Consider the following 55,048-nt stretch of genomic DNA (forward strand, 5'->3'; position numbering starts at 1 on the left):
GATCGCGATATCGGCACGCGGCGGCGCCCAACGCGCCGGAGCGATCGGCAGGACCAGGGTGTCGTCGGTGAGCATCATGGCGTCATCATGGGCGTGCGACCAACCGCGCGCACCACAGCGTTTTATCCGCGGTTCTGTATTGCCGGCGTGTTGCGACGCACAATACCCGCTTGTCTTTGCAAGGATCCGGCCCGTGGCGGACACCTCAACCTCAACCAACCCGGTGCTCGACCGCCGCCGCATCGCCCTGGTCCTGTTCGCCTTGGCGACCGGTGGTTTTGCGATCGGCACCAGCGAGTTCGCGATGATGGGCCTGATGCCCAGCCTGGTGCTGGGCCTGGACATCACCGAGCCCCAAGTCGGTCATTTGATCAGTGCGTATGCGCTGGGTGTCGTGGTCGGCGCGCCGGTGCTGGCGATCCTCGGGGCGCGGTTGCCGCGGCGCTCGTTGCTGCTGGCGCTGATGGGCTTCTACGCGCTCGGCAATCTGGCGACCGCATTCGCCCCGAACTACCACGCGATGCTGGCGTTCCGCTTCATCGCCGGCCTGCCGCACGGCGCCTTCTTCGGTGTCGCGATGCTGGTCGCCGCCTCCATCAGCCGCCCCGACCAGCGCGGCGCGGCGATCAGCAAGGTCATGCTGGGCCTGTCGATCGCGATCCTGGTCGGCAACCCGCTCGCGACCTGGCTGGGACAGGCCCTGAGCTGGCGTTACACGTTTGCCCTGGTCGCGGTGGTCGCGGTGCTGACGGTCGCGATGATCGCGCGCTTCCTGAGCGCTGATCCCTCCGAGCCACGCCAAAGCCCCTTGCGCGAGATACGCGCGTTCCACCAGTCGCAAGTGTGGTTGACGCTGCTGATCGGCGCGGTCGGCTTTGCCGGCATGTTCTGCGCCTTCAGCTACCTCGCGCCCACGCTGACCGAAGTGACCGGGGTCACCGACGGCTGGATCCCGATCGCGATGGCGGTGTTCGGCGTCGGTTCGGTCATCGGCAACCTCGCCGGCGGCTGGCTGGTCGACCGTATGCAGTTCCGCGCCACCGCGGTGATCCTGGGCTGGTCGGCGCTGGTGCTGCTGATCTACCCGTTCGCCGCGCACTCGTTGTGGAGCATCCTGCCGGTGGTGGTCGCGCTGGGCACGATGGGCGCGCTGGCGCCGGTGCTGCAGACGCGATTGATGGATGTCGCCGGCGAAGCGCAGACCCTGGCCGCCGCCTCCAACCACGCCGCCTTCAACGCCGCCAACGCCCTCGGCCCGTGGCTGGGCGGCATGGCCATCAGCGCCGGATTCGGCTGGACCTCGACCGGTTACGTGGGTGCCGCGACGGCGCTGGCTGGGCTGCTGGTCTATGCGTGGGCGCGTTGGGATGAGCGGCGGTTGCGCGCGTTGGACGCGGCGTAAGCGAGACAGCGCAAAGAGCAACGTCCAACGAGGTGATCAGGTCGGCGATAAACGTTTTAGAGCAGCTGGTTTCTGAATGGCTAAAATGGACAAAATGGATAAAACGTCCTAACGTGATCCCCACGCAACCGGAGCCTCGCCATGCCATCTCCCCTGCCCCTTGATGACGTCCGCCAGCTTGTCGATGGCGACACCCCGGTTCATTCCGCTTCGGAAGTGAAGAGCGGTTGGAGCGGGATCGTGCGCGAGGCGGTACGTCACGGCGAGGTTATCGTCACCCACCACGGCAAGCCGCAGGCGGTGGTGGTGGACGTGGTCGCCTACGCCGCACTGGTGCGGCGGGCGCAGGCCAATGATCCGCTGCAGGCGCTGGTCGCCGACTTCGACCGCAGGCTGGCGGTGCTCAATACCCCGGGCGCAGGCGACCGGCTGCGTCGTGTGGCTGCAGGTGGCATCGCCAGCCCGGCCCGACGACGCATCAGCCCCGTCGCCGACAAGTAACTTATGGCGCCCGAAGTTGCGTCCAAGCGCCCGACCCTGCTGGTGCTGGCGGGCGTGAACGGTGCCGGCAAGAGTTCCGTGGCGGGCGCGTCCCTGCGCAGCCAGGGGCTGGATTACTACAACCCCGACGAGGCCACCGCGCGCCTGCTCGCCGACGGCATCGCCCCCGGCGAAGCGAACGCCGCGGCATGGCAGCACGGTCGGCGCGCGCTGGAGTCCGCCATTGCCGAGGGTCGCAACTTCGCTTTCGAGACCACGCTGGGCGGCAATACCATTCCCGCGTTGATTGGTCGTGCGTGTGACACGCATGCGGTCACGGTCTGGTTTGTCGGCCTCGACAGTCCGGAGCGGCATCTCAGCCGGGTTGCCGCGCGGGTCCTTGCCGGTGGGCACGACATTCCCGCCGACAAGATCCGCGCGCGCTGGGACGGTGCCCGCCGCAACCTCATCGCGTTATTGCCTCGCCTGCACGAGCTGCGCGTGTATGACAACAGCCACGAGCAACCCAACGGCGCCGTCGCGGCGAATCCGTCGTTGCTGTTGCACTGGCGTGGTGGACGAATCATCGCGCCCGTGGCCGCACGGCTGCGCCGGACACCGCAGTGGGCGAAGGTCATCGTGGAGGCTGCGTTGCAGCAACAGGGATAGAGAGGCTGCAACGCATCAACGCGGCAGTGCCACTACCGGCTCGCCTTCATCCTCCTCGCAGCGCGCCCCGGTATCCGCCACCGGCGATGGCACCTGCCCAGGCACTTCCGACGGCACCGCAATCGCGTCGGGGTCGACCGGCAGCATCGTCGCCTCGCGCCAGCGACCCCATTTGTAATAGGCCAGCGACAACACCGCCGACACGAACGCGCTGACCGGGAAGCTCCACCAGATCGCGTCCACGCCCAGCTCCGGTTGCAGCCAGTTGGCGAACGGCACGCGCACGCCCCACAGCGCCAGGCCGAGGATCACCAGCGGCGGGATCACCGCGCCGGTGGAGCGGACCACGCCGGCGACCACGAAGGTCACCCCGAAGAACAGGAACGACCACACCGCGATGTGGTTGAGGTGGCGGGCGATCTCCAGCGCTTCGCTGCCGGTGGGCATGAACATCGCCAGGGTGTACTGGTCCAGCAGGATCAGCGGGGCGATCAGCGCGCCGGTCAACAGGAAGTTGAAGCCGATGCCGTGGCGGGTCGTTGCTTCCACGCGGTCCCAGCGGCCGGCACCGACGTTCTGAGCGGCCATCGAGGAGCACGCCGCGCCGATCGCCATCGCCGGCATCTGCACGTAGGTCCACAGCTGCAGGGCGGCGCCGTAAGCCGCGGTGGTGAGGGTGCCGTACTGGTTGACCATCGTGATCATTGCGATCATCGCCAACGAGATCATCACCATCTGCAGGCCCATTGGCACACCCTTGACCACCAGCGTGCGCACGATGATCCAGTCGGGCTTGAACAGGTGGCTTTCATCACGACCGATCCACAGCGGGTGGCGCTTGTGCCGCAGCCACACCAGCATCGCCGCCAGCGCGATGACGTTGGCGATCAGGGTGGCCATCGCGCTGCCGGCCATGCCCATCTCCGGCAGCGGGCCGATCCCGAACATCAGCAGCGGCACCAGCACGATGTCGAGCAGCACCGCGATGAACAGGAACAGGAACGGCGTGCGGGTGTCGCCGGCGCCGCGCAGGATCGCCGACAGGAATGCGAACGCGTAGAGGAACGGCAGCGCCAGGAAGATGATCTTCAGGTAGGCGTCGGCCAGTGGCAGCGCCGCTTCCGGGGTCGACATCCAGACCAGTACATGGCGCGACAGCGGCAAACCGATCGCCGCCAGCGCAATCGAGATGCCGAGGAAGAACGTTGCCGCCGAGCCGATCACCCGGCGTGCTTCCGGCAGGTTCTTCCGGCCCATCGCCTGCCCGACCAGGATGGTCGAAGCCATGCCGAAGCCGAACACCCCGCCCAGCAGCAGGAACATGATGTTGTTGGCGTTGGCGATCGCCGTCAGCGCTTCCTCACCGAGGAAGCGACCGACCCAGACCGCGTTGACCGAGCCGTTGAGCGACTGCAGCACGTTGCCGCCAAGGATCGGCAGGGCAAACACGAACAGGGTGCGCCCAATCGGGCCTTCGGTAAGGGTGCGTTGTTGGATCATCGGCGCTCCAGGCAGGCGGCTAGCGTAACGGGACACGGTGCATGCAGCGCGAATGCGCAATAATCCGCCATGCTTAGAATCACTGATATCAAACTTCCGCTCGACCACGCCGAATCGGCCCTGGTCGATGCCATCGTGGGCCGCCTCGGCATCACGACCGACGAACTGACCGCTTACACCCTCGCCAAGCGCAGCCACGATGCGCGCCGGCGTGGCGGGATCGTGCTGATCTATTCAGTCGACGTGGACACCCCGCGCGAGGCGGAAGTCCTGCAGCGGTTGGCGCAGGAGGTGCCCGCGCCGGGGGTGCCGAAGGTCGGACCAGCGCCGGACACGACGTACCAGTACGTCACCCGGGCACCGGCAAAACTGCCGCTGCGGCCGGTCGTGATCGGCACGGGCCCGTGTGGTTTATTCGCGGGGTTGGTGCTGGCGCAGATGGGCTTCCGGCCGATCATCCTGGAGCGCGGCAAGGCGGTGCGCGAGCGCACGGTGGATACCTTCGGGCTGTGGCGCAAGAAAGTCCTCAACCCCGAGTCCAACGTGCAGTACGGCGAAGGCGGGGCGGGCACGTTTTCGGACGGCAAGTTGTACAGCCAGATCGCCGATCGCCACCACCACGGACGCAAGGTGCTGACCGAGTTCGTCGCCGCCGGTGCGCCGCCGGAAATCCTGTACGTCGCCAAGCCGCATATCGGCACGTTCAAGCTGGTGTCGATGGTGGAGCACATGCGCGCGACCATTGAGTCGCTGGGCGGGGAGATCCGCTTTTCGCAACGCGTCGATGACGTGTTGGTGGAGACCGATGCGGCCGGCACCCGGCAGGTACGCGGCGTGATGCTGGCAAGCGGCGAGGAGCTGCGTACCGACCATGTGGTGTTTGCGGTCGGCCACAGCGCGCGCGATACGTTCGAGATGCTGCATCGGCGCGGTGTGTGGCTGGAGGCCAAGCCGTTCTCGATCGGGTTCCGCATCGAGCATCCGCAATCGGTGATCGACGCCGCGCGGTTTGGCCCGCAGGCCGGGCATCCGGTGCTGGGCGCAGCGGATTACAAGCTGGTGCATCACTGCAGCAACGGGCGTTCGGTGTACAGCTTCTGCATGTGTCCGGGCGGCACCGTGGTTGCGGCTGCGAGCGAGCCCGGCTGCGTGGTGACCAACGGCATGAGCCAGTACTCGCGCAACGAGCGCAACGCGAATGCGGCGATCGTGTGCGGGATCATGCCGGCGGACTTCGCGCCTTACGGTAGCGGCCCGCTGGCCGGCATCGCATTGCAGCGCCACTGGGAGGCGCGCGCCTTCGAGCTGGGCGGCGGCGAGTACGAGGCGCCTGCGCAACTGGTGGGCGACTTCCTCCACGGCCGCGCCTCGCAGGAATTCGGCACCGTGCTGCCCTCGTACACACCAGGCGTGCGGCTGGGCGATTTGAGCCAGTCATTGCCCGACTATGCGATCGCTGCGATCCGCGAGGCGCTGCCGGCATTCCACAAAAAGCTGCGCGGCTTTGCGATGGGCGATGCGGTGCTGACCGGGATCGAGACGCGCACGTCCTCGCCGGTGCGCATGGCGCGCAACGCGGAGGGTCACAGCCTCAATACGCGTGGCCTGTTCCCCGCCGGCGAAGGTGCAGGCTATGCGGGCGGCATTCTTTCGGCGGGCGTGGATGGTATCCGGGCGGCCGAAGCGGTGGCACTGAGCATCGTCGGCTCTGTCGATTCCATCGGTTGACCCCTATGCGGCATGCTGGGTGCATGTCCGACAAGCCGTTTTCCCCTTCTTGCGAACGCAACCGTGAGCCGATCCTCGCGGTGCTGCGGCGCCATTTTACGGGCCGGCACCAGGTGCTGGAGATCGGTGCTGGCACCGGCCAGCATGCGGTGCATTTCGCCGCGGCGATGCCGTGGCTGGTGTGGCAATGCTCGGACCGGGCCGAGTATTTGCCGGGGATCAGGCGATGGCTGGATGAGACGGCGTTGGCGAACACGCCGGCGCCGCTGGCCCTGGACGTAAGTGCCAGGCCTTGGCCGGTCCACGCGGTGGGCACGGCTGCGGGGGAAGGGCGTGTCCGGTTCGATGCCGCGTTCACCGCCAATACCTTGCACATCATGGGCTGGGCGGATGTGCAGGCGTTCTTCGACGGGCTCGACGCCGCGTTGGCCGAGGACGCGACGCTGGTGGTGTACGGGCCTTTCAACTACGACGGCGAGTACAGCAGCCACAGCAACCGCGAGTTCGATGGCTGGTTGAAGGCCCGCGACCCGCGCTCGGGTATCCGCGACTTCGAGGCGGTCGACGCGTTGGCGCGTGCGATCGGCCTGCAGCTGGTGGAGGACGTGGCGATGCCGGCCAACAACCGGTGCCTGGTCTGGACGCGGCAAGCTACCCGCCCGATTCACCACGCCTAGACCCCCGGTGACGCATCGTCAGGGCATCGGCGTGGACGGAGAGTGGGATGAAAACCAACGGCCCGGTATTCGGCGAGCGATCCTTCAGCAAGGTGGCGGCGGTGTTTTCCGACGAGGCGGCGGCGCGGCGGGTGGCGGCGCGCATGCGTAGCGAACTCGGGCTGGGCGAGCAGCAGGTCCAGGTGGTGACGCCCAGCGACCCTCGGCCCGGTCGCAAGATCGAGCCCGACAGCCGCGGCATCTGGCACACCGCGATCAAGGCGCACATCACCTTCGGCCTGCTTGGCATCCTGGTCGGGCTGGCGGTGTTCATGGTCTTGTGGGGGATGGGTATCGGCGCGGTCCGCAGCTCGCCGTGGGCGACGGGTGGCGTGCTGGTGTTCTTCGGCGCCGTGTTCGGCCTGTTTGGTGGCGGATTCGTGACCTTGCGTCCGGACCAGGACGTGCTGATCAACCGGGTCCGCGAAGCGATCGAAAACGGGCGCTACGCGGTGGTGGCCCATCCCGACAGCCGCGAGCAACGTGACCGCATCACCGCGATGCTGGAAGCGGCATCGGACGAGGTCGTCGGCACGCTGTAGCACGCGGTCATCGGCCATGCCATTTGGCAGGCGCGCGCGGGTGACCGGCTAGTAGGATGGGGCGGTTGCTTTCCCGGGGGTTTGCCGATGTCGCGGTTGCGTTGCTTGTCTGTCCTGTCGCCGGTGCTGGTCGCCGCGTTGTTGCCTTGCTCCTTCGCCGTGGCCCAGCAGTCACCGCCTGCCACCGTGCCGACCGTTGTATCGGCACCATCGTCGCCGGCAACGGCACCGCTCGACCAGCCATACCCGGGCACGCTGTCGGTTACCGTTGATGCGACCGACCTGGCGCGACGGGTGTTCCATGTGCGCCAGAGCATTCCGGTGCAGGCCGGGGTCATGCGATTGCTGTTTCCCAAGTGGATCCCGGGCAAGCACCGTCCGGCCGGGCCGATCCGCAAGTTGGCGGGACTGACGATCCACGGCAATGGCCAGGCGATCCAGTGGCAGCGCGACCCGACTGACGTCTACGCGTTCCAGCTCGACGTCCCCGCCGGTGTGGCCACGCTGGAGATCGAGTTCGACCTGCTCACCCCGACCGCCGGCAACCAGGGCCGGGTGGTGATGACGCAAGACATGCTCAACGTGCAGTGGGGTTCGGTGGCGCTGTATCCGGCCGGTTACTACACCCGCCAGATCCAGATCCGCCCGACCCTGGTGCTGCCCGCCGGTTGGCAGGCCGGCACCGCGCTGGAGCTGCAATCGCGCGCCGGCGACACCTTGCACTACGGCACGGTCAGCTTTGAGGTGCTGCAGGATTCGCCGGTGTACGCCGGGCGCCACTTCCGCCAGGTCGACCTGGATCCGGGCGCGGAGCGGCCAGTGCGCTTCGACATCATTGCCGATTCGGCCAAGTACCTGGAGGCTACCGAGGAGCAGCTGGACAAGCATCGCGCGCTGGTCAAACAGCTCTACAAGCTGTTCGATTCGCAGCATTACGATCATTACGACCTGCTGTTCTCGCTGTCGGACCGGATGGGCGGACAGGGGCTGGAGCACCAGCGCTCCAGCGAGAACGGGGTGAAGCCGGGCTACTTCACCGAATGGGACAAACACGTCGCCAGCCGCGACCTGCTGCCGCACGAGTTCGTGCATTCCTGGAATGGCAAGTTCCGTCGGCCGGCGGGATTGGCAACGCCGAACTTCCACGTGCCGATGGACGGCAGCCTGCTCTGGGTCTACGAGGGTCAGACCCAGTATTGGGGCATGGTGCTGGCGGCGCGCTCGGGGTTGTGGGACAAGGACGCCGCGCTGGGAGCACTGGCGCTGGTGGCCGCCACCTACGCAACCGACCGACCGGGCCTGCAGTGGCGCACCGTCCAGGACACCACCTACGACCCGGTGATTGCCGAGCGCCAGCCGCAGCCGTACCGCAGTTACCAGATGAGCGAGGACTACTACAACGCCGGCGCGTTGATCTGGCTGGCGGTCGACAGCAAGCTGCGCGAGCTGAGTGGCGGACGCAAGTCGCTGGATGATTTTGCCAGTGCATTCTTCGGCATCCAGGATGGCAGTTGGGAGGTCGTGCCCTATGAGTTCCAGGACGTGGTGGAGGCACTGGATGGTGTCGCTGCACACGACTGGGCCGGCTTCCTGCGCAGCCGCCTGGATGCCCACTCAGCGCCGCTGGACGGGCTTGCCGCGGCAGGTTGGAAGCTGGTCTACACCGACAAGCCGTCCGATTACCACAAGAGCCTGCTCGCCTCGCGCAAGGCCGCCGACTACACCGCGTCGCTGGGAATGACACTGGCCAGCAGCGGCGGCAAGGTCAACGCGGTGCGCTGGGATGGGCCCGCATTCAACGCCGGAATCGCCACTGGCAGCACCTTGCTGGCAGTGAACGGCTATGCGTTCGAGACCGGCTTGCTGGACGACGCGATCAAGGCCGCCCACGCGGACGGCACGCCGATCGAGTTGGTGGTCAAGCATGGCGAGGTCGTGCGTACGCTCACGCTGGACTACCGCGACGGGCTGAAGTATCCGCACCTGGAGCGGATCGCCGGTAGCAAGGACCGCTTGAGCCGGATCCTCGCGCCACTGTGAAGCCGGCCATCGCAACCAGCTATCATGCAGGTGAAATCAGGGGGAGTGCGTATGAAAATCAGTAACCGGCCCTTCGCGGGCGTGGTACTCACGGCATGCCTGGCACTTGCTGGAACGGTCTCGGCACAAACCGCCACGATGCCGTTGATGCCAATCTCGGAGTTCTATTTCGCCGAGGACGCGCGTACCACCCAACCCGTGGTGGCCGTCAGGGGCGAAGGTGAGGTAGTCACCCAGAAGCTGGTCAAGGTGCTTGCGCGCAATCCGCGGGCGAAGAAAGAGACGGCACAGCTGGCCCACATTGCATTGGCCGGCGGCCGCTCGGGATTGGGTGTGGAGTTGTACCAGCGCCTGCTTGGCCAGATGGACATCAATGACGGCCTGTACCGGACGGTGATGTGGAATTACGGCTGGGATCTGTACCGCAGCGGTGATCACGCCGGCGCGTTGACCCAGTGGGAGAGCTTGCTGAAATCGCGCAACATCACGGCCGACTGGATGCCGATGACGCTTGCCTTGGCACTGTGGCAGCTCGACCGCCGCGACGAGGCGGTGCATTGGTACGCGGCCGGTGTGCGCACCCATCCGGCCAAGTGGCGCTCGTCCGACACCCTCGCATCGGCACTGCCCGATTGGAGTGCCGATGAGTTGGCCGTGTTGTCCCAGGTGCAACAGGCTTGGGCGGCCAATCCGCCCGAATGGCGCTGACAATCGGGCCATAGCGCCGTTCGCTCCCGGCCCGGTGTACGCTGCAGGCTGTAGCCTCTGACGCTGCGGCGGCCGTGAATCTGGGAGACGCAATGAAGACCGTGCTGGTGGCCAGTTCCAAGGGCGGGGTAGGCAAGACCACCATCGCCACTCATCTTGCCGCGCAGGCCGCCCTGGCCGGCGCAAACACGGCGTTGGTCGACGCCGATCCGCAGGGCTCGGCTCGTCGCTGGGCCGAACGTCGCTCGGTGCTGGACAGCGCGGTGTTGCCGGTCGATGGCACCCGTCGAGGAACGTGGCGCGCCCGGCTGCCAGCCGATACCGACCTGGTCATCGTGGACGCCGCCGCCGGTGCGATGGCGCGTGAGCTGGAGACATTCCTCGACGTCGCCGCCGCGGTCGTGGTCCCGGTGCAGCCATCCACATTCGATATCGAGGCCAGCGTGCCGTTCCTGGATTCGCTTGCCCAACACCCGCGCGTGCGCCGCGGTGAGTTGCGGGTCGGCGTGGTCGCCAACCGCCTGCGCCCCTGGACCACGGTCTCCCGGGAAACGCTCGAGCTACTGGAGCAATGGCCGTACCCGCTGGTCGCCCAGTTGCGCGACAGCCAGGCCTATGTGGTCTTGAGCGGTTTGGGAAAGAGCCTGTTCGACTACCACTCCATGCATGTGCGCGAGCATCAGGCCGATTGGAAGCCGCTGCTGAAATGGCTGAAGAAATGACGCGCCGCCGGTTTGCTCCGCACTCGACTCCGGGGCGTGGCTACCTGCGCCGACTTTCCGCTTGAACCTTCCGCTTCGATGAGGTCCCGCCATGCGTGAATTGATCCTGCTCCGTCATGCCCATGCCGATCACGGCGCCACCGGCCACGCCGACATGGACAGGCCATTGTCCTCGGAAGGCTGGGCCGAGGCCGAGGCTGCCGGACATTGGCTGGCGGCGCAGAAGCTGGTGCCAGACTGCGTGTTGTGCTCTCCTGCGCGCCGCACCCGGGAGACCCTGGAGGCCGTACTGGGGGTGATTGGGTACGTCGAGCAGCGTGTCGATGACACCATCTACGGCGCCGACCCCGGCGCATTGATCGCATTGGCGGACGCCCACCGCGATGTTGGGCGCCTGCTGCTGGTGGGCCACAACCCGGGTCTGGAGCAGTTGGCGGCGTTGCTGCACAGCGGCCAGTCCGGCGACTATCGCGGCATGGCCTCGGGTGGGATCGCGGTGTTGACCATTCCCGATGACCGTCGGCTCGAGCCGGGCGTGGCCCAGCTCAGCGCTTTCTGGTGGCCGTGAGCCCGAGTTACGTATGGCTTGGATGGATTGCGACAGCGCTGTTGGCAATGGCGTCGGCGTTGCCCGCGCATGCCGGCGCAACCGACCCGGCGCCGCCGGGACCGGTGGACACTGGCGGCGATGCCGCCGACGAGATGGGGTTTGATCCACTCAACACTCAATTTAGTTTCGAACTGCGCACCCGCTGGGGACAGCACGTGCAAGGCCGGTTCCCGGTTTATGACGGGGCCAAGGTGACCTTGCCTGACGGTCGCAGCCAGATTTATGTTCGCTTGGCGACCAATGCCGTGGAGGTGACCGATTCCCTTCGCTATAGCGAGCTGGCCCGCGGAGAGGGGTTCTTTGATGCGCAGCGCTACCCGGTGATCGAGTTCGTGTCCGAGCCGCTTGGTGTCGCGCTTGGCCACGACGGTGGCAAGTTTCGGGGTCGGCTCAGCATGCACGGGGTCAGTCGGATAGAGACATTCACGCTGGCGCCGTCCACCTGCATGCGGCCGGCGATGGGGTGTGATGCGGTCGCCGTGGGCAGCGTCAGCCGGCGCGATTACGGACTCGATGGCTGGCGGCTGATGTTGACCGACCAGGTGCAGTTCACCATGCGCGTGCGTTTGCGCGAACCGACACCGACGCCATGAACGCTGCCACGCAAGGCCGTGCGGCCTGGCTGTTGCGGCCGGCCATCGTACTGCTGGCGCTGGCCTTGGGGGCGTGCGCAAGCCTGACACCGCAACAGGCCACTCGCGCCAGCGCGGTCGCCCAGGCCGCGCGCTCGACCCAGTCGAGCTGCGATGCCATCGACGCTTGCGCCCAGCCGTCACCACTGCGTGCGCTGGCTGGAAAGGCATTCAGCGAGTCCACGGCGGAGCAACCGCGGCACTACGCATTGCTGCTGGATAGCGGTACCAACGCGATGCTGGCGCGAATCAACCTGATTCGCAGCGCCACCACCGCCATCGACTTGCAGACCTACATCTACGACGCGGACGATGCCGGGCGCCTGGTGCTGGACGAGTTGTTGATTGCCGCCCGTCGCGGGGTCCGGGTGCGGTTGTTGATGGACCAGCTGGCGGCGCTGCAGAATGCGGAAACCCTGGCCGCACTTGCAGGCGTCCACCAGAATTTCGAGGTCAAGCTGTACAACCCGGTGCTGCACCGGGCCAGGATCAGCTATCCGCAGTACCTGCTTGCCGCCGCCTGTTGCTGGCGCCAGCTCAACCAGCGCATGCATACCAAACTCCTGCTGGTGGATGGGGCGATCGGGATCACCGGCGGACGCAACTACCAGGACGCTTATTACGACTGGGACGACCAGTACAACTTCCGTGATCGCGACGTGCTGGTCGCCGGGCCGGTGGCGCGGGCCATGGCGGTCGACTTCGGCAGGTTCTGGGATGATTCACGCAGCGTTCCTCCGGCACGGCTGGTCGATGTCGGCCGGGTCTTGCTCGAGCGCGGCGTACCGGCCCTGCACACCTACCAGTTCGAGCACCCGCAACGTGCCCAGGCGATGCGCGACGATGCCAGCGATCGCGCGGTCGTGCAGGCGCGCCTGGTGGATCGTGCGCTCGCGGTGGGCAAGGTCCACTACGTTTCCGATGGGCCGGACAAACACCATGCCGAGGTACCGGCGGATTTTGCCGCGGCGTCCCACTCATTGGGCCGGCTGATCGCGTCGGCACAGGAAGAAGTGCTGCTGCAGACGCCGTACCTGGTGCTGTCCAAACCCGCCCAGGGCTTGTTCGAACGCCTGCACGACCGTGCCGACCCGCCGCGGGTGGTGGTCTCGACCAACAGCCTGGCCGCGACCGATGCATTCTTCGCCTATGCGCTGTCTTACAAGTACAAACGCCGCTACCTGCGCGATTTTGGCTTCCAGATCTACGAGTACAAGCCGTTCCCGAAAGATGCGCCGATCGACCTGTCGACGACCGGCGCTGTGTTGCCCGACTACGTGCCCGAGTCGATGCAGCCGGCAGCGCCGCCGACCACGCGGCCGGACCGCAACAGTGTGCTGCGCTCGGCCCGCTATCGGCGGCCATTGCAATCGGAATATGGCGCTACCCGCTACTTCCACCGCCGCGCCAACGAGCCGGTGCCGCTGAAACGTGCCGGGGTGCGCATGGGGATGCATGCCAAGTCATTGGTGATCGATCGCCGGATCGGCGTGGTGGGGACGCACAATTTCGATCCGCGCGGGGACGTCTACAACACCGAGAGCGCGGTGATCATCGATGACATCGCGTTTGCCCGAGCGCTCGCGGCCAGCATCCGCCGCGACACCAGTCCGGCCAATTCCTGGGTGATCGCCCCGCGCGACAAGCCGCCGGTGTTCTCCGGGCTGGAGTACTCGTTGGGGAAAATTTCCGAGTACCTGCCCATTTTCGATCTGTGGCCGACGCGGTACGCGACCAGCTACGAGTACGAGCCCAGCCCGGAATGTCCGGCTCCGCTGCCGCCCGACGACCCGCGCTTTCGTGCCTGCTATCGGCCGGTGGGTGACTTCCCGGAAGTAAACCTGGTGGGCAAGGGGCTGCCGACGCGACTGTTTACCGCCTTCGGCGCGGGCCTGGCGCCCATCCTGTAGCGCGCGTTCTCCAAGCCTCACCGTCATTCCGCAAACGCACCCCTGTCGTTAGTTGGGTGACTTCTGGCACGTGTACGTGGCAAATGGTGTTGTACATTACCAACACACCAAATCACTACACCACAGAGGCAAGGCCATGAACGTCCCGTCCAACAACTCGTCCACCAACGCCAACCGCTTCTTTGATCGCCAGCACCACAATGACATCGGGCAGCCGCGCCGCACCGGCGCAGAGCGTGATTTCGGTATTGGTTACGGCAACCGCGGTTATGCCCGCAATCCGGACTACCTGCGCACGCCGCGCTACGCCGGCAACCCCGGGAGCCACCTGTTCAGGATTGGCTGACCCCTATTCATAAATGTGGCTAGCTGTGTTATAATATTGCATTCACAAGCAACGTAACACCTTGTTTTAAGGAGAAAAAAAGTCAAACTCGAGTCTATTTCCAACAGCGCACCCCTGTCCATCCACCGCAATGGCGGTAGTGCACCGTCCGCACGCGTTTCCGCGGCAAGCGACGCCAGCGCCCAGCCAGCGCCCGTGCACCACGAGCCCCGCCGCCGACACAGCGCTGCGCCGCACGGTTACACCAGCGCCAGCAGCTATCTGACCCGTCCAGCCCGCAGCCGGTTTGGCTCGCGCCAGGTTCGGTTCCGGATTGGCTGATCGTCGACTATCGTGACCCGATGAATGCAACGTCTTCCGAGGGTAACGTCCCGCACTCTGGCGGCCCGGTGAGCAGCCTGTTTCGTCGCCCGACCACCGTTGAGCGTCTCAATGAGCTATCCCGTGACACGGCGATAGACACGCTGGGTATCGTCTTCACCGAGATCGGGGCCGACTACGTGCGCGCCACGATGCCGGTCGACGCGAAGACCCGACAGCCCTATGGCCTGCTGCACGGTGGTGCGTCAGTGCTGCTGGCAGAAACCCTGGGGAGCAGCGCCGGCAACCTGTGCGTAGCGGAGGATCGCGTCTGCGTCGGTATCGAGATCAACGCAAACCACTTGCGTGCCGCGCGAGATGGCGTTGTCACTGGAACCGCGCGAGCGCTGCACGTGGGTGGCCGGACCCAGGTCTGGGAGATCCGCATCACCGATGACCGCGATCGACTGGTCTGCATCTCCAGGCTGACTTTGGCGGTGGTGGCGAGCCGCGGCGAGTAGCCAGAACGCGCGATGGGTTGAACGGCAGTCATCATTATCCGGCCCTTCCACTGGTATCTTTCACCGCATGAATGCGCCGTCTCCGACCGGCGCCGCGGCGCCTGGCGCACCGCTGGCGCGCCTGTTCCGCTACTGCTATCGGGTGCCGATGCTGTTGTGGCATCTGTTGGTCGACCTGCCACTGGTGCTGGTGTTGATCAGTCCGTTGTTGGGTGGACTTCAGGTCGGCGGCGAGCGGTTGGACCACCGGATGATCCGCGCGTGGTCGGCCGGGTTGATGCGGGTGTTTGGCTTCCGGCTGCGCCGGGTGGGCACACCCTCGCCGGGACCGACGATGTTTGTCGCCAACCATGTCAGCTGGATCGACATCGTTGCACTGCACAGCCAGCGGATGATGGGCCTGGTGGCCAAGCGCGAGATCCAGGGCTGGCCGATGGTCGGCTGGTTGGCCGGGCGTGCGGAGACGATCTTCCATTCCCGCGGCAGCACCGAGTCGCTGGGCGGCGTGCTGCATGAGATGTTGACCCGCTTGCGCAATGGCCGCTCGGTGGGGGTGTTTCCCGAGGGCGGTACCCGCGGCGGCGGCGAGGTCGGGCCGTTCCATGCGCGCATTTTCCTGGCCGCGGTGGAGTCGGGGATGCCGGTGCAACCGGTCGCGCTGCGGTACGGCGAAGGCGGATCCGCCCAGCACAGGGTGGCGTTCGGTAAACGCGAATCTTTCGTCGGCAATTTCTGGCGTCTGTTGGGCGAGCCGGCGCGGGTCGCGGAGATTCATTTCCTCGCCCCCATCGCGTCGGGTGAAGCCGACGGGCGACGAAGGATCGCCGAGTTGGCACGCTCGCGCATCCTGCAGGCAATGGCGAGCTGACGGATTCGTCGATGTTGACCGCGGCCGACTACCAGCCACCGCGCTGGCTACGCAATGCCCACCTGCAGACACTGCTGGGGGGCAGCGTGATGCGCCAGCGGATGGGCCGGCGGGCGTTGGAGGCCACCGCTGCCGTCACCACCTCGCATCTGATTGATGGCGGCCGGGGCGTGCGCCTGCAAGGCCTGCACAGCGCCGTGCCCGGGGTCGCGCCGCGTGGGCTGGCGCTGCTGCTGCATGGCTGGGAAGGCAGCGTCGATTCCAGCTACATGTGTTTGACCGCGGCGCGTCTGCTGGAGTCGGGTTTCGAGGTATTCCGGCTCAACTTCCGCGACCACGGCGGGACCCATCACCTCAACGAAGGCATCTTCCACTCCAACCGGATCGACGAGGTCGTGCATGCGGCCGGCGACGTCGCGCGGCGATTCCCGTTGCGTCCGTTAGTCGTGGCGGGGTATTCGCTGGGTGGGAACTTTGCCCTCCGGCTGGCCTTGCATGCGCCGGCGGCCGGATTGTCGATCGCGCGCGTCGCGGTCGTGTGTCCGCTGATCGATCCGGCGCGCACGATGGACGCAATGGAGCAGGGATTTCCGCTCTACATGCAGCATTTCGAGCGCAAATGGCGACAGTCGCTGCAACGCAAACGCGCATTGTTCCCGGAACAGCATGACTTCGACGACCGGGTACTCGGCCTGCGGATGCGGCCACTGACCCAATGGCTGGTCGAGCGCAATACCGACTTCGGCACGTTGGAACGGTACTTTGATGGCTATTCAATTGCTGGCGACCGGCTGGCCGGCTTGCAGGTGCCGACCAGCGTCCTGATGGCGGCCGACGATCCGGTGATCCCGGTGGCCGGCTGGCAGTCGCAGCAATTGCCAGACACCGTGCAACTGGAAATATCGCCCTGGGGCGGCCACTGCGGGTTCTTGCAAAATGCACGACTGGATGGATTTGGCGAGCGCTGGATCTCGCAGCGCCTGTCCGGGCCAGCGCAATGAATCCGGACGCGGCACCGTAGAGCCACGTAGCGGCGGGCGACGCACAGCGCCGTTACAATGGGCGATCCGCCCGAATTGCGAGCAGTAATCCATGTACGAACCCATCATCGACGCCCTGCGTCGCGGCGATGCCGCGCAAGCGCTTGGGGCGGCGCGCGATGCCGTCTCTGAGCAGCCCCAGGACCCCGCCGCCCATCGGTTGCTGGCCTCCGCGTTGCGACTGGCGGGCGATCAGGCCGCGGCGATCGAGTCGATCGACCGCGCCATCAGCCTTGCCCCCGATGACGCCAATTTGCACCTGGAGCGTGCCGGGCTGCTGTTGCACGAGCGGAAGCTCGACGAGGCGCAAGTCGCTCTGGCCCGCAGCACCGGCCTGGACCCCAACCAGTTCCCCGCCTACATCGTGCAGGCGCAGCTGGCGATCGGTCACGGCGACCTGGTGGAGGCCGCGCGGCTGACCCGCACGGCGGCGAGGATTGCGCCGGAACACCCGCAGGTCGCCGCGCTGGAAGGCACCCTGGCGCTGCGCGGCGGGGATCCCGACCGCGCGCTGACGATCTTGAACACGGCCGCCCAACGTTGGCCCGAGGAGCCGACCCTGCGTCACTCGCTGGGTTTTGCCTACATGGCCAAGGGCCACTACGCGTTCGCCGAGCAGGCGTTCGCCAGTTTGCGCGCGGCGAATCCCGACTCGATGCCGTTGCGCGCGCTGGTGGCCGACCTGCTCCGCCGGCAGGGCCGGCCCGAGGCCGCCGCCGACGAGATCGCGCCTTTGCTCGAAGGTGAGCACACCAGCCCGTCGCTGCAACGGATGATGGGCGAGCTGGAGCTGGAAGCCAATCGCAATGAAGCCGCACGTGACCGGCTGCGCGGCGCACTGCAAGCGCAGCCGGGTGACCGTCGTACCCTGTTGGCGATCAGCGAGGCATGGCGTCGGCTGGATGCCGCGGACGAGGCACGCAGCACGCTGGACGCCCTAGTGGCGGAACACCCGCAACTGGTGGATCTGTGGCGTGCGCGCCTGTTGTTCGAACAGTTCGCCAGCGATGACGCGGTCGAGGTGATCCGCCGCTGGCAACAGGCGATGCCCGACTGCATCCCGGCCATGGAAGCGCAGATCACCGTGCATGATCTGGCCGGCCACCCGGATCAGGGCGACGCCCTGGCCCAACGCATTACCGAGATTGAACCCGGGCACGCCAAGGCCGAGATGCGGATCATCAACCGGCTCCAGCAACGCGACCCGGAGGCGGCCATCGAACGCGTTGAGGGCTTGCTGGCACGCGCCACCAACGAGGTGGTCAAAGGCAACCTTCGAAGGCTCCTGGGGCGCACGTTTGACACTGCTGGACAACCGGACGCTGCCGTCGCGACCTGGGCCGAGCTGCACGCCGAGGTCGTTTCCAAGCGCCTGCCATTGCCCACGCCGAGCGCCCTGGACGGGCCATGGCCGGAGGCGGCTGAGCTGACGCCGGTCCAGCAAGCCGAACGGCCGGCGTTCCTGCTGTGGGGTGCGCCGGGCTCATTGATCGAACGCGTCACCGGCACCCTGCACCTGGGCGGTGCGACGCTGTATGGCGACCGCTTCGGTCCCAATCCGCCCAAGGACCTGTTCCAGCGCTATCTCACCATCGATGCGCTCAGTACCGGCACGGCCGAGCCGGCAAACCTGATCGCCGAGTGGAAGGCGGCGCTGCCCGCGCGCGGGATCAAGCCTGCCGAGGTATTTGACTGGCTACTGTGGTGGGACAACGCCGCCGTGCTTGTGCTGCGCCCGCACCTGCCCGAGGCGTTGCTGGTGATCGCATTGCGCGACCCGCGCGACATGCTGCTGGACTGGCTGGCATTCGGCTCGCCAGCGCCGTTCGCGCTCGAGTCGCCGCTGGTCGCTGCGCGCTGGTTGGCCCAGGTGCTCACCCAGGTCGCCGATCTGCATGAACAAGACCTGCTCAGGCACCGCTTGCTTCGCTTGGATGGCATTGAGAACGACCCGGCCGGGGTTGCCGCAGCGATTGCCGAGGCGATCCAGGTCGCGGTCGCCCCGGCGCCGCCGGGCCGCCTGGGCGAGGACCGGTTCCCCGCTGGCCACTGGCGCGATTTCGGACCGTCGCTCGCTGATGCCTATGCGGTGCTGACACCGGTCGCTGTCCGCCTGGGCTACCCGGAAGCCTGAGCCCATCGAGGAGTCCTGCATGCACATCCACAGCACCAGTTTCCAAGCCCGTCAACCGCTGCCGGCGGAGTTCGCCGCCGGGCAACCGGTCGCCGACGGGTTAGGCTTTGCCGGCAACCGCAACCCGCACCTAGCCTGGGAGGACGTCCCCGCCGGCACCCGCTCGTTTGCTCTGCTGTGCATTGATCCGGACGCGCCCACGGTGGCCGGGATGGCGGGCAAGGAAGGGGTGCAGATCCCGATCGAGCAACCGCGCGGCGACTTCATCCATTGGGTGATGATCGACCTGCCCGCCCACCTGCGCGAGATCGCCGCCGGTGCGTGCAGTGACGGCGTGGTTCCCCACGGCAAGCGCGAGCCGGCAGGTCCCGCCGGATCACGCCAGGGGCTGAACGACTACACCGGCTGGTTTGCCGGCGACCCGGACATGGCCGGCGACTGGCACGGCTACGACGGCCCGTTCCCGCCGCCCAATGATCTGCGGTTGCATCGGTACTTCTTCCGCGTGTTCGCGCTGGATGTTGATACCTTGCCGCTGCCGGAGACGTTCACCGCGGCGCAGGTGTTCTCCGCGATGCACGGCCACGTCCTGGCCGAAGCAGCGATCCACGCGACGTATTCGTTGCACCAATAGCCCGGCAGCAAGCAAGCCACCGCACGGCTCAGCCGCCGGCGGGCAACCACAGCAGCAACGCGGCACCCAGCGCGATCCGGTAGATCGCAAACGGGGTGTAGCTGTGTTGCTTGATGTAGCCCAGCAGCCAGCGCACCGCGATGAAGCCGGTGATGGTGGCGGCCACGAATGCCAGTCCCAACTCGCCCCAGGCCTCGCCGCCGCCGGCGGCAGCGCCACCTTCCAGGAAGTACTCCAGGATCGTGTAGGCGCTGGCCGCAAACATGGTCGGGATGCCGACCAGGAACACGAACTCGGTGGCCGCCGAACGCTGCCCGGTGCCGGCCAGCATCGCCATGAAGATCGCCGCGCCCGAGCGCGAGGTGCCGGGGAACACGCCGGCCAGGACTTGGGCCAGGCCGACCAGGATCGCGACCGTCCAGGTGACCTTCGCCGAGGGCGGCCGGCCGCTGGCGATCTTCTCGGCAAACAGGATCCAGACCCCGCCCAGGATCAACGCGATCGCGATCGGCGAGACGGTATCGGGCAGCTCCCAGCCCAGCAGTCGCACCGGCAGCCCGACCAGTGCCGTTACCAGGAAGGCGACCGCGATCTTGCCCAGGTACAAGCGGTTCTCACGATCGCCCAGGCCGGTGGCCAACGACCACAGCCGCTCACGGAACACCGCGGTGATGGCCAGGATCGCGCCGGCCTGGATGACGATGTTGAACAGGTCCGAGCGGGCGCCCAGCCAGTGCTGGGCGATCAGCAGGTGGCCGGTGCTGGAGATCGGCAGGAACTCGGTGAGGCCCTCGAGGATGCCCAGCAATATCGCGGCGAAGACGTCGAACATGGACGATGACCCGAATGTGGAGATGGCGCACAGCCGTGCAGTAGCCGCAAAGGATAGCGGAACCCGATCACGCGACGTCGGCATGCGCGCCGTCGGCACGGTGAACCGGTTTGGTGCGAAAATGACGCCGCACCCCTCCCGCCACGCCATCCGCGAGAAATCCATGTCCATCGAGAACGTCGAGAAACTCATCCAGGACCACAGCGTCGACTTTGTCGACCTGCGCTTCGCCGACATGCGCGGCGTGCAGCATCACGTCACCTTTCCCAAGTCGATTGTCGATGAGACGTTGTTCGAGGAAGGCAAGATGTTCGACGGCTCGTCGATTGGCGGCTGGAAGGGTATCCACGACTCGGACATGGTCTTGATGCCAGATCCGTCCACCGCCTTCCTGGACCCGTTCACCGCCGATCCGACCCTGGTGCTGACCTGCGACATCCTCGACCCGGCGACGATGCAGGCCTACAACCGCGACCCGCGCGGGATCGCCAAGCGCGCCGAGGCCTACCTCAAGTCCAGCGGTATCGCCGAGCAGGCATTCTTCGGCCCGGAGCCGGAGTTCTTCATCTTCGACAGCGTCCGCTATGCCAATGACATGGGCCACACGTTCTTCCATGTCGACTCGGAAGAGGCGGCATGGAACTCCGGCAAGGACTACGCCGGCGGCAACACCGGCTACCGCCCGGGCGTGAAGGGCGGTTACTTCCCGGTCGCGCCGCTGGACTCGCTGCACGACATCCGCGCCGAGATGTGCAAGGCGTTGGAGGCGGTGGGCATCGAGGTCGAAGTCCACCACCACGAGGTGGCCAACGCCGGCCAGTGCGAGATCGGCACCCGCTTCAACTCGCTCACCAAAAAGGCCGACGAACTGCTGACGATGAAGTACATCATCAAGAACGTCGCCCACCGCAATGGCAAGACCGCGACCTTCATGCCCAAGCCGATCGTGGGTGACAACGGCAGCGGGATGCACGTGCACCAGAGCCTGGCCAAGGGCGGCAACAACCTGTTCTCGGGGGACGGCTACGGCGGTCTGAGCCAGATGGCGCTGTGGTACATCGGTGGCATCTTCAAGCACGCGCGCGCGATCAACGCCTTCGCCAATGCCACCACCAACTCCTACAAGCGGCTGGTGCCGGGCTTCGAGGCACCGGTGATGCTCGCGTACTCGGCCAGCAACCGGTCGGCCTCGTGCCGGATCCCGTATGTCGCCAATCCGAAGGCGCGCCGGATCGAGATGCGCTTCCCGGACCCGATGAACTCCGGCTACCTGATTTTCTCGGCGTTGATGATGGCCGGCCTGGACGGGATCAAGCACCAGATCGACCCGGGCCCGCCGTCCGACAAGGACCTCTACGACCTGCCGCCGGAAGAGGAGAAGAACATCCCGACCGTCTGCCACAGCCTCGACCAGGCGTTGGACGCGCTGGACCAGGACCGCGACTTCCTCAAGGCCGGTGGTGTGTACAGCGACGACTTCATCGACGCCTACATCCGTCTGAAGATGAAGGAAGTCACCGCATTCCGCGCCGCGACCCACCCGCTGGAATACCAGATGTACTACGCGATCTAGTCGCGACGAAATACGCCACCAGTTGGTCGACGGCTCCCGACGGCGCCAGGAGCCGATACCGTCATCCCCGCGCAGGCGGGGATCCATGGACGTTGCGCTTAACTGGATCGGTGAGTAGCCAGCAACAGCTCCGCCGAGTGTTCGCGGTAGGTGAGCTGCATGGCCGCCACCACCTCGTCGCATGCGTGCCCGACGGCCTCAAACAGCGGGCTGCCGGCCAACAGTTGCCCATTGAGCGCCGCGCTGAACAGGTCGCCAGTGCCCTTGGGCGCGGCGTCAATACGGGCGTGTTCGAGCACTTGCGCGTCGTCGTGGCTGACGATCGCCACCCGCATCCGTCCGTGCGCCCAGGAGCCGGGGGCGGCGCTGGTGACCACGACCCACCGGGTACGGCCGACCAGCAGCGTCCGCGCGGCGGCGATGACCTGCTCGACAGTGTCGACCGGGTGGTCGCTGAAGCGCTGCAACTCGAAGCCATTGGGGGTTAGCCCGTGGGCCAGGGGCAGCAGGTGCTGGCGGTAGGCCGCAACCATTCCGGGGTCGACGTACACGCCGGTGTCGTGATCGCCGATCACCGGGTCGATCTGCACGTGCAGCTGTGGATGAGAGGTTTCCAGCCCGCGGATCCAGCTGGCCAGCGCGAATGCCTGATCCGGGCCGCCGAGGTAGCCGACCAGCACCGCGCGCAGCCGGGTCAGTGCATTGCGCGCCTGCAGGTCGTCCAGGTAGCCGGAAAACCACGCTGTCGGCAGCGCGCCGCCGTGCATCGTCGGGTAATGCGGGGTGTTGCTCAGGATGACCGTCGGCACTGCGGCAACTCGCAGGCCGAGCTTCTGCAGGGTGGGTACGGCAACGCCGTTGCCAACGCTCCCATAGACCACCTGCGACTGCACCGATACGACATCGATGTGCAGCGGCTGCAAGCGGGTCGACGGGTCCGCGGGATCTGCAGGCGTCATGCCGGGTCAGTCGGCCAATAGTGGCTGTCCGGCAGTGCGCGGGCACCGTAGATCGCCTGGCCGACGCGGACCACGGTGGAGCCTTCCTCCACCGCCAGCTCGAAGTCCCCCGACATGCCCATCGACAATCCGTCGAAGTCCATCCCGTCCGGTGCATCCTGGCGCAGCTGGTCGCGCAGGTTGCGCAGCAGGACGAAGCAGCTGCGTACCCGGGCGGCGTCGGAGGACAGAGCGGCCAGCGTCATCAACCCGCGTACGCGCAGCGAAGCAAACGCTGGCAGCTGTTTCACGAATGCCGTCACGTCATCCGGAGACAGACCATATTTGCTGGCTTCGCCCGATGTGTTGACCTGGATGAACACGTCCAGCTGACGACCTTCGGCCTGCAGGCGGCGGTCCAGCGCTTTGGCCAGTCGCAGGCTGTCGAGGGCCTGGAACTCGGTCGCGAACTGGGTTACCAACTTCGCCTTGTTGGTCTGCAAGTGGCCGATCACCGACCACTGCAGGTCGGCCAGATCCGCCATGGCCTCCCACTTGCGGTAGGCCTCCTGGACTTTGTTTTCGCCCAGCATCCGGCAGCCGGCGGCATAGGACAGGCGGATGTGCGCCTCGTCGATGGTCTTGCTGACCGGCAACAGCCGGACCTCATCGGGATTGCGTCCCGCCCGCTGGCACGCTGCGGCAATGCGTGCGCGAATCGCCGCGAGGTTGCGTGCGAAGTCGTCGACGGTGACGGCTTGCGGGTAGACCGGTTGGGGTAGTGGTGATCCGGGGTGCGGAACGTCCAACGGTGGGAACCTCCAAAGACGATGGGTTGATTGTACCGCTGGTACTCTGTGACCAGCCCACGATTCACCTGCGCTGAACCGCCGCCGCGCTACGGTGCTGCGGTCCACCGATGCAACGCCATTGCCCATTGACCCACTGAAGGAGCCATCCATGAAGATCGCCCTGTTTTCCAGCGCCAGCCTGCTGAGCCTCGCCCTGGCCGCGTGCAGCACTGCGCCCAGCACCACGCCCGCCAGCACTGACGCTGCAGCCCCCAGCGGCGCCAGTTTGCCGACCCAATCCACCGTTGCCAGCGCGCACGTCAATCTCGCGGCAGCGTCGGGCAGCCTGGTCAGCGGCAAGCTCAGCGTGGTCCCGATGGGCGATGGCGTGCATTTGCGCGGTGAAGTCGGCGGCCTGACGCCCGGCAGTACCCACGCCATCCACATCCACGAGAAGGGCGATTGCAGCGCGGCCGACGCCAGCAGCGCCGGCGGGCACTTCAATCCGACCGCTATGCCGCACGGCAAGGTTGGCACTCCGGCCCATCATGCCGGTGACATGAACAACATCGTCGCCAACGCCGAGGGTGTCGCCACCGTCGACCTGCACGCCAGCGGCCCGGTGTTGGGCGGTGGTGCGGCCAACGACGCCATCGGCAAGGCAGTGATCGTGCATGGCGGGGAAGACGACTACACCAGCCAGCCTTCCGGTGCGGCTGGTCCACGCATCGCCTGTGGCGTGATCCAGGCTGGCTGAGACGCCCGGCATCTGCGTCTGATGCCGGCTTCAGGCCAGAGCGGCGCGGCAATCGGTGTCGCGGCCGCAGTGCACGAACTGCACGGCGATCCCATGCGCTCCGAGCACGGCGGCCATCTGTCGTTGCCGCGCCTGGAAGTGCTGGAATTGCCGGTGACGCTGCTCACCCATCGCGTCCTGATCGCTCGCGGCGGGCGAATGCTCAGCGGCGGCATAGCGTTGTTGCCAGGCGGCCGGTGAGAACAGGGCGATCCGCACTTCCCCATCGGTGTAGTGCAGCAGCGGCTCGGGCGGCTGGTCCAGCCAGGCGCGCTGTTGCGGGCGCAGCAACGCGGTTTCCAGTAACGGCCACAGCGGCCCCAGTCCGGCATGGTCGTACTGGATCGAGGTCATCGCGGCGAGGTCGTTCACGGTCAGGTAGCGGGCGTGTTCGACTTGCAGACCGAACGCCTCCTGCGCGGCCAGCGCGGTATCGGCGGCGGCCATTCCGACTTCGATCAGGTCTTTCTCGAATGCATCGCCAACCCGCGCGACGGCATCGCTTGCGCCGGTCAGCACGAACGGCATCAGCCGCAATGGCCCACCAAGGTAGTCGGAGGAAGGGGCCAGCGCGCCGGGCATTTGCGAATCGCTGGCGCCGAAGGCAATGATCCGGCCGGCGTCGAGGTCGTGGCTGCCGCGCGGCGCACGTGCGGCGAGTTCGGACAACTCCCGATGCAATGGCCAGCCGGGGCGCAACAGCTCCACCGGGTCGTAGTGGGCGCCCACCGTCACCAGCTCCAGTGCGCTGGCTTCGGGCGCGAAGGAGGCCAGATCGCGCGCAACCAGGTGTGCCAGCGCGCCGACCTCCGCTTGCGAGAGCCGGTCGCGGCCCACCGGCGCGGCGCCGACCACTTCGATGGCGAAGGCACCCAGCACGTGCAGCTCGGGTGTGGGGTGGGCAGTATCGGCGGCTGGACTCATTGGATCCCTGGGAAATTCGCGGGTTGGACACACGGTCTGGAGTAATTGGATACGCAGGCGTTTGGAAGCGCGCAGGTGCAGCGCTACACTGCGGCCATTATGCCCGCAAGCCATTGTGGGACTCACGCAAGCAGCGTTGGCACGACTGCAACGCCCATCGTCCGAGGTGATCAATGCGCCAAACCCGTCCTGTCGCCGTGCTTGGTGGTGTCCGAATTCCGTTCTGCCGCCAGAACACCGCGTATGCGGATGTTGGCAACCTGGGGATGTCGGTGCGCACGCTGGGCGCGCTGGTAGAGAAATACGGGCTGCACGGGCAACAGTTGGGCGAGGTTGCGATGGGCGCGGTGATCAAGCATTCCAGCGACTGGAACCTGGGTCGCGAGGCGGCGTTGTCGTCCGGGCTGTCGCCACTGACCCCCGGCCTGACCATGCAACGCGCCTGTGGCACCTCGCTGGATACGATCATCACGGTCGCCAACAAGATTGCGATTGGCCAGATCGAGGCCGGGATCGGCGGGGGTTCGGATACCACCTCCGATGTGCCGATTGTCTACGGCAAGGAGCTGCGCCGGCGTCTGCTTGCAGCGGCCGCGGCGAAGGATTTCAAGGGCAAACTGGCGGCGTTCAAGGGGTTTTCGCTGCGTGAATTGAAGCCTGACTTCCCCGGCGTCGCCGAGCCGCGCACCGGCAAGTCGATGGGTGAGCACTGCGAGGACATGGCCAAGCAGTGGAACATCGCGCGCGATTCGCAGGACGAGTGGGCGCTGTCGTCGCACTTGAAGCTGGCGGCGGCCTACGAGCGCGGCTTCTTCGATGACCTGGTGGTCAGCTTCCGCGGCGTCTCGCGCGACAACAACCTGCGCCCGGACAGCACGCTGGAGAAGCTGGCAACGCTGAAGCCGGCATTCGACCGGACCTCTGGCCGCGGTACCTTGACCGCCGCCAACTCGACCCCGCTGACCGATGGCGCGGCCGCCTGTCTGCTGGCCTCCGACGAGTGGGCGCAAGCGCATGGCCACGAGCCGCTGTGTTACCTGCGTGATGCGCAGGTGGCGGCGGTCGATTTTGCCCACGGGGAAGGGTTGCTGATGGCGCCGACCATTGCGGTGCCGGAGATGCTCGCGCGCAATGGCCTGAGCTTGCAGGATTTCGACTTCTACGAGATCCACGAGGCATTTGCCGCCCAGGTGCTGTGCACCCTGCGGGCGTGGGAGAGCGAGGACTACTGCAAGACCCGGCTTGGGCTGGACGCGCCGCTGGGGCGCATCGATCCGGCGAAGATCAATATCAACGGCTCGTCATTGGCGACCGGTCACCCGTTTGCGGCGACCGGCGCGCGGATCGTCGCCAGCGCGGCCAAGGAGCTGCAGCAGCGCGGTGGCGGCCGCTGCCTGGTCTCGATCTGCACCGCCGGCGGCATGGGCGTGACTGCCATCCTGGAGCGCTGATCCAACCGGCTATTCGCGCAATCGTGGCATCCCGTGCTCGTCGCGTTCCTCGATCACCGCGCGATCGTGGATCTGCTGGCGCATGTCACGGCCCGGCAGTTCGGTGACCGCCTCGCCCCGATGCAATCGCAGCGCATTGCCATAGCTCAGCCGCGCACGTGATTCATCGCCGGCCTGGGCGAAGCCATGGCCGAGCTCTTCCCACGCGTCGCCGCTGGCACCTTGCGCCAGCGCGCGATGCAGATAGTCCTCGGCTTGTGGCCACTGTCCCTGGGCACGATTCAGCCGGGCCAGCGTCAGCAGCAGGCCGGGACTGGCAGGGTGGGCTTGCAACCAGCGCTCGGCATTCTTGTGCCGGCGGTCCAGCTGACCGATCGGCAGGCGGCCATACAACCCGGCCAGCGAGTCGTCCCACTGCTTGTCCAGCGCCTGCTCGACACTCTTGGCGGCGGCCTCCTCCCAGCGCAACGCCGCGGCGCGCTCGGCATAGGCGCTCACCGTGCCGGGGTCGGTACGGAACGGCTTGGGCAACGCTTCCCAGCGATCGGCCAGTACATTCGCGTCCGGCGCCTGGCGCAGTGCGGTTTCGGACCACTCGGTTTCCAGTCGGTCCAATTGATCGACCGGCAGGACCTTCTGCTGCCGCATTGCGCCCAACAGGCCGTAGGCCTCACCGACATCGCCGGTCGCGGCCAGTGCCTGCGCGCGCAGGAACAGCCCGCGCGGTGGCAGGGGTTGCACGTTGGGAGTCTCCAGCGCCAGCAGGGCATCGCCCGGCCGGCCGTCCGCCAGTGCCAGGTCCGCCGCGGTCAGCGCACGCGTCACCGGGTGCGGGACCGCCAGACCATCCAGGTACTGGTTCGCCTGGGCCGTGTCGCCGCGGGCGGCAGCGGCGCGCGCAGCGCCAATCCGGGCAATATGGGCGACACCGTCGTCTTCTGCGCCGGGGTTGCGCGCCGCCTCTTCCAGAAGCTTCTCTGCACGGTTCCAGCGGCCCAGCTCAAGCGCGTCCAGTCCATCGATCAGCTTGGCGCGGGCGGCTTTTTTGCGCCGCCGCCGCAGCGCGACGATGGGCAAGCTGATCATCTTCCAGATCAGCCACAACACCAGCAACGACCCCAGCCCGATCAGGACCGCCGCAGCCAGGGTGGTGGTATAGCGGGTGCCGCGATAATCCAGAATTAGCGAGCCGGGGTCTTGCACCAGCAATTGCGCGACCAGCGCGCCGACCAGTATCAGCACGATCCAGAACAACAGGTTTCGGAACAGGTTCATTCAATAGGCTCCCGATGCATGGCGCGAGACTGACGCAATTGGTTCAGTTGGTTCAGTGTGGTGCCAAGGGTTGGAAGCGAAAGTGAAAGTGGCATTGCCGCGATCTCATCCAGCGCGATACGCCGCGCGCGTGTCTCGTCGGCGGCAGCGGGCAGGCGGTCCAGCCAGAGCCGGGCCCGGGCGAGCGCGGACCGGTAACCGTCAACGTCGCGACGCTCTGCGGCCGCCCTGGCCAGGGTGATCTCCAGTTGCAGTCCTGTCTCGGTCGCAGCGCGGTCGGCCGGGTCCATGGTTATGGGTTCGTCGTTCCGGCGCACTTCCACGATGCCGCCAAACGCACGCTTCCACCACGGCGCTGCGGCAGCGCTTGGTGGAGTTTGTAGCGGGGGTGTCGCTTCGATGCGCTGGGCGAAACCATCCAGCCGCGCCAGTGCCGCCGCGCGGGGCTCGGTGTCGGCCTGGTCCAGCGCGGCCCGTTCCTGCCCCAGGGTCTGGCGCAGGCTCAGATAAGCGGGGTCATCGACGCGCTCCAGCACGCTGGCAGCAAGTGCGTACGCGCGCCGGGCGCCATCCAGGTCGCCGGCAATCATCAGTCGTTGCTGAGCGATGCCCAGCAGCAGTGCGGCCTCGTCCAGCCGTAACGCCTGCACGCCACGAAGGCTGGGGTCGGAATAGCGTGCGAAGCTGCTTTCAATCAAGGCCGAGCGCTCGGCCAGCCCGAGCAGTTCGCTGCGCAGGACCTGGTTGGTGGCGACGGCCTGTTGCAGGCGTTGGGTCTGGGCTTTCTGATTGCGGCGCAGCAGGTCGACGCGCTGGCCGAGCGCATCCAACTGCAAACCAGTGGCATTGCTGGTCGCCTGCTCGACGGCCAGGCCCCGTTGCCACTGTTGCCAGCCAACCCATCCGGCTGCCGCGATCAACAGCAGTACGATCAACCACGGCCATTTACGGCGGCGGCGCGGAGTCGAATCGGACGAGGTCGTGGACACGGCAGGCGCAGTCAGGTTGGGGTCAGTCAATGTTACCGGAACTGCTGCCCGAACCCGATGCGGCCGGGTCCCGGGACAGGGCGGCCAGTGACGCGGCGACGAGATCGGTCGGTCGGGCGCTGTGGGCGCGGTGGCAACGGGGGAACCCAAGTTCGCGGGCAAGATCACCCAATCGCTCACTGGCGACGGCGACCGGCATCGCCTGCAACCGCGCGACGACATCGTCGGGGACGCTGGCGACCACCAGTTGCAGGGCCTCTGCACTGGACACCGCCAGCACCGCGGGGGCCGCCAGGCGACGGATCGCGGCCAACGCCCGTGGCGAAGGTGTTACCGGCACCCGCTGGTAGACGTTGGCGCGGATTACCTGTGCGCCACGTGCCTGCAGGGCCGGAGCAAGGACACCGCGCCCACCGGGTGCGGTCACCAGTCCCAATGTGCTGCCCTGGAGTTGCTGCAGCCCGGGCAGTGCCAACAAGCCTTCACTGTCCATTCGCTCGGGAGTCACCACCGCCGTGATGCCGGCCCGACGCAAAGCCAACGCGGTACCGGCTCCAACCGCAAACCAGCCTTGGCCGGGCGCCACTCGCAACGGTTGCAGGGCCGCCGCGGCGCGGGCCGCGGCAGGGCTGGTGAACAGCACTCGCGATGCTGCCAGGGCGGCCTTCAGGGCATCGCGGTTGTCGGGGTCATCAATGGCCTGTAGCGTCCACGGTGACAATGCAAGCAAGCCGCCGTCATGACGCGCAGCGGCCCGCCGCAACGTCGCATGCCCGCCGCGTGGCCGCAGCGAGATCACGTACCATGCAGCGGGCAATGAGCGCGATGACATCGCGACAGCTTGGCATGCGTGTTGGAAGGTTGCATTCGCCATGCCCCAAGCCCGCCACTTTCCCCTCCCCGCCGGTAGCGCCGGCTCGACAGAGTTCCCATGCCGTATAGCGACGCGCTGCAACGCCTCACCCATCACTATCAGTCAATGCCGCCGGTGGCGGCCATGGAACTCCGGATCGACGGTTACGATGGCCAGCGGCTGCAGCTGCATGCGCCGCTGGCGCGTCATCTCAACGACAAGGGCTGCGCGTTCGGCGGCAGCCTGGCGTCGGTCATGACCCTGGCGTGCTGGGGCCTGATGTCGTTGCAGGTCGAGGCAGCGGGTGTCGAGGCCGATGTCTATGTTGCCGACAGCCAGGTCCGCTATCTGCTGCCGTTGTTCAATGACCTGCAGGTGAGCGCCGAGCTGGCACCGCGGTCGAACTGGGACCACTTCATCGCCACCCTGCGCCAACGCGGTCGGGCGCGGGCGCATCTGGTGGCGCGGGTGCCGTTGCCCGATGGCCGGATCGCGACCGATTTCACGGCCCGCTACGTCGCCATCGTCCGCTGACCGGCAGCCCGTCACGTAGCCCGCTAGGATGGCGGTTCTGCCACCGCACTGGAACCTGCATGCCCCCTCGCCAATTCGAGTCCACGTCCTGGTTTCATCGCCTTGTCTCGCGCCCGTTGTTGCTGGGCGCGCTATTGGGCTTGCTGGCCCTTGGCGGCTGTGCGAGCGGCAGTCCGGCCGCCAGTGCTCTCGATTCCGCGCAGTATGCCTGGTCGGGTGCGATCCGCTGGGGTGATTTCGGCGGTGCGCGCAACCTGGTCGATCCCGAGGTCCGGGCCGAAAATGCAATAACCGAGCTGGAGATGAAGCGCTATGAGCAAATCCAGGTCTCTTCGTACCGTGACGTCGGCTCCACCCGCAATCTCGAGGCGGGTACGGCGATGCGCAACATCCAGATCGGTGTGATCAATCGACACACCATGACCCAGCGAACGGTGAATTACCGCGAACAATGGCGTTACGACGAGGCCGTGAAGGGCTGGTGGCTGACCAGTGACCTGCCCGACCTGTGGGCGGGGGAATGACGGCTTTTTTGCACGCCCGGCGGCGCTGGGCGACAATCCCCGCCCCATTGCCCTGCCCGTGACCCCGTGACTGTCGAAACCCTGCTGGCCTTCGCCGAGCGCAACCTCTATCTGTCCCTGGCGCTGGTGGGTATCACCGTCGCGCTGGCCTATGTCGAGATCTCCCGCCTGTTCCGTGGCTATACCGCGTTGCGGCCGGCCGAGTTGACCGGGTTGATCAATCGCGACAACGCGCTGGTGATCGACCTGTCGCCTGCCAATGATTTCGAAAAAGGCCACATCGCCGGCAGCAAGTCGGTGCAACCCAGCCAGTTCGACCCGGAAAGTAAATTGCTGGCGCCGGTCAAGGCGCTGCCGGTGGTGGTGACCTGCCGTAGCGGCCAGACCTCGGCCAGCGCCGCCAAGCGATTGAAGAAAGCCGGTTTCGAGAAGGTGTACTGGCTCGATGGCGGCGTCCAGTCCTGGGTGCAGGCGGACATGCCGCTGGTCAAGGGACGCCGTTGATCGGACGCGGCTGGCTATTGCAACCCGGCCAAACGCCCCCAGCCTGAGTTTCCGAGGTGCGCGAACGTGCGTGCCATAATCTTTCCTTGCGCTTTACTGGAGTCTCCTGATGTCCGAAGAAACCCTCAATGGTGCCGCGGCGCCTGCCGATGCCGCCGCCACTGGCCCCTCTTTCACGATCGAGAAGATCTATGCCAAGGACGTCTCGTTCGAGGTTCCTGGCGGTCCGGCCGTGTTCAGCGAGCAGGCGCAGCCGCAGCTGCAGTTGAACCTCAACCAGAGCGTGCAGCGCCTGAACGAGACCAACTACGAAGTCGTGCTCGGAATCACCCTGACCTGCAATGCGGATGACAAGCCGCTGTATCTGGTGGAAGTGAAGCAGGCGGGCGTGTTCACCCTGAGTGGTTTCGAGGCCGCCCAGCTCGACAACCTGCTGGGTATCCATTGCCCTACCGTGCTGTATCCGTACGCGCGTTCATTGATCAGCAACCTGGTCCAGTCCGGTGGCTTCCCGCCGTTTTTCCTGCAGCCGATCAACTTCGATGCGCTGTATGCCGAAGGCCTGCGCCAGCGCTCGGAGAAGCAGGCGGAAAGCCTGGGCAACGCCGAGCCCGCCGGCAACGCCTGAGCGACCAGGATGCCGACCCGTTTGAACGAGGCCGAGGGGTTGCGCATCGCCGTGCTGGGCGCGGGCTCCTGGGGCACCGCCCTGGCCTCGCTGATCGCACGCCATGGGCATCAGGCGGTGCTGTGGGGGCGCGACGCTTCGGTCATCGCGACGATCGACCAGGGCCAGCAGAACACGCGTTACCTGCCCGGTGTGCCGTTGCCCGATACCTTGCGCGCGACCACCGATCTGGCCGTGGCGATGGCGGGTGTCGATCTGGTACTGGTCGCAGTGCCTTCGCACGCGTTCGCGGACACCTTGCGTGCGTTGGCACCGCACCGCCCGGCGCATGCCGGCGTAGCGTGGGCGACCAAGGGCTTTGAGCCCGGCAGCGGCCGCTTCCTGCATGAGGTGGCCGCGCAGATCCTGGCGACCGACCCACCTGGCGCGCCGGTGCCACTGGCGGTGGTGACCGGCCCGTCGTTTGCCAAGGAGGTCGCCCGCGGCCTGCCGACCGCATTGACCGTGCACTCCGACACACCTGCGTTTGCACAGCAGGTCGCCGAGATCCTGCACGGACCGAGTTTCCGCGCCTACACCGGTGACGACATGCTCGGCGCCGAGCTGGGCGGCGCGATGAAGAACGTGCTCGCGGTGGCCACCGGGGTTGCCGACGGCATGGAGTTGGGGCTGAACGCACGTGCCGGGTTGATCACCCGTGGATTGAACGAGATGCTGCGCCTCAACCGCGCCCTGGGTGGCCGCCCCGAGACCCTGATGGGGTTGGCCGGGTTGGGCGACCTGGTGCTGACCAGTACCGGTGACCTGTCACGCAACCGGCGGCTGGGATTGGCGCTGGGCCGGGGCCAGTCGATCGAGGACGCGGTGCGCGAGATCGGCCAGGTGGTCGAATCGGTGCAGACCGCCGATGAGGTCATGCGGCTGGCGCGTCGACACGACGTCGAGTTGCCGATTGCCGAGGCGGTCTACGCGGTGTTGCATGGCGAGATATCACCGGGCGAGGGTCTGCGCCAGTTGATGGGACGCGAACAAAAAGCCGAGTATCCTGGCGCCCTGTTTGGCTGACACCGCTTGATTGGCAGCCAAAAGAAAACCCGGCCGAGGCCGGGTTTTCTGATCGCGACGATCGGGGAGAGAGAGATCGCAATCTGTTGCAGGGTGCTGCTTAGAACGTGATGCGCGGACCAATGAAGTACTGGGTGTCGCCGTCGACGAACTTGACATCGCCGCTCAGGCCCCAGGTCGGGTTGAACTTGAACTGGGCGCCAAGGCGGCCGTAGAAATCGCCGTCGTAATCGCTGCCATCCTCATACCCGGCCAGCGCGTAGCCTTCCAGGTTGGGGGTCATCGCGCCACGCACGCCGGCTTCGACGCTGTAACCATTGAGGCTGTTGTTGAACTCGTCCTCGGAGCGCTCGTAGGCAACCCGGGTCAACAGGTCCGCACGCGGCGAGATCTCGTGGTTGTAACCGATACCCACGCGCATCTGGTCGATGTCGACACCTTCGTACGGAATCCCGAGGACGCTGAAATCGTCCGTCTTCTGGCCCGAATAGCCGCCGAACACGTGGAAGTTCGGCGCGATCGCGCCAGAACCGGCGATGGCCCAGCCATCGGCGCCAGTGGCGTCGGTATCGGTGTTGATGTAACCGCCTTCGACATAATTATAGGAAACGCCATCGGCCGCGGACGCCGCGAACGGCAGGGCAGCAACCAGGGTCAGGGCGAGCAGTGACTTCTTCATCGGGCTTGGCCTCTCGAATTTGGTAGTTCGTTCGGGTGCGGCCCCCTCAAACCAAGGCGACATCGCGACCCGACGCCGGCAGTATCGCGGATGCAACAAAATCCCAACTGAATAATGTACGTGCCGGTACAGGAACTACAGGCGGCATTCAGGGTGGGGCGGAAGCTGGCGCCATTGCGGTCGGCCATTGACCCAGGCATGCATGCGCCCGGCCTAGACTGGATGCGCGGGAACAATGACGGAGACCGTGCCAATGACGACATCGCCAGCCACCCTCGCGCTTGTCGCCGATGTCGGTGGCACCAATTCCCGTTTCGCGTTGACCGATACCGCCGATCCGCGACCCGGGCTGCTGCAGCCGCGCCAGTTGGCCAACGCTGGTTTTCCGAGCCTGCAACTTGCCGCGGAACACTATCTGGATGAGGTTGGCGTGCGTCCGGCCCACGCGGCAATCGCGGTAGCGTCCCCGCTGGCCTCCGACGTGATCCAGTTGACCAACCGGGCGTGGTCGTTCAGTCACGCCGGTTTGCAACAGGCGCTGGGGCTGCACGAGTTGCGGCTGATCAATGACTTTGCGGCGGTCGCGTGGTCGCTGACCGCGCTCCAACCGGATGACTGGACTGCGCTGTCAGGTCCGGATGCAAACGGGCTGCGGGGGCCGGTCAGCGTGCTTGGACCCGGAACCGGCCTCGGCGTCGCCCAATTGGTCGGCTGCCCGTCCGGCGGGTGGCACGTGGTGGCGACTGAGGGCGGACACGCGACATTCGCCCCGGTCGATGAGTCCGAGCACGCCATCGCGGCCTGGTTGGGGCGAAAGTTTGGCCGAGTTTCCAATGAGCGCCTGCTCAGTGGCAGCGGGCTGGCATATATCGACGCGGTGTTGCGCGGCGCAGGTCCGCCGGGCGTCGATGAGGGTGTCGTTTTGCGCGCCCCGGCCGAGATCACCCGGTCGGCGCTGGAACGCCAGGAGCCGGCGGCGGTGCGTACACTGAACTGCTTCTGCGCGATCCTGGGCAGCGTTGCCGGCGACATGGCGTTGATCCATGGTGCGCGCAGCGTTGCGATCGGCGGCGGTATTGCACCGCGCTTCATTCCTTTCCTGCGCGAAAGCCCGTTTCGCGAACGGTTCCTGGACAAGGGACGTTTGACCGCTCGCCTGGAATCGGTGCCGGTGCGCGTGGTGACCCATCCGAACCCGGGCTTGCTGGGAGCGGCGGTCGCATTGCGCGCCGCCGGCGCCTGAACCCGCTCAAGGCGGCCGTCCGGCCTGATCCAGGTCAGTGCGATACGCGGACATCGTAGCGAGACTGCGTACATCGGCCCGCCATCCCGCCACCGTTGCAGCGCCTGCAAGGAGCTTCGTCATGACCACCCGCTTCACATCGATCTCGACCAGCATCCTCGACGCCGTCGGCGATACCCCGCTGCTTGAAGTGGAGGGCATCTACGCCAAGCTGGAGTTCCTCAACCCGTCGGGATCGATCAAGGCGCGTATCGCCAAGTACATGATCGAACGGGCCGAGCAATCGGGCGCGCTCAAGCCCGGTGACACCATCGTGGAAGCCACCAGCGGCAACACCGGCAACGCGCTGGCGATGGTGGCCGCAGTGAAGGGCTACCGGATGCTGGTGGTGATGCCGCAAGGACTGTCCAGCGAACGGGTGGCGATTTCACGCGCCTATGGCGCGCAGGTGAAGTTCTGTGGCGACTTCCACGTCAACGCCGCCTTGGAGATGGCGCGTGAACTGGGTGCCAAGCCGGGTCATTTTTGCCCCAGCCAGTTCGAGTCGGAATGGAACGTCGAGGAAAACCGGGTGATCCTCGGTCCCGAAATTCTCGCCCAGTTGCCCGACGGCGTGGTGCCCGACGCGCTGGTGGTCGGGGTCGGCACCGGCGGAACCCTGATTGGCGTCGGCCAGGCGTTCCGTGCGGTCAACCCCAACGTGCGGCTGTTTGCGATGGAGCCGTCGGAATCGCGCACCCTGCTTTGCGGTGAAGTGGCGCTGCACCAGATCGAGGGCATCTCCGATGGCTTCGTGCCGGGGATCTTCCAGCGCCACGGCGCACTGGTCGACGAGGTGACCAGCGTTGCCAGCGCCGAGGCGGTACAGGCCATGCGCGACCTCGCCAGCAAGCACGGTTTGTTCTGTGGCCCCAGCTCCGGCGCCCACCTGCTGGCGGCCAAGCGCGTGCGCGAGCGGCATCCGGAGCTGAAAACCGTGGTGACCCTGTTCTGCGACAAGGGCGAGAAATACCTGCAGGACTACTTCATGCAGGCCGAAGGCGATCTGCCGGAGCCGAGCCCGTTCGCGTGAGCCCGGCGCGCGCCCGGCATGTGCCGCCCGGCGCGGCGCGGCGCGACCGGCCGGCGTGCAGTGCCTGACCATCGGCACGGGGACCGGTCCGGCGGGTTGGTTACCATCAAGGACTTGCCGTGGCCGGCCCGGTCGCGCTTATCGAGTCGGAGCTTCACGATGCGCAAGACCAGTCTTTCCCTGATTATCGCCGTGGCGTTGGGCAGCCTTGTCGGCTGCCAGTCGACACCACCACCGGCGGAAGCGACGGGTACCGCCGTGTCGGCCGGGTCGACCGCGCTGTCGGCACGCTTTGACAAGGTCGCCGAATCGCTGCTGATGCGCGGGCTGGAACGCAGCCCCGAGCGCTCGATCTACGCCGGCCGTTACGACAACGCGGCGACCTTGACCATCCCCGACGCCGCCCGGCGCACGGAAGATCTTGCCTTCGCACGCGCTGGCCTCGCCGAGCTGGCCGGGTTCGATCCGGCGCGCTTGCCGCCCAGCGAGCGCATCGACTACGAGCTGTTGAAGAACCAGTTTGAATCGAGCATCTGGTACCAGACCACGTTCCGCAGCTGGGCCTGGAATCCGGCCAGCTACAACGTCGCCGGGCCGATCGCGCTGCTGCTCAACACCCCATACGCCGAGGAGGATGCGCGCCTGCGTACCGTCCTGGCGCGGCTGGAGCACGTGCCGGAGTACTACGCTGCAGCGCAGGCGAACATCGACAATCCCACCGCCGAGCACGTGGAGCTGGCCATCGTCCAAAGCGATGGCACGTTGAGCGTACTGGGCGATGGCCTGCGCAAGCAGGTGGCCGAGTCGGGTCTGGACGCGGCCGAGAAGGCGCTGTTTTCTACCCGTGTCGATGCCGCGCGCACGGCCGTCGAGCACTGGGCAGACTGGTTGAAAGCCGAGCAGTCGCAGCTGGCCGCGGGTGACACGCGCTCGTTCCGCATCGGCGAGGAGTTGTACGAAACCAAGTTCGCTTTCGACGTGCAGTCGCATTTCACCGCCGCGCAGCTGTACCAGCGTGCGGTGGAAGCAAAGAACACCCTGCACGAGCACATGGATGGCCTCACCCGCGAGTTGTGGCCCAAGTACTTTCCCGACACCCTGATGCCGGACGATCGCCTGGTCCGGATCGAGCAGATGATCGACAAGCTTTCCGCGCGTCATGTCGACCGCGACGAGTTCTTCGACGAGATCAATCGCCAGATCCCGTTGTTGGCCGACTTCGTGCGCGAGCATGACCTGCTCGACCAGGACCTGAGCCGCCCACTGGTGGTGCGCGAAACGCCCGAGTACATGCGTGGCGGCGGCGCGGGAGCCTCGGTCAGCGCGCCGGGCCCGTTCAATCCGACCGCCAACACCTACTACAACGTCAGTCCGCTGGATGGTTACACCGATGCGCAGGCCGAGAGCTTCCTGCGCGAGTACAACCACTGGGTGCTGCAGGTGCTCAACATCCATGAGGCGATCCCGGGGCACTACACCCAGTTGATGCATGCCAACAAGAGCCCCAGCCTGATCAAGGCCATGCTCGGCAACGGCGCGATGATCGAAGGGTGGGGGGTGTATGCCGAGCGGATGATGCTGGAGTCCGGTTGGGGCGACCAGGCGCCCGAGATGTGGCTGATGTACGACAAGTGGAACCTGCGCGTGGTCACCAACGCGATCCTCGACTACGCGGTCCATGTGAAAGGCATGACCGAGGCGGAGGCGATGGCGCTGCTGCAACGCGAGGCGTTCCAGGAAAAAACCGAAGCCGTCAACAAGTGGCGTCGGGTGCGCCTGTCACAGGTGCAGCTGACCTCGTATTTCACCGGCTACACCGAGATCTACGACTTCCGCGAACAGCAGAAGGCGACGTTGGGCGATGACTTCGACTTGAAGACATTCCACAACCGGTTCCTGAGCTACGGCAATGCGCCGGTACCGGCGATCGTGGAGTTGATGACCGAGTAGGTCGCCAGACCCGGCCGCCATCGTGACGGCGCGCCAGCTGGCGTGCCGTCCTGGTCCGGGTCGCCTGGACGGCTACACGCTGCCGGCAAATCCATGCTGGCGCCAAGCTTCGAACATTACTACCGCGACCGCATTGGACAGGTTCACGCTGCGGTTGTCGGGCTGCATCGGCAGCCGGATCCGCTGCTCCACCGGGACCTGTTCCAGTACCTCCGGCGGCAGCCCGCTGGTCTCGCGTCCAAACAGGAACGCGTCGCCCGGTTGATAACCCGGGGCGTCAAAGCGGGTTGCCCCGCGGGTGGTCACCGCAAACAGTCGCGGCGTGGCGCGCTGGGTTTCAGTGATCGCGGCCAGCGTAGCGGCGAGGGTGTCATGGACCTGTACCCGGGCGTACTCGTGGTAGTCCAGGCCGGCGCGGCGCAGGCGCTTGTTGTCCAGCTCGAAGCCCAGCGGCCGGACCAGGTGCAGCCGCGCACCGGTGTTGGCGCACAACCGGATCGCGTTGCCGGTGTTGGGCGGGATCTCGGGCTGAAACAGGATGACGTTGAACATCGGCACAGTCTAGAAGGCGTAGCCATTCGCGGGAATGCTCCATGGGGTCCAGTGCGGTGGCGGCACGCTGATCCGGTGACCATCGGTGGGGGGTGACTTGTGACCCGGTACTCATAATTCAAGTACCGTTAAGATTGGCGCTTCCGCCCGTGCCGGGCGATCCACATGCAAAAGGAGTATTTCATGTCCGTATCGTCCAGCTTTCCGGCAACCCCGCACCCCTCGGCCGTCCGACGCAGCGTGCTCGCCCTGGCGCTGGCAGCCGCCGTGGCGGGTCTGGCCCTCGCCCCGACGCTGGCGCGCGCGGACGTTGTTCCGACCACAGACGCCCCGGCCGCGGCCAATGCCGGAGCCGAGAGCGTGGATATCGCGTACCAGGAGTTCACCCTGCCCAACGGGCTGCGGGTGATCGTGCATGAAGACCACAAGGCGCCGATCGTCGCGGTCAACGTCTGGTATCACGTCGGCAGCAAGGACGAGCCGCGCGGCCGCACCGGCTTCGCCCACCTGTTCGAGCACCTGATGTTCAACGGCTCGGAGAACGCCCCAGGCGAGTACTTCGACCCGTTCGAGTTGGTCGGCGCTACCGACATGAACGGCACCACCAACACCGACCGCACCAACTACTTCCAGAACGTGCCGACCACCGCGCTCGACACCGCGCTGTGGATGGAGTCCGACCGCATGGGCCACCTGCTGGGTGCGATCGACCAGAAGACCCTCGATGAGCAGCGTGGGGTGGTCCAGAACGAGAAGCGCCAGGGCGAGAACCAGCCCTACGGCCAGGTCTGGACCAAGCTCAACCTCGCCCTGTATCCGGAAGACCACCCGTACCACCACAGCGTGATCGGCTCGATGGCCGACCTCAACGCGGCCTCGCTGGAAGACGTCAAAAACTGGTTCCGCGCCTGGTATGGCCCCAACAACGCGGTGCTGGTGCTGGCGGGCGACATCGACCTGGAGACGGCGAAAAAGAAGGTCGCCACGTATTTTGGCGCGATCCCGGCCGGTCCGGACATGGCGCAGCCGCCGGTCGATGTCGCCGTGCGTCCCGCCGACACCCGCGAGACCATGCACGACGCCGTTCCGCAGGCGCGCATCTACCGGGCCTGGAACGTCGCGCCAACCGGCACCACCGACGTCGACCAGTTGCACGTACTGGGGCAGATCCTCGGCGGCAGCGACACCTCGCGGCTGGAGAAGCGGCTGGTCCACGGGGATAAACTGGTCGACAGTGTCAGCGCCGGCGTCAGCGAGTCGCAGTTGGGCTCCAATTTCCTGGTGACCGCCAGCGTCAAGGAAGGCGTCGACCCGAAAAAGGTCGAAGCGATCATCGACGAGGAGCTTGGCAGGCTGCTGACCGAGGGCCCGACCGCCCAGGAGCTGGAGCAGGCCAAGACCGTGATCCGCGCCGGTTTCATCCGCGGGGTCGAACGCATCGGTGGCTTCGGTGGCAAGGCCGACGCGCTGGCCAGCTGCGAGATCTTTACCGGCGATGCCGGCTGTTTCCGCGAAAGCATGGCGATGATCGCCGCGGTGACCCCGGCCCAGTTGCAGGCCGTCGGCAACCAATGGTTGGGCGATGGCGACCACACTTTGGTGGTGCTACCCGGCGAGCGCACCGCGCTGGCCGAAGAGCCGGCCGTCGAGCCTGCGCCGCTCACGCTGCCGCCGGTCGATCCCGGATACAGCGTGTTGCCGGCCACGGTCGATCGCAGCAAGGGCGTGCCGATGCCCGAACAGTTCCCCGAACTCAAGTTCCCACAGCTGCAGCGCGCGACACTCGACAATGGCACCAAGGTGATCCTCGCCGAGCGTCACGCCGTGCCGGTGGTGCAGATGAGCCTGCTGCTGGACGGCGGTTACAAGGCCGACGTGCTGAGTGACGGCAAGCTCGGCACCTCGAGCTTCACCATGAGCATGCTCGATGACGGCGCGGCGGGTTACAGCGCGCTGGAGTTCGCCGCCGCGGCCGAGTCGCTGGGCGCGAACCTGAGTGCCAATGCTTCCCTCGACGGCGCCAGTGCCTCGCTGTCGGCGTTGAAGGAGAAGCTCGACCCGTCGTTGGCCCTGTTCGCCGACATGCTGCGCGAGCCGACCTTCGACCAGGCCGAGATCGACCGCATCAAGGCCAGCTGGATTGCCGGTATCAAGCAGGAGAAGGCGCGTCCGAACGCGGCCGCGCTGCGGGTAATGCCGCCGCTGTTGTACGGCGAGGGTCACGCCTACGCGATGCCATTCAGTGGCTCGGGCACCGAAAAGTCGATTGCCTCGCTGACCCGTGCCGACCTGGTCGAGTACCACGACACCTGGGTACGGCCGGAGAACGCAACGCTGGTCGTGGTGGGTGACACCACTCTGGAGCAGATCGTGCCATTGCTGGAAAAGCACCTGGGCGACTGGAAGGGCGAAGGCGAGCCGGCCGTCACCGCGTCGGTGGCCCAGGTGGCGCTGCCGGATGCGTCGCGCGTGTTCCTGATCGACCAGCCGGGTGCGGTCCAGGCCAATATCTACGTCGGCCAGCTGGTGCCCTCGACGATGTCGGATGACGCTACCGAGTTTGATTTCGCCAACACCGTGCTCGGCGGCCAGTTCAGTTCCCGCCTCAACATGAACCTGCGCGAGGACAAGCATTGGGCCTATGGCGCCTACAGCTTCTCGCCAAACGCACTGGGGCAGCGGCCGTGGCTGGCGTTCGCGCCGGTTCAGATCGACAAGACGGCCGAGTCGATGGCCGAGATGAAACGCGAGATCACCGAATACGCGGATGGCTCGGCGCCGGCGACGGCCGAAGAAGTCGCGAAGGTGCGTTCCAACGAAATCCGCAGCCTGCCAGGCGCCTATGAAACCGGCCGCGCCGTGCTTGGGACGCTCGCCGGGATCGTGCGCTACGACCGCCCGGATGATTACGTGTTCGAGCACCAGGCGGAGATCAAGGCATTGACTCCGGCGCAGGTGGCCGAGGCCGCCGGCACCATCGCGCCGGGTGCGCTGACCTGGGTGGTGGTGGGCGACCTGGACCAGATCGGCGCGCCGGTGCGGGCGCTCGAGCTGGGCACGGTCCAGGTGCTGGATGCCGATGGCAACCCGGTCGCCGCCACGGCGAAGGCGACGCCGGAACCGACACCGGACGCGATCGAAGCCGCTGACGCCACCGAAACAGAAGGCAACGGCAACTGAAGTCGACGTTTTTCATCGCAACCAACCCGGGTGGGCGCGCATCGCGTGTCCGCCCGGCTCGCGCTTGTCTTGTCCAGGCCTGTCTTGTTCAGGCCCGGGTGCAAAAGCGTCGCCAAACGGGGCCACAATTGAACCCCGCTTCGTCGTCCCAGGAGTCCCCATGATTCGCCTGTTCATTCTCGGCTGCGCCACGTTTGCCCTCGCCAGTGGCTGTACCTGGGTGCCCATGGCTCCCGGCGCCAGCGCGGTGCAGGTGATTTCCGCTGGCCCGGCGCCGACCGACTGCACCAAGCGCGGCGACATTGCCGTGTCAGTCAAGGACAGCGTGGCGTTCTACGAGCGCAATGACCTGCGGGTGCGGGAGGAGCTGGAGACCTCGGCCCGCAATGAAGCACCGGGTATCGAGGCCGATACCATTCAGCCGTTGGGGCCGCCTTTGAAGGGGGAGCAGCGTTTCGCCGCCTACCATTGCGGTGGCAACCAGCCGGCGGCCAGTTTGGGGATTCCGGTCGCGCCCAAGGGTGAAGTGCAAACCTATCCGGTCGGTGGCTGACCCGGGCAGCGGTGGATTGGTTAATGCAGGCTTGCCAGCAAAGCGTTAACCTGTCGGGATACCTGTCTTTCTGGTCTACCATTCATGCAGTTCCAACATGTCGCCATTGCCGGCTTGGCCCACATCGACGCGCCGCGCCGGCTGAGCTCGAACGAGATCAACCTCCGGCTCAAGCCGACATTGGACCGTCTGGGTATCCGCACCGACGTGCTGGGAGATATTGCCGGTATCCACGCGCGACGTCTTTGGGACGGCGACATGCTGGCCTCCGATGCGGCCACCCTGGCCGCAGTCAAGGCGCTGGCGGACGCGGGCATCGATCCCAACCGGATTGGCCTGCTGGTCAACACCTCGGTCAGCCGCGATTACCTGGAGCCATCCACCGCCTCTATCGTCAGCGGTAATCTCCGCCTGCCCGACACCTGCCAGAATTTCGACGTCGCCAATGCCTGCCTGGCGTTCATCAATGGCATGGATATCGCCAGCCGCATGATCGAGTGCGGCGAGATCGATTACGCACTGGTCGTGGATGGCGAGACCGCCGACCTGGCTTACGAGAAGACCCTGGAGCGCATGACCCGCGCCGACTCCACCGAGGCGGATTTCCGTAGCGAGTTGGCCACCCTGACCCTGGGCTCGGGTGCCGCGGCGATGGTGATGGCGCGTGCCGAGCTGGCGCCGGGTGCACCGCGCTACAAGGGCGGGGTGAGTCGTGCGGCGACCGAATGGAACAAATTATGCCGGGGCAATCTTGACGGCATGGTCACCGATACCCGCCTGCTGCTCAGCGAGGGCATCAAGCTGGCTGAGAAAACGTTCGGGGTCGCCAAGCAGAAACTGGGCTGGGTAGCCGAGGAGCTGGATGAGTTCGTGATCCACCAGGTCAGCAAGGTCCACACCGCCGCCTTCACCAAGGCGATGGGTATCGATCCGAAGAAAGTCCTGACGATATTCGGCGAGCACGGCAACATCGGACCGGCATCGGTGCCGATCGTACTCAGCAAGTTGCGTGAGATGGGTCGATTGAAAAAAGGTGATCGGGTGGCCCTGCTGGGTATCGGCTCGGGCCTGAATTGCTCGATGGCCGAGGTGGTCTGGTAACCATCAGGTCACCGCCCACGACTTGCCACCTTCCTGCTCGGACTTGCCAGCGCGACCCTTGCGTGCGCGAGCCTGGCCGCCACCGCGCAGCAGCTGCCGACGCCGGCTGCTCCGGTGGCATCCGCCGCCATGGCATCCGCCCCCGATGCAGACAAGCAGGTCATCGCCGCCGGTACCGTCCCCGACGAGGCGACCCGTGCGGCGATACTGACGCGGCTGGGTGAGCTGTACGGTCCGCAGCGCGTCGTCGACCGGATCGAGGTGGACGCCGTGATCGCTCCACCCAACTGGCGGGACCGCGTACTGGGCATGCTCGGGCCGCAGCTGCAGCAAGTATCGGCCGGGCAGCTGGCCATCGATGGCACCCGTATTCGCGTCAGTGGCCAGGTCAGTAACGAGGCCGCGCGCCAGCAGGTGGCCAGCGCCATTGCCAATGCCGCCAGCCCGGACTATGTGCTGAAAAATGCGTTGAGCAACGGCGGTGACGACCATGGTGCCACCCCGCAGGCACTCCTGGACGGGACGCTGGCCGATCGCATCATCGAGTTCGACAGTGGCAGCGCGACCCTGACCGCCGGCGGCCGCGCCATCCTGGATGAGATGGCCGCCGCACGGGCGCAATTGGACAACCAGCAGGTCCAGGTGATTGGCCATACCGGCAGCGTCGGCCTCCGCCAGGCCAACATTGCCCTGAGCCTGCAGCGGGCGATCATGGTCAAGGCCTACCTGGAGCACCACGGCATCAGTGCCGATAACCTCGGGGTACAAGGCTTCGGGCCGGATCGACCGATCGCCGACAACGCCACCGATGAGGGCCGTTCGCGCAATCGTCGGATCGAGTTCCGGGTGCTGTGACCCGCATCGGCTGACGCTGGCCGGCGCATCCCACTAAACTGTGGTGATGACTATCCGACCGTTTTCCGACCACACCCCGACCCTTGGCGAGCGCGTCTACGTTGACCCGGCGGCCACCGTCATCGGTGCCGTCAGTCTCGCCGACGACGTTTCCATCTGGCCCGGCTGCGTGCTGCGTGGTGACGTCAATTCGATCCAGGTTGGCGCGCGTACCAACATCCAGGACGGCACCATCGTCCATGTCACCCACGAAGGACCGTTCACCCGTCCCGGTGGGTTTCCCACCGTGATTGCCAACGACATCACCATCGGCCATGGCGCGATCATCCACGCCTGCCAGCTGGATGAGTTCTGCCTGGTTGGGATGGGCGCGATCGTGCTCGATGGCGCGACGGTGTCGCGATACGGGTTCGTGGGTGCTGGCGCCGTGGTGCCGCCGGGAAAGACCGTTGGCGAAGCGGAGTTGTGGCTCGGCAATCCGGCGCGTTACGTGCGCACGCTGAGCGACCGCGAGATCGAGCAACTGCAGTACAGCGCGCGCCACTACATGGCCTTGAAGGACCAATACCTGCAGCAGGCCAAGGCCTGACCGGACGTTTCACCGTCCGGGCGCACTCAGGCGCCCGGGTCGCTTGCGTCAGGCGAGGGTAACCGGCACGTTGCTTCTAGCGCGCAGCTCGGCGTAGATCGTATCGCCGTCCGGACGCACGCCGTGCCAGCACTTGAAGCTCTCGGCGGCCTGCTCCACCAGCATTCCCAACCCATCGATCGTCTGGTCGGCGCCCGCGGCGCGAGCCCAGCTCAGGAATCCGATCGCCGCCTCGCCATAGCCCAGGTCGACCACGTCGCAACGCGGGGCAATCAGGGAGTTGGGTAGCGGTAGCTCGCCACCATCCATGTTCCGGCCGATCGAGGTGGCATTGATGATCAGGTCGAATGCACCCACCGTGCCCAAATCGGAGAAGTTGCGCGGGTGCACCCGGCTGGGCTCGCCCAGCAGGTCGGAGAGTCGATCGGTGCGGGTGTCGGTGCGGTTGACGATGAACAACCCGGCAATGCCGGCATCGAGCAGGGCCGGAGCCACGCCGTGCGCCACGCCGCCCGCGCCGATCAGTAACACCCGGCGGCCGCGCAAATCCTGGCGGTGCCGGTCGGTGAGGTCGCGCACCAGACCGAGTCCGTCGGTGTTGTCACCCTCCCAGCCGGACTTGGTGCGGATCAACGTATTGACCACCCCACAGCGTCGGGCGCGATCGGTCAGGTTGCCGCAGATTGCGGCCGCACGGGCCTTGTTCGGCAAGGTGACGTTGGCGCCGATGCCGCCATGGGCAGCAAACTCGACCAGTGCAGCGTCGAAATGCTCGGCATCGGCATCGATGCTGTCGTACTCCAGCGCGATCCCGGTTTGCCGGCCGTAGGCGGCGTGGATCAGCGGTGACAGTGAATGCGCGATCGGGTGACCGATCACGGCGAAGCGGGGAATGGTCATGGTGGCCTCGCTTGGAAATGAAGAATGCATACAGGCAGACGCGCAAAGCGACATCACACGGCCTTGTCACGCAGTCTACCCGTCGCGGTGTCAACGCGGCCGGCGGCGAGTGGCACCAAAAGCATTCATGACGCTACGGCGCTTCAGGCGGACTCGTGGATCCACCGGGCTGCATCGAGCGCAAAGTAGGTCAGCACGCCATCGGCGCCGGCGCGCCTGATGCTGGTGAGTGCTTCCATCACACAGCCGCGTTCGTCGATCCAGCCGTTGTTCGCAGCGGCCTTCAGCATCGCGTATTCGCCGCTGACCTGGTAAACGAAGGTCGGCACGCCGAACGCATCCTTCACCCGGCGAACGATGTCCAGGTAGGGAAGGCCGGGCTTGACCATCACCATGTCGGCACCCTCGTCCAGGTCCAGCGCGACTTCACGCAAGGCCTCGTCCGAGTTGGCCGGGTCCATCTGGTAGGTCTGCTTGTCGGCCTTGCCGAGCGCGGACGCCGAGCCGACGGCGTCGCGGAACGGGCCGTAGAACGCGCTGGCGTACTTGGCGCTGTAAGCCATGATGCGGGTGTGGATGTGGCCTTCGGCCTCCAGCGCCTCGCGGATCCGGCCGATCCGGCCATCCATCATGTCGCTGGGTGCGACGATATCGACGCCGGCGGCCGCATGCGACAGCGCCTGTTTGACCAACGCGTCCACGGTGGTTTCGTTCACCACGTAGCCGCTGTCATCCAGCAGCCCGTCCTGGCCATGGCTGGTGTACGGGTCCAGGGCAACATCGGTGATTACCCCGAGCTGCGGGAAACGCTGCTTGAGTGCGCGTACCGCTCGTTGGCACAAGCCATCGTCATCCCATGCCGCCGCGGCATCCAGCGACTTGGCGTCCGGTGCGGTGACCGGGAACAGCGCCAGCGCAGGGATCTTCAGTTCGCTGGCCTGCTCGGCGACCTTCAGCAGCTCATCGATCGACAGCCGCTCCACACCCGGCATCGAGGCGACCGCCTCGCGGCCGGTGAGCTCGTGGACGAAGACCGGGTAGATCAGGTCGTTGCAGGTCAAGACCGTCTCACGCATCAACCGGCGCGAGAAATCGTCGCGGCGCATCCGCCGCGGACGGATATGGGGATAACTGCTCATGGCCGGCATTTTACGCCAGCGCGCCGACAATATCCGGGCCGATGGTCGGGCCTCAGAAGAGCCCGCCACCCAGGCTCAGGCGAACGATGGCGACGATGATCACGATGCCGTTCATCACCAGGCCGGCTTTCGCCCGGCCGCGATTCTGGCTACGGGTGAACGCAATGCCGATGGCGGCGATGAGCGCGCCGACCGCTGCGAACGGAATCAGTAGCCAGTTGGTGATGCCGATGATCGGTATGAGTGCAATCACCATCCAGATCATCGCGACAATGCCCCATAACAGGCTGATCAATCCCATGCTGGTTTCTCCGTCATGCTGTCGCTGGTTTCAAGGTGATCATTATCGCGCCCTGGTCGCCGGTGGGCGAGGATCAAAGGTCATGCGTGCCGTCTATTTCCATTCGCAATTCGCGTCGGCAGATGGCGGCGTGCAGAACGATCCGTGGTACGTCCGGTGCCAGCCGCTGTTCCAGCATCGTGACCATGTGGTCCAGTTCGGCACCGTCGCGCACGTACACCTTCAGGTGCGAGCCGGCACCGAAACTGGTCGGCACTCCGGGTCGAAGGCGGCGGGCGGCGCCAATCAGGCTGTCGAAATTGGCCAAGGTCTCGTCGAGCTGGGTCTCGATCGCGTCGGCATGCCGCGACTCGTGGCCGACGATGGCCGCAGTGCCCGACAGCAGCAACGGCATGGTGCTGCCCGGCGACGGCAGCATTGCGCGAGCGAAGCTGGGTGAACGCGGGCCGTAGCGGCGCGGGTAACGCCAGGCGCTGATTTGGCGTGGGTTCTCCACCGCGGTTCCGGGGGTCTTCGCCGCCAGCCAGTAGACCTGCAGGCGACGCTGGCCATCGACGCGGCCGATGGCGGTCGCGGCGGGCAGTTGCGCGGCATCGAACTCACCCAGCCCGATGGCGCGGCCGACGCAGAAGCGGCGATAACGCTCGCCATCGCCGTCGCCGTCGGTGATCGCGTCCAGGTAGTTCCAGATCCGCAGCAGGTGCGGGTAGCCGCGCCTGGCCGTGAACGCGAGCAGTTCGCGATAGGCGCTCTCGGCGGCGGCACCGATATCCTCACCCGCGGGCTCGTCGATCTCGATGGCCCCAAATTGCAGCGCGCCATCCTCGGCCCAGGCCACATTGCCCTCACGGCCGCGTCGCACGCCCGGGCTGGCGCGCCAGACCTCCAGCGGTGCCTTGCCGAGAGGTTGCAGGCCGACCCGCAGGTAGCGTGGATCGTCATGGTGGGGTGCGGCGTCGCCAAAACCAAACACCGCCAAGGTGTCGTCCGCGGCGAGCAGTTCGGCCAGGTCCTGGTGGACGTAATCGACCGCCAGGCAGGCCGGCGCCGGATGCGGGTGGGAGCCGTGGATCAAGGGTTCAGGGTTGGGCTGGATCATGGCGCCCATGATAGCCGGTGGCCCGTGCACGCCCGTGTGGTTGCGCCGGAGCGCGGCATGCCGGATCGTTACCTCTTTGAATTGTCCTGGAACCTGTCAATGCCCGTACAAACTCCTGCCGAGGCCGCCTTGGCGCAATTGCTGGTTGAAAGCCTGAACCTGGAGGATGTCGAGCCGGCGCAGATCGACCCGCAGGCACCGCTGTTCGGTGACGGGCTGGGACTGGACTCGATCGATGCCCTGGAGCTGGCCCTGGCGATCAGCAAGGTGCATGGGTTCCAACTGCGTTCGGACAATGAGGAAAACCGTCGCGTATTTGCCTCCCTGGCGGCGTTGTCGGCGCATGTCGAACAACACAAGGCCGCCTGATCCGGAGCCCGTGCTGACGACCCGTCAATGACGATCGTGGTGGTCGCGCGGTTGGTGCTGGCCGTCGCCTATCCGTTGCTGGCCCATCGCGCCAGCGTCGATGGCGACAACCTGCTGGCGGCGGTGGCGCTGGCCGATCTGGTGCTGGTCGTGCTGCTGGTGCCATTGGTGCGCCTGCGGGGCTGGGCCTGGGTGGTGATGTTGCTGGCCGTGGCCGGGCTGTGGTCGCTTCATGACGGCGACATCCCGGTGTTGTTGCTGCTGGCACCACCAATGCTGTTCACCGCGTTGGTGTCGTGGTGGTTTGGCCGCAGCCTGCGGCCGGGCCGGGTGCCATTGATCAGCCGGATCGCCGCGGCGATGGAAGCCTGTGAGCCGGCGGCGCTGGAACCGCGGTTGCAGCGCTACACCCGTCGGCTGACGCTGGCCTGGGCGCTGTTGCTGGGTACCCTGGCGCTGGCCGATGGCGTGCTGGCGATGATCGCCGTGCCCGACGGTCTGCTGGTCCGCCTTGGTCAGCCGCCGCTGGTCAGCGTGTCGCAGCAGACCTGGTCGTGGTTCGCCAACCTGCTCGACTACGGCATCATCGGCGCCTTCTTCGTTGGCGAGTACCTGCTGCGCAAGCGACTGTTCCCGGATGCCCCGTATCGGAGTTTTGTTGATTTCCTGCGCCGGATGGCCGCGCTCGGCCCGCGCTTCTGGCGAGACTCATCCCACTGACCGCCGCAGCGGTGCTGGCTTATCCTTGTCGGTCCCATTGCAATCCAGGATTGCCGTGCCGTCGATGCCATTCGTGATCCCGCCCGACCACCCCAGCCTGCCGGGACATTTCCCCGGCCATGCGCTGGTCCCCGGCGTGGTCCTGCTGGACCGGGTCCTGGATGCGGTTGAGCTGATGCAGCCCGGGTTGGAGCTGGCGGGCCTGCGCCTGCCACGGGTGAAGTTCCTGCAGCCCTTGTTGCCCGGCCAGCCCGCACGGGTGGAGCTGACCCGGTTGGAGCCTGCAGGCTGGCGTTTCCAGGTATTGCGTGGAGACACCGTATTGGCCCGGGGCGACCTCCTGGCCGGAGCAGCACGGTGACCGGGCTCTGGCAGCGGCGGCCCGAGGGTGGCAACCGCACCGCGTTGCGGATGATCGCCGCTATCGCTCGTGGTGCCGGACGCTGGCCGGCCCGGCTGCTGCTGGTTCCGATCACCGGTTACTTCCTGCTCACGCGCGGCCCGGAGCGGCGCGCGTCACGCGCCTACCTGACCCGGGTGCTGGGCCGGCCCGCCAGACTGACCGAGGTCGCCCGTCATATCCACGCGTTTGCCGCCACCATCCTGGACCGGGTGTTCCTGTTGGGCGGTGAGCTGGATCGCTTCGATGTGCGTGTGCAGGGCGCGTCGGCATCGCTGGCCCAGATCGCGCGCGGTCGTGGTGCGCTGATGTTTGGCTCCCACCTTGGCAGCTTCGAGGTGTTGCGCGTGCTCTCCACAACCCATCCGGAGGTCCAGTTGCGGGTGGTATTGGATGTCGGCCACAACCCGGCCCTGACCGCCTTGCTGGATGCGCTGAACCCCGCCGTGGCGCGAACCGTGATCGATGCAGGCCAGGGCGGACCTTCGGTGTTGCTGGCCATCAAGGAAGCCACCGATGCCGGGGCGCTGGTCGCGCTGCTGGTCGACCGGGTCCAGCCGGGGCAACCCTCGCACCCGGTCGAATTTCTGGGCGATGTCGCCCGGTTCCCGCTGGCGCCCTGGCAGTTGGCCAGTGTGCTTGATGTGCCACTGGTTCTGGGTTTCGGGCTGTATCGCGGTGGCAACCGCTACGACCTGGTGTTCGAGGTGCTCAGTGAAGGGCTCTCGATACCCCGCAAGGAGCGCCCTGCCAAGCTGGCCGCCCTCGTTCAGGGTTACGCCAGCCGCTTGCAGCACCATGCATGTAGTGCGCGGTACAACTGGTTCAACTTCTATGACTTCTGGCAAGCCGATGATGATGCGACCGATCTCCACCGCCCTGGCACTGACACTGGCAGGCGCGTTGTTGCCGACCACCGCGACGGCTGAGGCGGCCGCGCCGCAGACGGCAGCCAGTCCGGCAACGGCCGCCAACCAGGTGGACAGCGACTGGATCCTGGCTCGCCTGGCGCGTCCGGCGCCGATGCGTACCGCCTTCGTCGAGCTGCGTGAGTCGCCGCTGCTGAAAAATCCATTGCGGCTCAGCGGCGAGTACCGCCAGCCTGCGGCTGGCGTGCTGGTGCGTGAGGTACGAGCGCCCTATGCGGAAACCACCACCATTGCCGCTGGCGAGGCGACCATCGAGCGCGCCGGGAAATCACCACGCACGTTCTCGTTGACCCGCGCCCCGGAGCTGGCCAGCCTGCAAGCGAGCTTCGGCGCGTTGCTGTCGGGCGATCGCGCCGCGCTGCAACGACACTATGCCGTCAGCAGTGACGGCAGCCGCCAGCAATGGACCCTGACCATGGTGCCGAAGGACGCGCAATTGGTCGCGAAGCTGCGCGATATCACCCTTTATGGCCAAGGCGCGGAGCTGCGGTGCATCGAGACCCGGACCACCGCGGACCCGGAGCCGCAACGCACCCTGTTGGCGGGCGCCGCGCGAGACGCGGCCGGTGTCGACGATGCAACCGCCCTGGCCAGGTTGTGCCACCGCAGCGGCGTGCCTGCGCGATGAGTCCGGCACCATGAGTCCTACGCGGCGGCTGGCGCTGGCGCTGGCGTGGTTGGCGCTGTTGCTGGGCGCGGGCTGGTGGATCGGCCAACACCTGCAGCTCAGCGGCGACCTGCGCAAGTTCATGCCCGAGGCGCGCACGCCCGAGCAGAAGATGTTGATCGACGAGCTTGGCGAAGGCCCGGGTTCGCGTTTGTTGTTGCTGGCGTTGTCCAACGATGACCCGCAGGCACTGGCGCGACAGTCGACCACGCTGCGCCAGACGCTGGCCGACGATGAGCAATTCGCCTTGGTGGCCAATGGCGAGGTGACCGGGCTGGAGGCGATCCCTGAGCGATTGCGCCCCTACCGATATTTGCTGTCCGACACCCTGGATTCGCAACGCCTGGATGCGGATTATCTGGCCGACCAGTTGCAGGCGCGGGTGCAGGATCTGGGCTCGCCGGCAGCCGCGCTGATCGAGCCGCTGTTGCCGGCCGATCCGACCCTGGAAATCCTCGCGCTGGCGGAGGATTGGCAACCCGAAAGCGCACCGCAGCGCCTGCACGGGGTGTGGTTCGATCAAGCCGGCGAACGCGCCTTGCTTGCGGTGCAAACCCAGGCGGCGGGGTTCGACCCAAGCGGCCAGCAGTCGGCGGTGACCGCGATCGAACACGCGTTTGCACAGGTTCGGGATGACAGTCCGGCGCGGCTGGTGATGACCGGTCCCGGCGCATTCTCGGTCGAGGTCGGCGGACGCACCAAACGCGAGGCCAGCTTGATCGGCACCCTGGACGGGCTGGTGTTCGCGCTGCTGCTGCTGCTCGCCTACCGCAGCTGGAAGGCACCACTGCTGGGTGCATTGCCGCTGGCCAGCGGTGGACTGGCCGGTCTGGCTGCGGTCGCGTTGGGGTTTGATGGCGTGCACGGGATCACCGTGGCGTTCGGCTTCACCCTGATCGGGGTCGCCCAGGACTATCCCATCCACCTGATCAGCCACCAGCGGCCCGGTTTGTCGCCGTGGGACAACGCGCGTGAGCTGTGGCCAACCCTGGGCACCGGCGTGGTCGCGACCTGCATCGCCTACCTGACCTTCCTGGTGTCGGGCGTGGAAGGCCTGAAGCAGCTGGCGGTGTTCACCATTGCCGGTCTCGGCGTTGCCGCGCTGGCGACGCGTTTCCTGCTGCCGGGCCTGATCGATACCGCCGAGAACGGCGGAAATCCATACGATGCCGCGGCTTCACCGACCATGGCGCGGTTATGGAAGCGGTTCTCGGGCTGGCCGCGGATGGGCGTGGTGTCATGCGTCTTGCTGGCGCTCGTGGCCGCTGCCGTCGCCGGATTCGCTCCGGGGTCGTTCTGGCAGAACGACCTGTCCAGGTTGACCCCGGTGCCGGAGCATCTGCTGGCCCTGGATGGCGAGCTGCGCGGCGAGCTGGGAGCTCCCGACGTGCGCTACCTGGTGACCCTGCAGGCCGATGACACCGAATCGGTCCTGCAGGCTTCCGAGCGCCTGCAACCGGTACTGCGGCAGTTGCGCGACGACGGGCTGGTGCAGGGGTTCGAGCTGGCCGCACGCTACCTGCCCAGCGCCGCGACCCAACGCGCACGCCAGGCGCGGCTGCCCGATGCCACCGTTTTGGAGGCAACGCTGGAAGAGGCGGTGGCGGCAAGCCCTTTCCGAAGCGACGTCTTTGCGCCGTTCCTGACGGATGTGGCGGCGGCACGCGTTGCGCCACCGTTGACGGTCGGTGACCTGGCCGGGACGCCGCTGGCGGCGAGCGTCGACGGCTTGCTCGTACGCGGCGATGGGCATGTCACGGCCCTGGTCGCCCTCAGCGGGCTGACCGATCCGGTTGCCGTCGCCCGCAAGATCGAACCGCATGGCGCGACGTTGCTGGACCTCAAGCAGGCGTCCGAGTCACTGGTGGCCGAGTACCGGGAGCGCTTGTTGTGGGCGTTGGCGTTGGCCGCGGTGCTGTTGATTGCCACCGTGTGGGCGGCGCTGCGTGACTGGCGCCGGGCGTTGCGCGTGGTCGCGCCGATGGCCTTGGCGACATTGCTGCTGCTGGCGGTGTTGCGTGGGCTGGGCGTGGAGCTGAACCTGTTCCACCTGGTCGCGCTGATCCTCGCCGCCGGGCTGGGCTTGGACTACGGATTGTTCTTCGATCACGCCGGGGACGATCGCGACTGTCAGCTGCGCGCGCTGCATGCGATCGTGGTGTGCAGCCTGGCGACGCTGCTGGTGTTTGCGCTGTTGGCCAGCTCCAGCATCCCGGTGTTGCGTGCGATCGGCAGTACCGTGGCGATGGGCGTGCTGTTCAATTTCGTGTTGTCGTTGTTGATAGTGCGCCAGGACGCAACCGGCAAACCGTCGATGGCAACGTCACGGGACCTCGCACGGAGCCGACTGTGAGCCGGCCCGTCGGGCGCGATGAGATTGCCCGCCTGATCCCGCACCAAGGCCAGATGTGCCTGTGGGACGAGGTGCTCGACTGGGACGCGGACGTCATCCATCTGCGCACCACGCGTCATCGCGATCCCGCCCACCCGCTGCGCAGCCACGACTGCCTGCGTGCGATCCATCTGTGCGAATACGGCGCGCAGGCGATGGCGGTGCATGGCGGGCTGCTTGCGCAAGCCGCGGGCGGGGTCGCGCGCCCCGGCATGCTGGTTTCCTTGCGTGCGGTCGAGTTGCATGTTGCCCGGATCGACCAGCTTGCCGGCGACCTTGTAGCCGAGGCGCGACTGCTGATCGGCGGCGACAACGGCTGGCAGTACCACTTTTGTATCCGCCACGCCGGAAGCCTGCTGGCGGAAGGGCGCGCCGCGGTGATGCCGCAACCGGATCCTGCTTCGTGAAGCCTTCGCCGTCGTGCGTGCGAGGATGGCTTGACTGCCCTGGAGACCCCTGATGACTGAACCACCCGTCCCCCGTCGCGCACTGGTCACTGGCGGCAGTGGCGATATCGGCAGCGCGATCTGCGCGCGGCTGGCGGCTGATGGCATGCATGTCATCGTCCATGCCAATGCCAACCTCGAGCGCGCGGCCCAGGTGGTCGCGGCGATTCACCACGAAGGCGGCAGCGCGCAGGCGGTCGGCTTCGATGTCACCGATGGCGCCGCGACGCGTACGGCGATCGATACCTTGCTGCTCGATGGCCCGATCCAGGTCGTGATCAACAATGCGGGCATCCATGACGATGCGCCGATGGCCGGGATGGACGAGGACCAGTGGCGACGGGTAATCGACGTATCCGTGCATGGTTTCTTCAACGTCACCCAACCGCTGCTGCTGCCGATGGCGCGCGCGCGTTGGGGACGGGTCGTCAGCGTGTCATCGGTCGCCGCGGTGCTGGGAAACCGCGGGCAGTGCAACTATGCCGCCGCCAAGTCAGCGCTGCATGGCGCCAGCAAATCCCTGGCCCGGGAGATGGCCAGTCGTGGGATCACCGTCAACGTGGTCGCGCCGGGGGTGATCGAAGGTCGCATGGCTGACCAGGCGTTTGCACCGGAGATGATCAAGCAGATCGTCCCCGCCGGCCGCGCCGGGCAACCCGCCGAGGTCGCCGCCCTGGTCGGCTTCCTGTGCTCGCGCGATGCCGGCTACATCAATGGCCAGGTCATCGGCGTT

At 66.5% G+C, this 55,048-nt stretch carries 56 protein-coding genes and 1 pseudogene (2 of these 57 only partly in view); 42 read left to right on the top strand and 15 right to left on the bottom strand.

Translation table 11 applies throughout. The annotated features are described in order from the left end of the window. Positions 1–78, bottom strand: the start of a protein-coding gene (locus ACW7G0_RS12195) for a hypothetical protein (RefSeq protein ID WP_456989935.1). 429 nt of this gene lie to the left of the window's left edge; the window shows 78 of its 507 coding nt (coding positions 1–78); it begins with the start codon at positions 76–78; the stop codon falls past the left edge of the window. 115 nt (positions 79–193) lie between these two features. Between ACW7G0_RS12195 and ACW7G0_RS12200 the strand changes: the two genes are divergently transcribed. The 3 genes from ACW7G0_RS12200 to ACW7G0_RS12210 all read left to right on the top strand — a co-directional run bounded on the left by ACW7G0_RS12200 (position 194) and on the right by ACW7G0_RS12210 (position 2,551). Beyond that, on the top strand, positions 194–1,402 hold the full coding sequence (locus ACW7G0_RS12200; RefSeq protein ID WP_456989937.1) for an MFS transporter: 1,209 nt from the start codon (positions 194–196) through the stop codon (positions 1,400–1,402). A gap of 141 nt (positions 1,403–1,543) precedes the next feature. Beyond that, entirely contained in the window at positions 1,544–1,903 is a 360-nt protein-coding gene (locus tag ACW7G0_RS12205) for a type II toxin-antitoxin system prevent-host-death family antitoxin (protein ID WP_456989938.1), read from the top strand. Between the two features lie 3 nt (positions 1,904–1,906). After that, a complete protein-coding gene (locus tag ACW7G0_RS12210) occupies positions 1,907–2,551 on the top strand; it encodes a zeta toxin family protein (protein ID WP_456989940.1) in 645 nt (214 codons plus the stop codon). Between the two features lie 15 nt (positions 2,552–2,566). Here the strand turns inward: ACW7G0_RS12210 and ACW7G0_RS12215 are convergent, their stop codons facing one another. Then, positions 2,567–4,051: an MATE family efflux transporter gene (locus ACW7G0_RS12215; RefSeq protein WP_456989942.1), complete on the bottom strand. Its 1,485-nt coding sequence runs from the start codon at positions 4,049–4,051 to the stop codon at positions 2,567–2,569. A gap of 69 nt (positions 4,052–4,120) precedes the next feature. On the opposite strand from ACW7G0_RS12215, the gene ACW7G0_RS12220 reads away from it, so the two are divergent. The 15 genes from ACW7G0_RS12220 (at position 4,121) to ACW7G0_RS12290 (ending at position 19,502) form a co-directional block, all read left to right on the top strand. Further along, positions 4,121–5,779 (top strand): NAD(P)/FAD-dependent oxidoreductase, encoded by a 1,659-nt coding sequence (locus ACW7G0_RS12220; RefSeq protein WP_456989944.1) that lies wholly within the window; start codon positions 4,121–4,123, stop codon positions 5,777–5,779. Between the two features lie 23 nt (positions 5,780–5,802). Beyond that, positions 5,803–6,456, top strand: coding sequence for a DUF938 domain-containing protein (locus ACW7G0_RS12225; RefSeq protein WP_456989946.1), 654 nt, complete (start codon positions 5,803–5,805; stop codon positions 6,454–6,456). Between the two features lie 47 nt (positions 6,457–6,503). Continuing rightward, a complete protein-coding gene (locus ACW7G0_RS12230; protein ID WP_456989948.1) occupies positions 6,504–7,037 on the top strand; it encodes a hypothetical protein in 534 nt (177 codons plus the stop codon). A gap of 87 nt (positions 7,038–7,124) precedes the next feature. Continuing rightward, positions 7,125–9,077 carry a M61 family metallopeptidase gene (locus tag ACW7G0_RS12235; protein WP_456989950.1) on the top strand — a complete coding sequence of 651 codons (1,953 nt, stop codon included), beginning with the start codon at positions 7,125–7,127 and terminating at the stop codon, positions 9,075–9,077. A 51-nt stretch (positions 9,078–9,128) separates the two neighbouring features. Continuing rightward, a complete protein-coding gene (locus ACW7G0_RS12240; protein WP_456989952.1) occupies positions 9,129–9,785 on the top strand; it encodes a tetratricopeptide repeat protein in 657 nt (218 codons plus the stop codon). Positions 9,786–9,877: 92 nt separating this feature from the next. Further along, a complete protein-coding gene (locus ACW7G0_RS12245; RefSeq protein ID WP_456989954.1) occupies positions 9,878–10,507 on the top strand; it encodes a nucleotide-binding protein in 630 nt (209 codons plus the stop codon). Between the two features lie 91 nt (positions 10,508–10,598). Then, positions 10,599–11,075 carry a SixA phosphatase family protein gene (locus ACW7G0_RS12250; protein WP_456989956.1) on the top strand — a complete coding sequence of 159 codons (477 nt, stop codon included), beginning with the start codon at positions 10,599–10,601 and terminating at the stop codon, positions 11,073–11,075. Between the two features lie 47 nt (positions 11,076–11,122). Further along, positions 11,123–11,710 carry a YceI family protein gene (locus tag ACW7G0_RS12255; RefSeq protein WP_456962681.1) on the top strand — a complete coding sequence of 196 codons (588 nt, stop codon included), beginning with the start codon at positions 11,123–11,125 and terminating at the stop codon, positions 11,708–11,710. Next, complete coding sequence (locus ACW7G0_RS12260; RefSeq protein WP_456989958.1) at positions 11,707–13,659, top strand: phospholipase D family protein; 1,953 nt, start codon at positions 11,707–11,709, stop codon at positions 13,657–13,659. Before ACW7G0_RS12255 ends, ACW7G0_RS12260 begins: the two co-directional genes overlap by 4 nt. A gap of 136 nt (positions 13,660–13,795) precedes the next feature. Beyond that, the gene (locus tag ACW7G0_RS12265; protein ID WP_456989959.1) at positions 13,796–14,005 is read left to right on the top strand and encodes a hypothetical protein; all 210 of its coding nucleotides are present in this window, start codon (positions 13,796–13,798) and stop codon (positions 14,003–14,005) included. A 389-nt stretch (positions 14,006–14,394) separates the two neighbouring features. Further along, complete coding sequence (locus ACW7G0_RS12270; protein WP_456989961.1) at positions 14,395–14,826, top strand: hotdog fold thioesterase; 432 nt, start codon at positions 14,395–14,397, stop codon at positions 14,824–14,826. Between the two features lie 67 nt (positions 14,827–14,893). Further along, positions 14,894–15,694: a lysophospholipid acyltransferase family protein gene (locus tag ACW7G0_RS12275; RefSeq protein ID WP_456989963.1), complete on the top strand. Its 801-nt coding sequence runs from the start codon at positions 14,894–14,896 to the stop codon at positions 15,692–15,694. 11 nt (positions 15,695–15,705) lie between these two features. Continuing rightward, the gene (locus ACW7G0_RS12280; RefSeq protein ID WP_456989965.1) at positions 15,706–16,695 is read left to right on the top strand and encodes a YheT family hydrolase; all 990 of its coding nucleotides are present in this window, start codon (positions 15,706–15,708) and stop codon (positions 16,693–16,695) included. 91 nt (positions 16,696–16,786) lie between these two features. Next, positions 16,787–18,868: a tetratricopeptide repeat protein gene (locus ACW7G0_RS12285; protein WP_456989967.1), complete on the top strand. Its 2,082-nt coding sequence runs from the start codon at positions 16,787–16,789 to the stop codon at positions 18,866–18,868. A gap of 19 nt (positions 18,869–18,887) precedes the next feature. After that, entirely contained in the window at positions 18,888–19,502 is a 615-nt protein-coding gene (locus ACW7G0_RS12290; protein WP_456989969.1) for a YbhB/YbcL family Raf kinase inhibitor-like protein, read from the top strand. 28 nt (positions 19,503–19,530) lie between these two features. Here the strand turns inward: ACW7G0_RS12290 and ACW7G0_RS12295 are convergent, their stop codons facing one another. Beyond that, on the bottom strand, positions 19,531–20,334 hold the full coding sequence (locus ACW7G0_RS12295) for an undecaprenyl-diphosphate phosphatase (protein WP_456989971.1): 804 nt from the start codon (positions 20,332–20,334) through the stop codon (positions 19,531–19,533). A gap of 163 nt (positions 20,335–20,497) precedes the next feature. Between ACW7G0_RS12295 and glnA the strand changes: the two genes are divergently transcribed. Then, positions 20,498–21,907, top strand: coding sequence for a type I glutamate--ammonia ligase (glnA, locus tag ACW7G0_RS12300; RefSeq protein WP_456990179.1), 1,410 nt, complete (start codon positions 20,498–20,500; stop codon positions 21,905–21,907). A gap of 98 nt (positions 21,908–22,005) precedes the next feature. On the opposite strand, the gene pdxK is transcribed toward glnA, so the two are convergent. Beyond that, entirely contained in the window at positions 22,006–22,866 is an 861-nt protein-coding gene (gene pdxK, locus ACW7G0_RS12305; protein ID WP_456989972.1) for a pyridoxine/pyridoxal/pyridoxamine kinase, read from the bottom strand. Next, on the bottom strand, positions 22,863–23,654 hold the full coding sequence (locus tag ACW7G0_RS12310; protein ID WP_456989974.1) for a YggS family pyridoxal phosphate-dependent enzyme: 792 nt from the start codon (positions 23,652–23,654) through the stop codon (positions 22,863–22,865). The genes pdxK and ACW7G0_RS12310 overlap by 4 nt, the downstream gene beginning before the upstream one ends. A 151-nt stretch (positions 23,655–23,805) precedes the next feature. Between ACW7G0_RS12310 and ACW7G0_RS12315 the strand changes: the two genes are divergently transcribed. Beyond that, positions 23,806–24,393 carry a superoxide dismutase family protein gene (locus ACW7G0_RS12315; RefSeq protein ID WP_456989976.1) on the top strand — a complete coding sequence of 196 codons (588 nt, stop codon included), beginning with the start codon at positions 23,806–23,808 and terminating at the stop codon, positions 24,391–24,393. A gap of 30 nt (positions 24,394–24,423) precedes the next feature. Here ACW7G0_RS12315 and ACW7G0_RS12320 read toward each other — a convergent pair whose 3' ends face one another. Beyond that, complete coding sequence (locus tag ACW7G0_RS12320) at positions 24,424–25,356, bottom strand: hypothetical protein (RefSeq protein WP_456989978.1); 933 nt, start codon at positions 25,354–25,356, stop codon at positions 24,424–24,426. 173 nt (positions 25,357–25,529) lie between these two features. On the opposite strand from ACW7G0_RS12320, the gene ACW7G0_RS12325 reads away from it, so the two are divergent. Further along, complete coding sequence (locus ACW7G0_RS12325; RefSeq protein WP_456989980.1) at positions 25,530–26,807, top strand: acetyl-CoA C-acetyltransferase; 1,278 nt, start codon at positions 25,530–25,532, stop codon at positions 26,805–26,807. Positions 26,808–26,816: 9 nt separating this feature from the next. Here ACW7G0_RS12325 and ACW7G0_RS12330 read toward each other — a convergent pair whose 3' ends face one another. From ACW7G0_RS12330 to ACW7G0_RS12340, 3 genes are read right to left on the bottom strand one after another with little or no spacing between them, the layout of a single operon-like run. Beyond that, positions 26,817–28,082 (bottom strand): heme biosynthesis HemY N-terminal domain-containing protein, encoded by a 1,266-nt coding sequence (locus tag ACW7G0_RS12330; protein ID WP_456989982.1) that lies wholly within the window; start codon positions 28,080–28,082, stop codon positions 26,817–26,819. Next, complete coding sequence (locus ACW7G0_RS12335) at positions 28,079–29,101, bottom strand: uroporphyrinogen-III C-methyltransferase (RefSeq protein WP_456989984.1); 1,023 nt, start codon at positions 29,099–29,101, stop codon at positions 28,079–28,081. The genes ACW7G0_RS12330 and ACW7G0_RS12335 overlap by 4 nt, the downstream gene beginning before the upstream one ends. Beyond that, positions 29,094–29,903, bottom strand: coding sequence for a uroporphyrinogen-III synthase (locus ACW7G0_RS12340; RefSeq protein WP_456989986.1), 810 nt, complete (start codon positions 29,901–29,903; stop codon positions 29,094–29,096). The genes ACW7G0_RS12335 and ACW7G0_RS12340 overlap by 8 nt, the downstream gene beginning before the upstream one ends. A 99-nt stretch (positions 29,904–30,002) precedes the next feature. Between ACW7G0_RS12340 and ACW7G0_RS12345 the strand changes: the two genes are divergently transcribed. From ACW7G0_RS12345 to ACW7G0_RS12365, 5 genes are all read left to right on the top strand, one after another. After that, positions 30,003–30,458, top strand: a complete 456-nt coding sequence (locus ACW7G0_RS12345; protein WP_456989988.1) for a YiiD C-terminal domain-containing protein — start codon at positions 30,003–30,005, stop codon at positions 30,456–30,458. Positions 30,459–30,517: 59 nt separating this feature from the next. Beyond that, positions 30,518–30,982 carry a hypothetical protein gene (locus ACW7G0_RS12350; RefSeq protein WP_456989990.1) on the top strand — a complete coding sequence of 155 codons (465 nt, stop codon included), beginning with the start codon at positions 30,518–30,520 and terminating at the stop codon, positions 30,980–30,982. A 66-nt stretch (positions 30,983–31,048) separates the two neighbouring features. Further along, positions 31,049–31,486: a rhodanese-like domain-containing protein gene (locus ACW7G0_RS12355; protein ID WP_456989992.1), complete on the top strand. Its 438-nt coding sequence runs from the start codon at positions 31,049–31,051 to the stop codon at positions 31,484–31,486. Positions 31,487–31,595: 109 nt separating this feature from the next. Continuing rightward, positions 31,596–32,114, top strand: coding sequence for a protein-export chaperone SecB (secB, locus tag ACW7G0_RS12360; protein WP_456989994.1), 519 nt, complete (start codon positions 31,596–31,598; stop codon positions 32,112–32,114). A 9-nt stretch (positions 32,115–32,123) separates the two neighbouring features. Next, complete coding sequence (locus tag ACW7G0_RS12365) at positions 32,124–33,179, top strand: NAD(P)H-dependent glycerol-3-phosphate dehydrogenase (protein WP_456989996.1); 1,056 nt, start codon at positions 32,124–32,126, stop codon at positions 33,177–33,179. A gap of 100 nt (positions 33,180–33,279) precedes the next feature. Here ACW7G0_RS12365 and ACW7G0_RS12370 read toward each other — a convergent pair whose 3' ends face one another. Then, complete coding sequence (locus tag ACW7G0_RS12370) at positions 33,280–33,858, bottom strand: outer membrane beta-barrel protein (RefSeq protein ID WP_456989997.1); 579 nt, start codon at positions 33,856–33,858, stop codon at positions 33,280–33,282. 253 nt (positions 33,859–34,111) lie between these two features. Between ACW7G0_RS12370 and glk the strand changes: the two genes are divergently transcribed. The 3 genes from glk to ACW7G0_RS12385 all read left to right on the top strand — a co-directional run bounded on the left by glk (position 34,112) and on the right by ACW7G0_RS12385 (position 38,123). Further along, positions 34,112–35,101: a glucokinase gene (gene glk, locus ACW7G0_RS12375; protein WP_456989999.1), complete on the top strand. Its 990-nt coding sequence runs from the start codon at positions 34,112–34,114 to the stop codon at positions 35,099–35,101. Between the two features lie 121 nt (positions 35,102–35,222). After that, positions 35,223–36,173, top strand: a complete 951-nt coding sequence (locus ACW7G0_RS12380; RefSeq protein WP_456990001.1) for a PLP-dependent cysteine synthase family protein — start codon at positions 35,223–35,225, stop codon at positions 36,171–36,173. Between the two features lie 159 nt (positions 36,174–36,332). Further along, the gene (locus ACW7G0_RS12385) at positions 36,333–38,123 is read left to right on the top strand and encodes a DUF885 domain-containing protein (RefSeq protein WP_456990003.1); all 1,791 of its coding nucleotides are present in this window, start codon (positions 36,333–36,335) and stop codon (positions 38,121–38,123) included. Positions 38,124–38,195: 72 nt separating this feature from the next. Here the strand turns inward: ACW7G0_RS12385 and ACW7G0_RS12390 are convergent, their stop codons facing one another. Further along, positions 38,196–38,675, bottom strand: coding sequence for a tRNA (cytidine(34)-2'-O)-methyltransferase (locus tag ACW7G0_RS12390; protein ID WP_456990005.1), 480 nt, complete (start codon positions 38,673–38,675; stop codon positions 38,196–38,198). A gap of 183 nt (positions 38,676–38,858) precedes the next feature. Here ACW7G0_RS12390 and ACW7G0_RS12395 point away from each other — a divergent pair, with 183 nt between their 5' ends. The 5 genes and pseudogenes from ACW7G0_RS12395 (at position 38,859) to ACW7G0_RS12415 (ending at position 44,953) form a co-directional block, all read left to right on the top strand. After that, positions 38,859–41,855, top strand: a complete 2,997-nt coding sequence (locus ACW7G0_RS12395; RefSeq protein ID WP_456990007.1) for a M16 family metallopeptidase — start codon at positions 38,859–38,861, stop codon at positions 41,853–41,855. A gap of 160 nt (positions 41,856–42,015) precedes the next feature. Then, positions 42,016–42,333, top strand: a pseudogene (locus ACW7G0_RS12400) (DUF4156 domain-containing protein); the annotation flags it as partial. 159 nt (positions 42,334–42,492) lie between these two features. Continuing rightward, on the top strand, positions 42,493–43,509 hold the full coding sequence (locus ACW7G0_RS12405) for a 3-oxoacyl-ACP synthase III (RefSeq protein ID WP_456990009.1): 1,017 nt from the start codon (positions 42,493–42,495) through the stop codon (positions 43,507–43,509). A gap of 129 nt (positions 43,510–43,638) precedes the next feature. Continuing rightward, positions 43,639–44,364 carry an OmpA family protein gene (locus ACW7G0_RS12410; protein ID WP_456990011.1) on the top strand — a complete coding sequence of 242 codons (726 nt, stop codon included), beginning with the start codon at positions 43,639–43,641 and terminating at the stop codon, positions 44,362–44,364. A 43-nt stretch (positions 44,365–44,407) separates the two neighbouring features. Next, a complete protein-coding gene (locus tag ACW7G0_RS12415) occupies positions 44,408–44,953 on the top strand; it encodes a gamma carbonic anhydrase family protein (RefSeq protein WP_456990013.1) in 546 nt (181 codons plus the stop codon). Positions 44,954–45,001: 48 nt separating this feature from the next. On the opposite strand, the gene aroE is transcribed toward ACW7G0_RS12415, so the two are convergent. The 4 genes from aroE to ACW7G0_RS12435 form a co-directional block, all read right to left on the bottom strand. Then, positions 45,002–45,853 carry a shikimate dehydrogenase gene (aroE, locus tag ACW7G0_RS12420; protein WP_456990015.1) on the bottom strand — a complete coding sequence of 284 codons (852 nt, stop codon included), beginning with the start codon at positions 45,851–45,853 and terminating at the stop codon, positions 45,002–45,004. 143 nt (positions 45,854–45,996) lie between these two features. Further along, the gene (gene hemB / locus ACW7G0_RS12425; RefSeq protein ID WP_456990017.1) at positions 45,997–46,992 is read right to left on the bottom strand and encodes a porphobilinogen synthase; all 996 of its coding nucleotides are present in this window, start codon (positions 46,990–46,992) and stop codon (positions 45,997–45,999) included. A 52-nt stretch (positions 46,993–47,044) separates the two neighbouring features. Then, the gene (locus ACW7G0_RS12430) at positions 47,045–47,293 is read right to left on the bottom strand and encodes a hypothetical protein (RefSeq protein WP_456990019.1); all 249 of its coding nucleotides are present in this window, start codon (positions 47,291–47,293) and stop codon (positions 47,045–47,047) included. 73 nt (positions 47,294–47,366) lie between these two features. Continuing rightward, positions 47,367–48,392: a chorismate transformation enzyme, FkbO/Hyg5 family gene (locus ACW7G0_RS12435; protein ID WP_456990021.1), complete on the bottom strand. Its 1,026-nt coding sequence runs from the start codon at positions 48,390–48,392 to the stop codon at positions 47,367–47,369. Positions 48,393–48,491: 99 nt separating this feature from the next. On the opposite strand from ACW7G0_RS12435, the gene ACW7G0_RS12440 reads away from it, so the two are divergent. The 8 genes from ACW7G0_RS12440 to fabG form a co-directional block, all read left to right on the top strand. After that, the gene (locus tag ACW7G0_RS12440) at positions 48,492–48,761 is read left to right on the top strand and encodes a phosphopantetheine-binding protein (protein WP_456990023.1); all 270 of its coding nucleotides are present in this window, start codon (positions 48,492–48,494) and stop codon (positions 48,759–48,761) included. 27 nt (positions 48,762–48,788) lie between these two features. Then, positions 48,789–49,481 (top strand): ketosynthase, encoded by a 693-nt coding sequence (locus ACW7G0_RS12445; RefSeq protein ID WP_456990025.1) that lies wholly within the window; start codon positions 48,789–48,791, stop codon positions 49,479–49,481. 64 nt (positions 49,482–49,545) lie between these two features. Further along, entirely contained in the window at positions 49,546–49,842 is a 297-nt protein-coding gene (locus ACW7G0_RS12450; protein ID WP_456990027.1) for a hypothetical protein, read from the top strand. Further along, positions 49,839–50,810 carry an acyltransferase gene (locus ACW7G0_RS12455; RefSeq protein ID WP_456990029.1) on the top strand — a complete coding sequence of 324 codons (972 nt, stop codon included), beginning with the start codon at positions 49,839–49,841 and terminating at the stop codon, positions 50,808–50,810. The genes ACW7G0_RS12450 and ACW7G0_RS12455 overlap by 4 nt, the downstream gene beginning before the upstream one ends. Beyond that, positions 50,734–51,438 (top strand): LolA-related protein, encoded by a 705-nt coding sequence (locus ACW7G0_RS12460; RefSeq protein ID WP_456990031.1) that lies wholly within the window; start codon positions 50,734–50,736, stop codon positions 51,436–51,438. Before ACW7G0_RS12455 ends, ACW7G0_RS12460 begins: the two co-directional genes overlap by 77 nt. A 10-nt stretch (positions 51,439–51,448) precedes the next feature. Next, positions 51,449–53,830, top strand: coding sequence for an MMPL family transporter (locus ACW7G0_RS12465; protein ID WP_456990033.1), 2,382 nt, complete (start codon positions 51,449–51,451; stop codon positions 53,828–53,830). 53 nt (positions 53,831–53,883) lie between these two features. After that, positions 53,884–54,276 carry a phosphotransferase gene (locus ACW7G0_RS12470; RefSeq protein WP_456990181.1) on the top strand — a complete coding sequence of 131 codons (393 nt, stop codon included), beginning with the start codon at positions 53,884–53,886 and terminating at the stop codon, positions 54,274–54,276. A 52-nt stretch (positions 54,277–54,328) separates the two neighbouring features. Next, positions 54,329–55,048: the 5' portion of a 3-oxoacyl-ACP reductase FabG gene (gene fabG, locus ACW7G0_RS12475; RefSeq protein WP_456990035.1), read on the top strand. 18 nt of this gene lie beyond the right edge of the window; 720 of the gene's 738 nt are visible here — the first part of the coding sequence; the start codon lies at positions 54,329–54,331; its stop codon lies beyond the right edge, outside the window.

The organism is Lysobacter sp. A286 (assembly GCF_054052105.1).

What these genes read in the sequence shown, in the direction of transcription:
- ACW7G0_RS12230 (WP_456989948.1), top strand. Translation starts at nt 6,504, where the DNA reads ATGAAAACCAACGGCCCGGTATTCGGCGAGCGATCCTTCAGCAAGGTG.
- ACW7G0_RS12220 (WP_456989944.1), top strand. Translation starts at nt 4,121, where the DNA reads ATGCTTAGAATCACTGATATCAAACTTCCGCTCGACCACGCCGAATCG.
- ACW7G0_RS12440 (WP_456990023.1), top strand. Translation starts at nt 48,492, where the DNA reads ATGCCCGTACAAACTCCTGCCGAGGCCGCCTTGGCGCAATTGCTGGTT.
- ACW7G0_RS12325 (WP_456989980.1), top strand. Translation starts at nt 25,530, where the DNA reads ATGCGCCAAACCCGTCCTGTCGCCGTGCTTGGTGGTGTCCGAATTCCG.
- ACW7G0_RS12430 (WP_456990019.1), bottom strand. Translation starts at nt 47,293, where the DNA reads ATGGGATTGATCAGCCTGTTATGGGGCATTGTCGCGATGATCTGGATG.
- ACW7G0_RS12435 (WP_456990021.1), bottom strand. Translation starts at nt 48,392, where the DNA reads ATGATCCAGCCCAACCCTGAACCCTTGATCCACGGCTCCCACCCGCAT.
- ACW7G0_RS12345 (WP_456989988.1), top strand. Translation starts at nt 30,003, where the DNA reads ATGCCGTATAGCGACGCGCTGCAACGCCTCACCCATCACTATCAGTCA.
- glnA (WP_456990179.1), top strand. Translation starts at nt 20,498, where the DNA reads ATGTCCATCGAGAACGTCGAGAAACTCATCCAGGACCACAGCGTCGAC.
- ACW7G0_RS12295 (WP_456989971.1), bottom strand. Translation starts at nt 20,334, where the DNA reads ATGTTCGACGTCTTCGCCGCGATATTGCTGGGCATCCTCGAGGGCCTC.
- pdxK (WP_456989972.1), bottom strand. Translation starts at nt 22,866, where the DNA reads ATGACGCCTGCAGATCCCGCGGACCCGTCGACCCGCTTGCAGCCGCTG.
- ACW7G0_RS12365 (WP_456989996.1), top strand. Translation starts at nt 32,124, where the DNA reads ATGCCGACCCGTTTGAACGAGGCCGAGGGGTTGCGCATCGCCGTGCTG.
- ACW7G0_RS12210 (WP_456989940.1), top strand. Translation starts at nt 1,907, where the DNA reads ATGGCGCCCGAAGTTGCGTCCAAGCGCCCGACCCTGCTGGTGCTGGCG.
- ACW7G0_RS12445 (WP_456990025.1), top strand. Translation starts at nt 48,789, where the DNA reads ATGACGATCGTGGTGGTCGCGCGGTTGGTGCTGGCCGTCGCCTATCCG.
- ACW7G0_RS12275 (WP_456989963.1), top strand. Translation starts at nt 14,894, where the DNA reads ATGAATGCGCCGTCTCCGACCGGCGCCGCGGCGCCTGGCGCACCGCTG.
- ACW7G0_RS12395 (WP_456990007.1), top strand. Translation starts at nt 38,859, where the DNA reads ATGTCCGTATCGTCCAGCTTTCCGGCAACCCCGCACCCCTCGGCCGTC.
- ACW7G0_RS12290 (WP_456989969.1), top strand. Translation starts at nt 18,888, where the DNA reads ATGCACATCCACAGCACCAGTTTCCAAGCCCGTCAACCGCTGCCGGCG.
- ACW7G0_RS12250 (WP_456989956.1), top strand. Translation starts at nt 10,599, where the DNA reads ATGCGTGAATTGATCCTGCTCCGTCATGCCCATGCCGATCACGGCGCC.
- ACW7G0_RS12330 (WP_456989982.1), bottom strand. Translation starts at nt 28,082, where the DNA reads ATGAACCTGTTCCGAAACCTGTTGTTCTGGATCGTGCTGATACTGGTC.
- ACW7G0_RS12260 (WP_456989958.1), top strand. Translation starts at nt 11,707, where the DNA reads ATGAACGCTGCCACGCAAGGCCGTGCGGCCTGGCTGTTGCGGCCGGCC.
- aroE (WP_456990015.1), bottom strand. Translation starts at nt 45,853, where the DNA reads ATGACCATTCCCCGCTTCGCCGTGATCGGTCACCCGATCGCGCATTCA.
- ACW7G0_RS12465 (WP_456990033.1), top strand. Translation starts at nt 51,449, where the DNA reads ATGAGTCCTACGCGGCGGCTGGCGCTGGCGCTGGCGTGGTTGGCGCTG.
- ACW7G0_RS12315 (WP_456989976.1), top strand. Translation starts at nt 23,806, where the DNA reads ATGAAGATCGCCCTGTTTTCCAGCGCCAGCCTGCTGAGCCTCGCCCTG.
- secB (WP_456989994.1), top strand. Translation starts at nt 31,596, where the DNA reads ATGTCCGAAGAAACCCTCAATGGTGCCGCGGCGCCTGCCGATGCCGCC.
- ACW7G0_RS12240 (WP_456989952.1), top strand. Translation starts at nt 9,129, where the DNA reads ATGAAAATCAGTAACCGGCCCTTCGCGGGCGTGGTACTCACGGCATGC.
- ACW7G0_RS12470 (WP_456990181.1), top strand. Translation starts at nt 53,884, where the DNA reads ATGTGCCTGTGGGACGAGGTGCTCGACTGGGACGCGGACGTCATCCAT.
- ACW7G0_RS12350 (WP_456989990.1), top strand. Translation starts at nt 30,518, where the DNA reads ATGCCCCCTCGCCAATTCGAGTCCACGTCCTGGTTTCATCGCCTTGTC.
- ACW7G0_RS12235 (WP_456989950.1), top strand. Translation starts at nt 7,125, where the DNA reads ATGTCGCGGTTGCGTTGCTTGTCTGTCCTGTCGCCGGTGCTGGTCGCC.
- ACW7G0_RS12285 (WP_456989967.1), top strand. Translation starts at nt 16,787, where the DNA reads ATGTACGAACCCATCATCGACGCCCTGCGTCGCGGCGATGCCGCGCAA.
- ACW7G0_RS12380 (WP_456990001.1), top strand. Translation starts at nt 35,223, where the DNA reads ATGACCACCCGCTTCACATCGATCTCGACCAGCATCCTCGACGCCGTC.
- ACW7G0_RS12225 (WP_456989946.1), top strand. Translation starts at nt 5,803, where the DNA reads ATGTCCGACAAGCCGTTTTCCCCTTCTTGCGAACGCAACCGTGAGCCG.
- ACW7G0_RS12450 (WP_456990027.1), top strand. Translation starts at nt 49,546, where the DNA reads ATGCCATTCGTGATCCCGCCCGACCACCCCAGCCTGCCGGGACATTTC.
- ACW7G0_RS12410 (WP_456990011.1), top strand. Translation starts at nt 43,639, where the DNA reads ATGGCATCCGCCCCCGATGCAGACAAGCAGGTCATCGCCGCCGGTACC.
- ACW7G0_RS12255 (WP_456962681.1), top strand. Translation starts at nt 11,123, where the DNA reads ATGGCGTCGGCGTTGCCCGCGCATGCCGGCGCAACCGACCCGGCGCCG.
- ACW7G0_RS12385 (WP_456990003.1), top strand. Translation starts at nt 36,333, where the DNA reads ATGCGCAAGACCAGTCTTTCCCTGATTATCGCCGTGGCGTTGGGCAGC.
- ACW7G0_RS12205 (WP_456989938.1), top strand. Translation starts at nt 1,544, where the DNA reads ATGCCATCTCCCCTGCCCCTTGATGACGTCCGCCAGCTTGTCGATGGC.
- ACW7G0_RS12320 (WP_456989978.1), bottom strand. Translation starts at nt 25,356, where the DNA reads ATGAGTCCAGCCGCCGATACTGCCCACCCCACACCCGAGCTGCACGTG.
- ACW7G0_RS12265 (WP_456989959.1), top strand. Translation starts at nt 13,796, where the DNA reads ATGAACGTCCCGTCCAACAACTCGTCCACCAACGCCAACCGCTTCTTT.
- ACW7G0_RS12245 (WP_456989954.1), top strand. Translation starts at nt 9,878, where the DNA reads ATGAAGACCGTGCTGGTGGCCAGTTCCAAGGGCGGGGTAGGCAAGACC.
- glk (WP_456989999.1), top strand. Translation starts at nt 34,112, where the DNA reads ATGACGACATCGCCAGCCACCCTCGCGCTTGTCGCCGATGTCGGTGGC.
- ACW7G0_RS12370 (WP_456989997.1), bottom strand. Translation starts at nt 33,858, where the DNA reads ATGAAGAAGTCACTGCTCGCCCTGACCCTGGTTGCTGCCCTGCCGTTC.
- ACW7G0_RS12215 (WP_456989942.1), bottom strand. Translation starts at nt 4,051, where the DNA reads ATGATCCAACAACGCACCCTTACCGAAGGCCCGATTGGGCGCACCCTG.
- ACW7G0_RS12390 (WP_456990005.1), bottom strand. Translation starts at nt 38,675, where the DNA reads ATGTTCAACGTCATCCTGTTTCAGCCCGAGATCCCGCCCAACACCGGC.
- ACW7G0_RS12340 (WP_456989986.1), bottom strand. Translation starts at nt 29,903, where the DNA reads ATGTCATCGCGCTCATTGCCCGCTGCATGGTACGTGATCTCGCTGCGG.
- ACW7G0_RS12405 (WP_456990009.1), top strand. Translation starts at nt 42,493, where the DNA reads ATGCAGTTCCAACATGTCGCCATTGCCGGCTTGGCCCACATCGACGCG.
- ACW7G0_RS12280 (WP_456989965.1), top strand. Translation starts at nt 15,706, where the DNA reads ATGTTGACCGCGGCCGACTACCAGCCACCGCGCTGGCTACGCAATGCC.
- hemB (WP_456990017.1), bottom strand. Translation starts at nt 46,992, where the DNA reads ATGAGCAGTTATCCCCATATCCGTCCGCGGCGGATGCGCCGCGACGAT.
- ACW7G0_RS12460 (WP_456990031.1), top strand. Translation starts at nt 50,734, where the DNA reads ATGATGATGCGACCGATCTCCACCGCCCTGGCACTGACACTGGCAGGC.